The organism is Vibrio sp. 1641 (assembly GCF_033339995.1).
Taxonomy (GTDB): domain Bacteria; phylum Pseudomonadota; class Gammaproteobacteria; order Enterobacterales; family Vibrionaceae; genus Vibrio; species Vibrio alginolyticus.
The window spans coordinates 82,986-140,656 of the sequence record NZ_JAWOVP010000004.1; the positions used below are offsets into that span (position 1 = coordinate 82,986).

Sequence of the window (57,671 nt, forward strand, 5' to 3'; positions counted from 1 at the left end):
GTCCTTAGCTCAGCTGGATAGAGTACCTGGCTACGAACCAGGCGGTCGGAGGTTCGAATCCTCCAGGACGCGCCACTCATTGAAACAGCCTCGCAATTGCGAGGCTTTTTTGTATCTAGACATCTGAAATATGGCGTAGGATCACTAGAGCCTATGTTCCTCTTTTTTAAAAGCGAATATGTGCGTATCTAAGCAATTTGCTATCAAGCTTCTGTCGCATCGTGTGAAATCATCCTGATTATCCCTCCTATACACTGACTTCCATTTTTCATTTCAATCACTCTCATGTGGTCACTTTGTTTGTTATTTGTTTATTTATTGTTAATCTTGTTCATCTTTTTGTTTTTGTTGGTTTTTACTGCGTGAGTCCCGATTTGATTTTGAAATCTAAATCGCAGTTTTTATTTATGTCCTCCTTTACTCTGTTCGTAAGGTGATAGCGATTTGAAGTGATTATTTTGTCATGAACTGTGATCTGGGTAGTGAATAAATAATCATTTATCAGGATTACTACAAACCTTCCTTAAACAAAATTGACAAAATTTAACCAATCGAGATAATCCATGGGTCGGGATTTGACACTATTAAAGTCCTGCACGTTGTCAGGATGACAAAGAAAGGAAGCAACATGACTAATATAGGAAGCCTGCTAGTAGATGCGGCCACCCTGATGCTAACGGGGATGGCGGTCGTATTTATTTTCCTCACTATTCTTGTTTATCTCGTTCGGTTAATGTCGAAATTGGTACCAGAAGAAGTACCAGAGCCGATCGCAGCACCAAAAACAAACACTAATATTCAATCAACCTCTTCAGCTGTTAGTCCACAAGTAGTGGCGGCGATCTCGGCTGCGATTCATAAACATCGCGCCTCATTCGCGAAGTAGCCGAACTAGGATTAAAAAGGAGTTTAAGAGCATGTCTAAACCACTAGCTATTACTGATGTGGTCCTTCGTGATGCCCATCAATCACTATTTGCTACGCGTATGCGTATTGAGGATATGCTGCCTATCGCAGCTGAGTTGGATAAGGTTGGTTACTGGTCTCTAGAGACTTGGGGTGGTGCAACATTTGATTCTTGTATTCGATTCTTAGGGGAAGACCCTTGGGAGCGTTTACGTGAACTAAAAAAAGCGATGCCTAATACACCAATGCAAATGCTACTGCGTGGTCAAAACCTTTTAGGATACCGCCATTATGCCGACGACGTAGTAGAAAAGTTTGTTGAACGCGCGCATGCTAACGGCATGGATGTATTCCGTATTTTTGATGCAATGAATGACGTGCGAAACTTCCAGAAAGCCGTTAAAGCAACGGTTGATGTTGGTGCGCATGCTCAAGGTACGTTGTCTTACACAACGAGCCCAGTGCATAACGCAGACACTTGGGTTGACTTGGCAAAACGCCTAGAGGATTTAGGTTGTCACTCGCTGTGTATTAAAGATATGTCTGGCTTACTTAAGCCTTATGAAGCGGAAGAGCTTATCACGCGTATCAAAGCGTCTTGTGATGTGCCATTGGCACTTCATTGTCATGCCACAACGGGGCTGTCTACAGCAACAGCGGTAAAAGCAGTAGAAGCCGGTATTGATATTCTCGATACTGCGATTTCTTCAATGAGTTGTACTTACGGTCATACACCGACTGAAACGGTAGTCGCTATGCTAGAAGGCACCGAGCGAGATACCAATTTGAAACTCGAGCAACTGGAACCTATCGCCGCATATTTCCGTGAGGTACGTAAGAAGTATGCGAAGTGGGAAGGCCAGTTAAAAGGAGTCGATTCACGCATCCTGATTGCTCAAGTGCCTGGTGGTATGCTGACCAATATGGAAGGCCAGTTGAAAGAGCAGGGCGCTGCGGATCGCATTGATGAAGTATTAGAAGAGATCCCTCGTGTACGTGAAGATCTTGGTTTCATTCCATTGGTGACTCCAACTTCACAGATCGTCGGTACGCAAGCGGTGATTAACGTTCTTACTGGCGAGCGCTATAAGAGTATTACCAAGGAAACCGCTGGCCTATTGAAAGGTGAGTACGGTCAAGCGCCAGCCGAGTTAAATGCAGAACTGCAAGCGAAAGTACTTGATGGTAAAGAGCCAATTACCTGTCGTCCTGCCGATTTACTTGAGCCTGAAATGGAGACGCTTACGGTTGATCTGATGGAGAAAGCGAAATCAGAAGGCATTAAGCTAGCAAGTGAGCGTGTTGATGACGTACTCACTTATGCACTTTTCCCTCAAGTTGGGCTTAAGTTCCTTAAGAATCGTGAAAACCCAGAAGCATTTGAGCCTGCACCAACGCTAGAAGCTGCGAAGCCTGCTGTACCTGTAGCTCAACCGGCAACTGGTGGTGTAGAAACTTATAGTGTACGTGTTGACGGGCAGGTGTATGAGGTGGAAGTTGGCCCTCAAGGTGAACTGACATCTGTTGCTCCTTCTAATGCACCGGCAAAATCGGCTACACCTAGCGCACCTTCTAATGCTTCAGCAGAAGCGGTACCAGCTCCTCTTGCAGGTAACATCTTCAAAGTGAATGTTCAGCCTGGTGCTGAGGTAGCTGAAGGCGATGTATTGCTCATCCTTGAAGCGATGAAAATGGAAACTGAAGTACGAGCGGCGCGTGGTGGTGTGGTTCAAGAGCTGAACGTTAAAGAAGGCGATGCTGTCACAGTAGGTGCGCCTCTGTTGAGCCTGGCGTAAGGGAGTATCATGGACGGATTGTTAACCCTTTGGGCAGAAACAGGGATCGCTAACTTCGAGTTCGGCCAAATCTGTATGATGCTGGTTGGTTGTACTTTGCTGTTTTTGGCAATTAAAAAAGGATTTGAACCTTTACTGTTATTGCCGATTGGTTTCGGTGCTATTTTGGCGAATATTCCAAATGCTGGCTTTACTGAGCCTGGTGGCTTGCTCTACTACGTTTACTACATTGGGATTGAATCGGGTGTGTTCCCGCTATTGATCTTCATGGGTGTGGGCGCGATGACCGACTTTGGTGCTTTGATCGCAAACCCAAAAACGTTGTGGTTAGGTGCGGCTGCGCAGTTTGGTATTTTTGCAACACTGTTTGGCGCTATTTTGCTCAACTATGTACCTGGCATGGAGTTCTCCATGGCAGATGCTTCGTCTATCGCGATCATCGGTGGTGCTGATGGGCCGACAGCGATTTTCTTAGCGAGTAAGCTCTCTCCAGATCTGCTAGGTGCGATTGCAGTCGCGGCATACAGCTATATGGCATTGGTGCCGATCATCCAACCACCAATCATGAAAGCACTGACAACCAAGGAAGAACGTCAAATTAAGATGGCTCAGCTTCGTCATGTTGGTAAATGGGAGAAAGTCATCTTCCCGCTTGCTGTATTACTGATGACGATTCTGTTCTTACCTTCAGCTACGCCATTGGTTGGTATGTTCTGTTTGGGTAACTTGATGCGTGAAGCTGGTGTGGTCGATCGTTTATCGAAAACTGCTCAAAATGAATTGATCAACATAGTGACTATCTTTTTAGGTCTTGGTGTTGGTTCTAAGCTGCAAGCTGAGCAGTTCTTGAACCTAGAAACGTTAGGTATCTTGGGGTTAGGCGCAGTTGCATTTAGTATCGGTACTGGTGCGGGCGTCCTGATGGCGAAACTGCTTAACAAGTTCTCGAAAGAAGACATCAACCCACTTATTGGTGCGGCTGGCGTTTCTGCGGTACCAATGGCCGCGCGAGTCGTAAACAAAGTTGGTTTACAAGCTAACCCGCAAAACTTTTTGTTAATGCATGCGATGGGACCAAACGTTGCTGGTGTGCTGGGTTCAGCCGTTGCGGCTGGTATATTGTTAGCACTTGTTGGTTAGACATTATTGAAAATGGAATGATCAACCAATTTACAAAATCACGATTAACTTAGGTTAACAAAATGGTTTATAGTCAAAGGGATGCTTTCGCATCCCTTTTTGTTTTCTTGCAGGGAATGGTTTATGGAACACAAACAGATCGTTATCACTGAGTTTGGTGATGCCAACGTACTCGCGATTCAACATGCTTCTACACCATCACCACAGCCTGGTGAAGTCTTAGTAAAAGTCGCTTTTTCAGGCGTAAATCCTATTGATGTCAAAACTCGAGCTGGGCTCGGTTGGGCGGCAGCGCAGAATAAGGATAATTTACCTTGGGTGCCAGGTTACGACATCTCAGGAAAAGTGATGTCTTGTGGAGAGGGGGTATCACGTTTTAATGAAGGTGATGAGGTGGCTGGATTTATTGGTTTCCCAGTTCGAGGCGGTGGTTACAGTCAATACATATGTGTTCCAGAAACTGAGTTAAGTCATGTTCCTAGCTCTGTCACTTTAGAGGCAGCTGCTGCATTACCGTTGGCGGGACAAACTGCGGCACAAGCTCTCAGTAAGGCTAATGTGAATGAAAACGATCGCGTACTTATCCTCGCTGGAGCCGGTGGTGTTGGACACCTCGCGGTACAAATTGCGATCGCGACGAAAGCGGAAGTCTTTACAACCTGCAGTGAACGAAATTTAGATTACCTTGCGACGCTCGGTGCTCATGCAGTGAACTATCAATTTGCACCAGTGTCAGAACGTGTTGAAGATGTTGATGTTTTGATTGATTTAGTAGGCGGAGATGCTGCGTTAGATGCGCTTAAATGCCTGAAAGATAATGCGAGAGTCATCACCGTTCCAACCATAACTGCTGAGCTGATTTGTGAAAAAGCCAAACTCCTAGGCTTTGAGGCTAGTGGCATGTTGGTTGAACCAGACCCTGCGCAGTTAGATACCTTGTTGTACATGGTCGGCGTTGGCTTACTGAAGACTGAAATTCAACAGGTTTATCCTATGAGTGATGTCATTGGTGCTCACCAGCAGGTCGAATCAGGAAGAACCAGAGGCAAGGTGTTGCTTGATATGACATGCTAGAAGCATTTAACACGAGTTTTGAAAGTTTAGCGCTTTGGTTTTCAGATTCAGCATTATGGGTGCTTTTCATGACCGGTTTTCTCAGTGCCACGTTGTTGCCTGGTGGTTCTGAAGCGGGCTTAGTTGCCACTCTCTCATTAAATCAATACTCCGTTTCTTCAATTGTTATGGTCGCTACTATCGGTAATACGCTTGGTGGCTTAACAAATTATTGGCTTGGCTTGTGGATTCCCAACAAAGCACAAGAGGAAAAGCACGGTCATACCGCATTAAAGTGGCTCTCTAAGTATGGCTATTGGGGGTTATTTTTTAGCTGGTTACCTGTAATAGGAGACCCGCTGTGTTTAGCCGCAGGGTGGCTAAGAATGAAGTTTCTGCCTTGCGTGATTTTAATATTTTTAGGAAAGGCTGCTAGGTATAGCTTACTTGCGGCCATCTATCTCGGATTATTTTAAGGAAAGTACATGAAGATGTTTTGGGTTGGCGCGTGTTCACTGTTGGTGATCACGGGCTGCGCATCAAATACGCCAGTTTCATCACTGCCGAAAGGGGTAACTTTCGTTGAGTCATCGAAAGCTGAAGAAGGCAAAGTTAAGATTCCATACCAAAAGTATAAACTCGATAATGGTTTAACGGTGATCTTAGCTCCTGAAGATTCTGACCCATTGGTCCATGTGGATGTGACTTACCATGTTGGTTCAGCTCGTGAAGAAGTGGGTAAGTCTGGTTTTGCGCATTTCTTTGAGCACATGATGTTCCAAGGTTCAGAGAACGTTGGTGACCAAGAGCACTTCAAAATCATCACGGAGGCTGGCGGCACATTAAATGGTACTACAAACCGCGATCGTACTAACTACTTTGAAACTGTCCCTGCTAACCAGCTCGAGAAAATGCTGTGGTTAGAGTCTGACCGTATGGGCTTTTTGTTGGATGCGGTTTCTCAACGCAAATTTGAAATTCAGCGTTCGACTGTAAAAAATGAGCGAGCTCAGCGTTACGATAATCGTCCTTATGGCTTAATTTGGGAGCGCATGTCCGAAGCGCTATATCCTGAAGGTCATCCGTATTCGTGGCAAACCATTGGTTATGTTGAAGATCTTGATCGTGTTGATGTGAACGACCTCAAAGCGTTTTTCTTGCGTTGGTATGGCCCAAACAATGCGACTATCACGATCGGTGGTGACTTAGACGTTGAACAAACTCTAGAGTGGGTAAATAAGTACTTCGGTTCGATTCCTCGTGGTCCTGAGGTTGAAAATGCGCCGAAACAACCTGCAAAACTGCAAGAAGATAAATACATCACTCTAGAAGATCGTATTCAACAACCTATGGTGATGATCGCGTGGCCAACAACCTACAATGGCGAAGAAAGCCAAGCGTCTCTCGATACATTATCAGAAGTATTGGGTGGCGGTACCAACAGCGTGCTCTATCAAGACCTAGTGAAGACTCAAAAAGCGGTCGATGCTGGTTCATTCCATGACTGTGCTGAACTGGCGTGTAACTTTTACGTTTACGCAATGGGTGATTCTGGAGATAAAGGCGACCTATCAAAACTGTACGACGAGCTTTTACAATCACTGAATCAGTTTGCGGAAAAAGGCGTGACAGAAGATCGCCTTGAGCAGTTGAAGGGTAAAGCGGAAGCGGATGCTATTTTTGCGCTAGAAAGCGTTAAAGGTAAAGTGACTCAGTTGGCTTCCAACGAGACATTTTTCGGCGATCCTGATCGTCTTGAGCAACAGCTTGAACAAATCCGTGCAGTTACGCCGACTTCGGTAGAAAAAGCGTATACGGACTTTATCCAAGGTAAGAACAAAGTGACCCTAAGCGTGGTCCCAAAAGGAAAAACAGACCTTGTCGTAAAACCTGCGACCTTTGTGACACCAAAGCGTACGTTGCCAGAATATGAGAAGATTTCCGATGACCAATTGGCGTATCGTCGTGCGACCGATAACTTCGATCGCTCAGTGCAACCGCCAGTAGGAGAACCAGTGAAAGCGACGATGCCAGAGCTGTACGAGTTACATTTCAAGAATGGCTCAGAGCTGCTTGGTGCAGTTAGCGATGAAACGCCGACGGTGATGATGCAATTTAGTTTACCTGCAGGGACACGTTTTGTTGAAAAGGGTAAAGAAGGTCTTGCCCAATTGACCGCTGCGATGTTGCAAGAAGGTACAACGAAACGCAGTGTCGAAGAGATTCAAGCTGAGCTTGATAAACTAGGTAGTGTTATCTCTGTTAATGCCACAGGTTATACAACAAACATCAGTGTTTCTGCTCTAGAAAAGAACTTAGAGCCGACGTTAAAAATTGTCGAAGAGATGTTGCTGTCTCCTGCATTTAATCAAGATGATTTCGAGCGTGTAAAAATGCAAGCGCTAGAAGGCCTGGTATATGAGCACCAAAATCCAAGTTGGATGGCGTCACAAGCGAGTCGTCAGGTGCTCTATGGGGATTCGGTTTTTGCTCGACCAAAAGACGGCACGCAAGCAGGTGTCAGTGCATTAACGTTGGATGATGTCCGTGAATTCTACTCGAAGCATTACACGCCACAAAGTGCGCAAATCGTCGTTGTTGGTGACATCAATAAACAGGAAATTGAGCAGCAACTGACGTTCTGGAAAAACTGGCAAGATGAAGCTGCGCCATTGTATGCACCGCAAAGCATTGCTGCATTAGGTGAGCAAAAGATCCATCTTGTTGATAAACCAGGAGCGCCGCAAAGTGTGGTCATGATGGTTCGTCAAGGTATGCCTTACGACGCAACGGGCGATTTTTACCTAAGCCAACTGGCAAACTTCAACTTAGCTGGGAACTTCAATAGCCGCATTAACCAAAATCTACGTGAAGACAAGGGTTACACATACGGTGCTTACGGCTACTTCTCTGGTAATCCAGAAACAGGCTCGGTGGTTTTCACCGCGCAAGTACGAGCGGATGCAACGGTTGCTTCGATCATTGAGATGGAAAATGAGCTAAATGAATACTCGCAGTCAGGTATTACTGATGAAGAGATGAAATTTATGCGTCAAGCGGTCGGTCAAAAAGATGCACTGAAATATGAAACGCCAACACAAAAAGCGGAGCTCATCAGTGATATTCTTAAGTACAACCTCGATCATGATTACTTGCAGCAAAGAAACGCTATCGTAGAAAAAGTTGATAAGCAGACGTTGAATGCGCTGGCTCAGAAATGGTTTGATCCAAATGACTATCAAATTATCGTCGTTGGTGATGCTAAATCGTTGCGTCCTCAATTAGAAAAGTTGGGGAAAGACGTAGAAGAGCTTGAAATCATTCGATAGAGTACACATTTAATAGCGGAGAAACGTTTCTCCGCTATTCATCTAGATAAGCAACTTTTCGTGGGTTATTTATCTAGATGCATTAACTATCAATAACTTAGCTTACACTTGTGTTATGTAACAAGTGTCCTGCTCCCAATATAAGCGAACCTCATTTTGACTGATTTTGCTGCGCGACTAAAAAAAGTTGCATCAAACCCCGAAGTATTTAAGCAGTTTGGACGCGGTGTTGAGCGAGAAACTTTGCGCTATCGTCAGGATGGACATCTAGCTACAACTCCTCATCCTGAAGGGTTAGGCTCTGCGTTCACAAATCAATGGATCACAACGGATTTTTCGGAATCATTGTTAGAGTTCATTACGCCTGTGTCACATGAAATTCCAGAACTGATGGCACAGCTGAAAGATATCCATCATTTCACTCAAACCAAAATGGGTGAAGAGAAAATGTGGCCACTATCAATGCCGTGCTACGTAGACTCAGAGGATGATATTCAGTTAGCCCAGTATGGCTCTTCGAATGCAGCGAAAATGAAAACGTTGTACCGAGAAGGCCTAAAGCGTCGTTATGGCAGCCTGATGCAAATTATTTCAGGTGTCCACTTTAACTTCTCGTTTCCTGAAACATTTTGGGATGCGCTCTATGGCGAGCAAGATGAACAAGCCCGCCAAGATGCTAAGTCTGATGCGTACTTTGCGTTGATCCGTAATTACTACCGCTTTGGCTGGATGATTCCCTACTTCTTTGGTGCATCACCAGCGTTATGTGGCTCTTTTATTCAAGGTCGTGAAACCGATCTGCCATTCGAGAAGATTGGCGGGACATTATATTTGCCGAAGTCGACGTCTTTGCGTTTGAGCGATCTTGGCTATACCAATAGTGCTCAAAGTGTGCTGAAAATTGGTTTTAACAGCATTGACCAATACCTCGATGGTTTGAGTGATGCGATTCGCCACCCATCAGAAGAGTTTGCGAAAATTGGGGTAAAAGTGGATGGTGAATACCGCCAGCTTAATTCCAATATCTTACAAATTGAGAATGAACTGTACGCTCCGATTCGTCCAAAACGTGTATCGAAAAGTGGTGAGAAGCCTTCAGATGCGTTACGACGCGGTGGTGTCGAATACATTGAAGTTCGTTCTCTAGATGTTAACCCATTCAGCGCAGTGGGCTTAAATGAAGAGCAAGTACGATTCTTGGATCTCTTCCTTACCTGGGCGGCCTTGTCAGACTCAGATCCTATGGATAACTGTGAATTAGAGTGTTGGCGCGATAACTGGAATAAAGTCATTGTTTCTGGCCGTGAAAAAGGTCTAATGCTGCAAATTGGTTGTCAAGGTGAACGTCTATCTCTACAAGATTGGGCACACCGAGTTTTCGTCGAGTTACGTCAAATAGCACAGCAAATGGATATGACCGCTGGTGGCAGTGCATACCAAGATGTGTGTAATCAACTCGAGACATGGATTGATAACCCAGAACTAACGATCTCTGGTCAACTATTAGAGCTAACGAAAGAGCTGGGTGGGCTAGGTAAAGTTGGTTGTACTCTTGGTATGAAGTACCGTGATGAAAACCTAGCTCACGGTTATCAGTACTATTCACAAGATACGATGGAAACGGAAGTAGCGTCGTCCGTGGAAAAACAAAAGCAAGCAGAGCAGAGTGACACGCTTTCTTTTGATGATTTTTTGGAAGATTACTTTGCTTACCTGAAGCAGTAATGACTAACTAAGGATTGGTGGGGTTGAACATTAAGTCGTTAGTAGTAGCGGTACTTGGAAGCGTGTTACTTGCAGGTTGTGCTACGGCACCGCCAAAGCAGCAGAATAACTTATGCGAGATATTCCGAGAGAAATCCGGTTGGTACGATGATGCCAAAGATATGGAAGCTGAATGGGGGACCCCTATTCATGTCGCTATGGCCATCATTAAACAAGAAAGCAGCTTTCGGCACGATGCAAAACCACCTAAAGATTATTTGCTAGGGTTTATTCCTTGGGGACGAGTCAGCAGTGCGTATGGTTACGCTCAAGCTCAAGACCCTGCTTGGGAAGACTTCCAAGATGCGACAGGTCAGGGTGGCTCTCGTACCAACTTCGATGATTCTATGATGTTTGTCGGTTGGTACACTCATGAAACACGGCGTCAGCTAGGGATTTCATTATGGGATCCCTATAACCAGTATCTGGCTTATCATGAAGGGCGAGGTGGGTATAAGCGAGGTACTTATAATCGAAAGCCTAGTTTAATCAAAGTCGCTCGACGTGTTGAACAAACAGCGAAAACTTATGGCTGGCAGCTGAAGCAATGTCGTCAGGAATTAGAAGACAACAGCAGCTGGTTCTTTTAGCCCACAGTCTGTTCATGTGCTGTAGGGATGAATGACATTTATCCATTACCGAAAGGTACTGGAGTTACAATCAGGAGAGATGTAATGCCTTTACTCGATAGTTTTACCGTGGACCACACTCGTATGAATGCACCCGCTGTACGAGTGGCGAAAACCATGCAGACCCCAAAAGGGGATACGATTACTGTTTTCGACTTACGCTTTACTGCGCCAAACAAAGACATTCTTTCTGAAAAAGGTATTCACACCCTAGAGCACCTTTATGCAGGCTTTATGCGTAATCACCTAAACGGTGATTCTGTTGAGATCATCGATATTTCGCCTATGGGTTGCCGCACAGGTTTTTACATGAGCCTGATTGGCACACCATCAGAGCAGCAAGTCGCAGATGCGTGGATTGCAGCAATGGAAGATGTGCTGAAGGTAGAAAGTCAGAATAAGATCCCTGAACTTAACGAATACCAATGCGGCACGGCAGCAATGCACTCTTTAAAAGAAGCACAACAGATCGCAAAGAACATTTTGGATGCTGGTGTTTCGGTGAACAAAAATGATGAACTTGCTTTGCCTGAGTCGATGTTAAAAGAGTTGCGCATCGACTAGGTGCTCATTAAGAAGCATATTGCCCCAATAAGTAAAAAGCCTGACATGAGTCAGGCTTTTCTTTTGGTTATTTGGATGTCGATTTTTTCTTCTTCGGATAAACACGAACGAGCTTGATTCGGTTCTCTTCAATCTCAACAAGTTCCATTGGGTGACCCGCTACTCTCACACTTAGATGGCTCTCAGGAATATCTTCCAAGTGTTCTAAAATGAGCCCGTTTAGCGTTCTCGGGCCATCCGTTGGTAAATCCCATTTCAGGCCTTTGTTGATATCTCGGATATTGGTGCTGCCTTCAATAAGAAAGCTTCCGTCACCTTGAGGACTGATTTCATCAGAGAGGCTTGGAGAAATGGACGTCGTGAACTCACCAATGATCTCTTCCAGAATATCTTCAAGAGTGATTAGACCGATGATATCACCGTACTCATCCACGATCAGACCGATACGTTGCTTGTTACGTTGGAATTTTAACATTTGCACGTTCAGTGGTGTGCCTTCTGGGATGTAATAGACCTCATCAGCAGCACGTAATAGCGTTTCTTTGTTGAATTCGTTCTTTTCCAACATCAGACGATAAGCTTCACGCAAGCGCAGCATGCCAACCACTTCATCAATTTGGTCACGATAGAAAACTATGCGTCCATGTGGTGAGTGGGTTAGCTGGCGAACAATGGATTTCCAGTCGTCGTTAATATCAATACCGGTAATTTCATTGCGTGGGACCATAATGTCGTTCACGGTGACGTGCTCAAGATCTAAAATAGACACTAGCATGTCTTGGTGTCGGCGAGGGATCAAACCGCCAGCTTCATTTACCACCGTACGCAGCTCATCGGAGCTAAGATGATCTTCTGCTGAGTGATCCGCTCTTACACCAAGTAAGCGGATAAAGCCATTCGTAATAAAGTTAACAAGCATCACTAAAGGCGACAGTAACTTCATCAGTATGGTCAATAATATACTGCTCGCGTAGGACACACGTTCAGGGTAAAGCGCTGCAATTGTTTTAGGGGTAACCTCGGCAAAAACCAATACAACCATAGTTAGTGCACCGGTTGCGATAGCGACACCTAAATCACCATACAAACGCATACCAATAATGGTCGCGATCGCGGACGCGAGAATATTAACGAGGTTGTTGCCGATAAGAATAAGACCAATCAAACGATCTGGACGGTCTAATAGTCTTTCGACTCGCTTAGCACCCTTATGCCCGTTTTTGGCTAAGTGTTTTAAGCGATAACGATTCAGAGACATCATCCCTGTTTCTGAACCGGAAAAGTAACCTGATATGACGATAAGACACGCGAGTAGCGCAAACAAGATACCCGTAGAGATGTCGTCCAAAACGTTGCTGTTCCTTGTAAGTATTGGGTTATATAACGGTTGAGTAAGTCCGTTAAGTCAAAGAGTTAAGGCGTACTGTATTTTATCTAGCTTAAAATATAAAGGATAGGAGCCCTAGAGCTCCTTAATTCAAGATGATTTCTTTTACAAAGCGACTGCCAAAATATGCCAGAGTTAACAGTGTTGCTCCTGCAACAGCGAACCATGTGACTTTTCTACCACGCCAGCCTTTTTGATAGTGACCCCAAAGCAGTATTGAGTACACCACCCAAGCGATGAAAGAAAGAATGCCCTTATGTGCCTTACCTTGGGCAAACATATCCTGCACAAAGACAAAGCCAGTAATGAGCGTGGCAGTTAACAATAAGTTACCGATCAAAATAATTTTGAAGAGTTGACGCTCCACCATTAATAGAGGCGGCAGGTTTGGGTTAATCGCCAAAGATTTTTTTGCTTTCAGTTTGTGATCCAGCCAAGCCAACTGAAGCGCATAGAGTGCCCCGATAGTTAAAGTCGCGTATGAGAAGAGCGCAAATGAAATATGAATGAGTAGCTTAGGGTCATTCTCTAGGTGCTTTATAAACGTGCTTGGCAAAAATGTGGCAGCAGATAAATTGATGGCAGCAAAGCTATAAACGACAGGCAATAAAAACCACAGTCGGTTTTTCAACATAGCAAGGCTCATGACCAGAGAAATAATAAAACTGATCAAAGAAGCCACGTTGAGAATACTCAGGTTTTGACCTGAACCATCAAAGATCAGATCACTCAAAATCCACGCATGAAAAACAAGCGCACAGGCAGCACTAGCAAACACTGTTTTTGCTTTGATTCCTGACTGTTGTGAGAGTCCGGGTATGATGGTCGCAATCGCCAAGACATAAAGTATGGCGGCCGCGATGGCTATTAAGCTATCCATGAATCCTAAATATTATTGTGCACGATGGAGAAATTATACCTTGCATTACACTTTGGGGCTACGTTATATCCGACATCAATCGTGAGAGATGAGATATTGAAATTAATAAGTTACCGCACCATATATAAATAGAGACAAGAATAGGACAGCGGTACGGGTATGACTCAGACCTTGGCTAATGTATACTCACACTAATTAATCGCCATTTTAGCGAAGAGACAAAGATGTTTGAGAATTTAACGGATCGATTATCCAAAACGCTGAAAAATATCAGTGGCAAAGGTCGTCTGACCGAAGACAACATTAAAGAAACCCTACGTGAAGTCCGAATGGCTCTACTTGAAGCTGACGTTGCGCTTCCGGTCGTTCGTGAATTTGTGAACCGCGTTAAAGAAAAAGCGGTGGGCGTAGAAGTTTCTAAATCTCTGACTCCAGGTCAGGAATTTATCAAGATCGTTCAAACAGAACTTGAAGCCGTAATGGGGGAGTCGAATGAGGCGCTAAACCTTGCCGCTCAACCACCTGCTGTGCTTCTTATGGCAGGTCTACAAGGTGCGGGTAAAACCACATCGGTAGGTAAGTTATCTAAGCTTCTAAAAGAACGTGACAAGAAGAAAGTTTTGGTTGTGTCTGCCGACGTTTACCGTCCTGCGGCAATCAAGCAGCTTGAAACACTGGCATCAGACATCGGTGTTGACTTCTTCCCATCATCACCAGACCAAAAGCCTATTGATATCGCCAATGCAGCGATTGACCATGCGAAGAAAAAATTCTACGACGTACTTATTGTCGATACCGCAGGTCGTTTGGCAATTGATGAAGAGATGATGGGGGAGATCAAAGATCTTCACGCAGCTATCAACCCAGTAGAAACGCTATTTGTTGTTGACGCCATGACGGGTCAAGACGCAGCAAATACAGCAAAAGCCTTTGGCGATGCGCTACCTCTTACCGGTGTAGTTCTAACTAAGGTTGATGGTGATGCTCGTGGTGGTGCGGCACTTTCAGTACGCCATGTCACGGGCAAACCAATCAAATTCTTGGGTGTCGGTGAAAAAACTGACGCGCTAGAACCGTTCCACCCAGATCGTGTTGCTTCACGTATTCTTGGCATGGGTGACGTTCTGTCTTTGATTGAAGACCTACAACGCAACGTTGACCAAGAAAAGGCAGAAAAGTTAGCGAAGAAGTTCAAAGAGAAGAAAGGTTTCGACCTTGAAGATTTCCGTGAACAGCTAGGCCAGATGCAAAACATGGGCGGCATGATGGGGATGATGGATAAGCTTCCAGGAATGTCCCAGCTACCAGACAATGTGAAAGATAAAGTCGATGACAAGATGTTCAAACAGATGGAAGCGATCATCAGCTCCATGACAATGAAAGAACGTCAACGCCCAGAAATTATCAAGGGCTCGCGCAAGAAGCGTATCGCGGCTGGTTCTGGTGTGCAGGTTCAAGATGTAAACCGCTTACTAAAACAGTTCACCCAAATGCAGAAAATGATGAAAAAGATGCAAAAAGGTGGCATGAAAGGCATGATGCGCAACATGCAAGGCATGATGGGCGGCATGGGTGGTGGCGGTGGCTTCAACCCATTTGGTCGTTAATTAATCGATCACGCATAGATTCAGGGTGTTAGGTACGTCACAAACTTTAAATTCAATTTATGTTGGTGAAAAAGTAACTAAACTCCTTGCATTGCTCCGGGAGAAGAGTAAAATTCCGGAGCTTTATTTTGGCACGAGACCCCAAACTGTTTAATTTCTTGAATGGTTTTTGGGGTTAATTTTATTTTTGAGAAAGCAAAGAGGACGACATGGTAACCATTCGTTTGGCACGTCACGGCGCTAAAAAGCGTCCATTTTATCAAATCGTAGTAGCGGACAGCCGCAACGCTGCAACTGGCCGTTTCATCGAGAAAGTTGGTTTCTTCAACCCAACTGCTAAAGGTCAAGAAGAAGGTCTACGTCTAGACCTAGACCGCGTTAACCACTGGGTTGGTCAAGGCGCGTCAGTATCTGACCGTGTTGCTAAGCTAGTTAAAGACGCTCAAAAAGCGGCTTAATTTTTTACTTGAAAAGTAGAAACTAGTTTATGTCGATGAAAGGTAAAGAAACAATGAGCAACGAAAAGATTGTTGTAGGCAAGTTTGGTGCTACTTACGGCATTCGTGGTTGGCTTAAGGTTTTTTCCTACACAGACAATGCTGAAAGCATTTTCGATTACAGCCCTTGGTACATTAACCAAAAGGGCAAGTGGGTTGAGTACAAAGTAGAAAGCTGGAAGCGCCATAACAAAGGTATGGTGGCTAAGCTGGAAGGCATGGATGTTCGTGAAGACGCGCATCTAATGACGAACTTTGAAATTGCTATTGACCCTGCGGTACTTCCTGAATTGTCAGAAGATGAGTTCTACTGGCGCGAATTGTTTGGGATGCAAGTTGTAACTACTAAAGGTTACGATCTAGGTGTCGTTACTGACATGCTAGAAACTGGCTCAAACGATGTTCTGGTTGTTAAAGCAAATCTTAAAGATGCTTTCGGGCAGAAGGAACGATTAATCCCGTTCCTTGAAGAGCAAGTGATCATTAATGTTGATCGCGAAGCTCAACGGATCGAAGTTGACTGGGATCCTGGATTCTAATCTCCAAAATTACAGAGCGAGATAAACATGTGGGTTGGCGTTATTAGCCTTTTTCCAGAAATGTTCCGTTCTGTTACTGATTTTGGAGTAACAGGTCAAGCGGTTAAAAAAGGTCTTTTGTCGATTGAGACTTGGAATCCTAGAGATTTCACTCACGACAAACATCGCACAGTCGATGACCGACCTTACGGTGGTGGCCCTGGTATGTTAATGATGGTTCAGCCTTTGCGCGATGCCATTCATACCGCGAAAGCAGCCTCACCGGGCAAGACGAAAGTCATCTACCTTTCTCCTCAAGGTCGCAAGCTCGACCAGAAAGGAGTGGAAGAACTGGCAACGAATGAGAACTTGCTTCTGATTTGTGGTCGTTATGAAGGGGTAGATGAGCGCATCATTCAATCTGAAGTCGACGAAGAATGGTCGATTGGTGATTTTGTGATGACGGGTGGTGAGATACCAGCCATGACGTTAATCGACGCTGTCTCTCGGTTTGTTCCGGGTGTACTAGGGGATTTCGCGTCAGCAGAAGAAGACTCTTTTGCAAATGGCTTGTTAGATTGCCCTCACTATACGCGTCCAGAAGTATTGGATGACAAAGAGGTACCAGCGGTACTGATGTCAGGCAATCACAAGGACATTCGTCAATGGCGACTCAAGCAGTCGTTGGGCCGTACTTGGCTTAGAAGACCAGAGCTCCTGGAAAACCTAGCTCTGACTGACGAACAGGAACAATTACTTGCTGAGTTTGTTAATGAGCATAAAGCCATTAAAGAACATAACGCAAAGTAACCTAATTTATTTAGTATCAGTTTATTCTAGGAATTTAAAAAATGAGTAACATCATCAAAGCTCTTGAAGAAGAGCAAATGAAATCAGACCTACCTAAATTTGCACCAGGTGACACTGTTGTAGTTCAAGTTAAGGTAAAAGAAGGTGACCGTGAGCGTCTACAGGCTTTCGAAGGCGTTGTAATCGCAATCCGTAACCGTGGTCTACACTCTGCTTTCACTGTACGTAAGATCTCTAACGGTGAAGGTGTTGAGCGTACGTTCCAAACACACTCTCCAATCGTTGATAGCATCGAAGTTAAACGCCGTGGTGCAGTACGTCGTGCCAAGTTGTACTACCTACGTGAGCGTTCTGGTAAGTCTGCTCGTATCAAAGAGAAACTTGCTAAGAAGTAATGCTATAACTAGCGTTCTCATCTTAAACGGAGTCCTTTTAGGGCTCCGTTTTTTTATTTGTGTAATTAGCTTGCTCGTTTCTTTTCACCCGACCTGCACTGTCGATGCTCATGCACTGACGTACACTCCACGCCTCTGTCTTGTTGTGAATAGATTCCTGATGTCGCTATGGCTCCTCGGAATGACGGGAAATGATGATCAAATATTACTGGGTACTGTGGTTAAAATTCGTCATTCTGGATAGCGACGAAGGACCGTGATTCAGAATCTACTAGTTGAGAATGTAAGTGTTTAAGTTGTAGCTTCATCCTTGCTGTTAGTTGATTCTTAATGTCGCTATGGCTCCTCGGAATGACAGGAAATGATGGTCAAAGATTACAGAGTACCGTGGTTAAAATCCGTCATTCTGGACAGCGACGAAGGAGCGTGATTCAGAATCTACTAGTTGAGAGTGTAAGTGTTTAAGTTGTTAGCTTCATCCTTGCTATGAGTAGATTCCTGATGCCGCTATGGCTCCTCGGAATGACAGGAAATGATGGTCAAAGATTATAGAGTACCGTGGTTAAAATTCGTCATTCTGGACAGCGACGAAGGAGCGTGATTCAGATTCCCCAAGAAGGAACCTAGGGTATTCCTTTACCCTAGGTCTCAATTTAATACTGGTCTTCAGACCAGCCATCACTGTCGGACATATCGGGTGCGCCTGGGATGGTGTTTTCTTCATCTGCCCATTCACCAAAATCAATCATTTGGCATTGTTTACTGCAGAAAGGGCGATGAGGACTTTGTTCTCCCCATTCTACGTCGGCGCCACATTGTGGGCATTGAACGATGGTAACTTTAGACATAGTTGAGCGTCCCATTACTAATTGGTGTTAAAGGGTAGTATACCTAAACGAATTAAAGATGGCTTATTCAACGCGCTATTGCTGCTACGAAATTTTATCAAATATAAGCGCAATAAAGCGTTGAATTTTAGATTATGGAGGCGAGGCGTAGTGTCGTCTTAGCTGCACACAGCAAGTTCAAATTCAATATCTTGTGTGCACGCTTGACCGTTTTCAAACGACATGAACTTGATCGCAAAGCGGTTTTTATGGCCTGAAATCATAGGATACACGCCATATTCCATTGGGATGTGAAGTCTTAGAATGTTGGCTTCATCAGCGTCACTTTGGAAGAAACCTGCACGACCGATTTGAGCTTTGAAATGTCCGGTCTCTCTAGTGAGCTTTAACCATAACGAAAGCGCATCAGATAAGGGCTTTAAGCTTGCTTGCCACTGTTGTGCATCACGCTTTTTACGTTCAATAGGTAGATGAAGCCAGTAGTGTAATGCTGGCAGATCAAAACAGCATGAACCACCCGGTAGATTAAAGCGTTGGCGGATAGAGCTTAAGAAGCGATCTTCTTTTAGTGCTTGACCAAAACGCTCTGCACCCATCAGTTGGCTATGAACGACATCTATCTCTTGTAGTAGGGTATTTAATGCGTCTTGATCGACGCCATCAACATTGAGCCAATGGCGGTACGACAGCCGTTGCTTCTCTAAATCTTTGGCCAGTTCACTTTTCAGCTGGATCTGTTCGAAGATCTCAACCATATCGAATAACGCACGGAAAAACAGTTGGTACTGGTGATTTTCGCTAAACCCAGAGGCCAAGTGAGCCTGACGCAGCAGAGACTCCACTCTTAGATAAATACGAGTTTTCTCATTTAACGGATGTTCAAATTTGTGCGTGGTCATCGACATAAGCCTTTGTGAGTTTCGTTCCTATTTTCGCAGATTTTTCTTACACATGGCTAGGTACTTTTCGTGCAAATCTGTGATTTGAAGCAAAAGATCAGGGTCACTTGGATTATTCTTAACCACATCGTCTGCAAGCGCGAGCCTTTGCTCTCTTGATGCTTGAGAGGCAAGGATGGCGCGAACTTGATCTTCACTCACATTGTCTCGTTTCATCGTGCGAGATATCTGTGTATTCGGTTCAACATCGACGACAAGAACGCGATCACACAAACTATCTAGCTTGTTTTCTACGAGCAACGGCACCACAAGTAACGCATACTCTGAAGTGACTTGCTGCAAATCTTCGATCATCTTTTCACGAATTATCGGGTGCAACAGTGCGTTGAGCCATGCTTTTTCATCTGAATTCGAAAAGATTTTTTCTCTCAGCTTTGCGCGATCTAAAGTTTGGTCTTCACGAACGATATCGTGACCAAAGTGTTCAATAATCGCGTTTAGGCCGGGAGTACCTGGCTCGACAACTTCTCTTGCTACAATGTCGGCATCGACGATATCGATTTTAAATTGTTGTTTGAACAGATTCGCGACGGTTGTTTTTCCACTAGCGATACCACCTGTTAAACCAATAACCAAAGCCATTTACACTCCTAGAACTGAAGTAAAGTACCAGTTTAAAATCTGCTCGCCCCAAATTAAGCTTATCCAACCAGCAATTGCTAAGTAAGGACCGAAAGGGAAAGCTTTTTCAATTCCCTGCTTTTGCAAGCGTAGTTGAATGATGCCAAATACGATGCCAACCACAGAAGAAAGTAGAATGATCATCGGCAGTGACTGCCAACCTAGCCAAGCCCCTAGTGCTGCTAGTAGTTTAAAATCACCATATCCCATTCCTTCTTTACCAGTAAGTAGCTTAAAGCCCCAGTAAACGGACCAGAGACATAGGTAACCAGCAATAGCACCAATGACAGAATCTTGTAGAGTAACAGGACTTATTTCGACTAATGCTAAGGCAATGCCAGCCCAAGTTAATGGTAATGTTAATTGGTCAGGTAACAACATAGTATCGAGATCGATAAATGTTGCGGCGATTAAGATAAAAGTAAAAAAGAGTAGGGCAACGGTAAAGTAACTAAAACCAAAGTAATAAGCTATAAAGCCTGAACAGAACGCGGTGAGCAGTTCAATCAGTGGATAGCGTGCACTAATGGTTGCCTGACAGTTGTGACATTTGCCTTTTAAAAGCAGCCAGCTAATCACAGGAATGTTGTCGCGAATACGTATCGGTGTTGCGCATTTCTGGCAGGAGGAACGTGGGACGCTCAAGGTCAGCACTTCTTTAGGAGGTTCTATTTTGTATTCAGGAAATGACTCGGCACATTCGCGTCGCCATTCTAGTTCCATGATTTTAGGTAGTCGATAAATAACCACATTGAGGAAGCTACCCACGATCAGACCGAAGATGGTGGCAAACACAACGAATAGCCAAGGGTAGTACTGGAATACTTCCATATTTGTCTCTTGAGCGATGAGTGAAATCAGCAAGATGCTGTTTTAAAGGAGTTAACAGCTCATTCTAGCCCAATACACTCATTAAGTTAAAGATTGGCAAGTACATTGCTGTCACTAATCCGCCAACAACGATACCTAAAAAAACGATAATTAGTGGCTCTAGAATTTTACTAAGGTTGTCGACGGTGTTGTCGACTTCAAACTCGTAGATTGTTGCAACTTTATTGAGCATATCGTCAAGTCGACCAGACTCTTCACCGATCATAACCATTTGTAACACCAATTCAGGGAACACATTACAGTTGCGCATGGCTACATACATTGGCATACCTGCGGCGGTATCACGGTAAACTTCTTCTATGGCGAGTTGATAGTGCAAGTTTCCTGATGTTTTTGATGTAGTTTTTAAACTGGTTAGAATTGGAATGCCCGCTGTAAAGCTTGTGGCGAGTGTTCGACTAAATTTGGCGATCGCTGCTTTTGATAATACAGGCCCAAGGACAGGAAATTTAAGCACAGATCGATTGAGCGTTAAGCGAAAAGAATCTGAACGCTTAGAGAGGATTCTCGCCGAGATGAATAAACTAATGGAGCCTAGTGCGATAAACGGACTCCAGTTTTGTGTCCAGGCGGAAAGATCTAATACTTGCCTGGTAAACCAAGGTAAGTCCGCACCAAAACCAACAAACATTTTTTCGAACTCGGGAATGACTTTGGTGAGCATGATAAACGACACGCCTAACGCGACTAGCACTACCATCGCTGGGTAAATCAGTGCTTTGATCACTTTCGCACGGAGTTGTTCATTTTTTTCTCGGTAGGTGGCTAAGCGCTCGAACACTTCTGCTAAGTTACCGGATTGCTCACCTGTGGCGATAAGATCGGTATAGAGTGGGTCAAAGTGTTCACTTGCAGTGCGCATGGCTTTTGACATGGGCGTCCCCGCTTCAACGGCGCGTGTCACGCTCATCAAAATGGATTTCATCTCTGCTTTTTTGTGATTTTCTGAGACCAATTTTAAAGCCTGAACTAAGGGTACACCGGTTATCAACATCGTCGAAATCTGACGGGTAAACACCGTGATGTCTCTGGCTTTCACGCGATGGCTGAGTTTAGTGAGAAACGAAATACTGCTTTTCTTTAACTTCTTGATCTTGATGTGCTGTGCGTCTAGACGCTCGCGTACTTCAATTTCTGTCATCGCGAGAGTTTGTCCAGACGTCTTTTTGCCTGAACTGTTGATGCCTTTCCAGCGGAAGTTTTTAAGTTGTGGTGTAGTGGTTTTCATAGAGGTGACTGCTGATTAAAGGATTAAAAATAAAGTACGCGCTGTAGTTCACTAAAACTTGTGATCCCTTGTTTGAGTTTTTCTATGCCCGACATTTGTAACGTGCTCATACCATTTGCGATGGCGAGTTTTTCTAGTTCATGTACCGACGCGCCTTTAATAAGCGCTTCGGAAAGAAATTCATCAAAGCGCATCACTTCATAAATCCCCGTTCGGCCGGAATAACCATGGGTACACTCATTGCATCCATCGGGATTGGCTTTAAAAATGTTGTCGCTTGCTTGAATTCCGAGATGTTGTAGCTGAGCGGTAAGCTCTTGTGATTGTTTGCAGTGCGAGCACAGTTTACGGGCTAAGCGCTGGGCAATAATCAAACTAAGAGATGAGGCCAAGTTAAAGCTTTCTACGCCCATGTTTGATAAACGAATAACCGTTTCAGCCGCAGAATTGGTATGCAAGGTTGAAAGTACTAAGTGACCGGTTTGCGATGCTTTTATGGCGATTTCCGCAGTGTCTAAGTCACGAATCTCACCGACCATGACCACATCGGGGTCTTGACGAAGAAAAGAGCGCAGGGCTTCGGCAAAACCAAAACCAATCTTAGGCTGAACTTGAACTTGGTTAATGCCCGATAAGTTAATTTCTACTGGGTCTTCTGCCGTGGAAATGTTGATTTCTGGTTTATTGAGAATACTCAGCCCAGTGTACAGAGAAACGGTTTTCCCGCTCCCAGTTGGGCCTGTCATCAGAATCATGCCTTGTGGGCGACGCAGCGCATCCAAGTACAATTGTTTTTGTTGTTCGCTATAACCAAGCTTGTCGATATCCAGTGACGCAGAGCTGCTGTCGAGCAGTCGTAATACAATTTTCTCTCCGAATAGAGTAGGTAGCGTGGATACACGCATATCAATCGCGGTGTCTTGATTCAACTTGAGCTTAATACGCCCATCTTGTGGTAAACGTCGCTCTGCAATATCAAGCTTAGAGAGGATTTTGATACGAGCGGATAAGCGGCGACTTAAGTGGCTTGGCGGCTGCTGTGTTTCGATTAAGATGCCATCGCAACGTAGGCGCACGCGGTACATCTTTTCATAAGGTTCAAAGTGGATATCGGATGCGCCTTTGCGCACAGCGTCCAACAGAATTTGGTTTATGTAACGGCTAACAGGAGACTCATCTTGGCTCAAGTCTTCAATGTTGTCGATTTCATCTGCGCCCACGTCAACCAGATTGGCTAACTCTTCTTGGTTGATCTCTTTTAACCCGGACTTCTCATGACTCAATGAACGACCATATAAGCGCCGAATCGCAGCGGTCAGCTCGCGAAAATCAACGAGAACAAGTTCTACTTGCAACCCTGTCGCAAAACGAAAGTCGTCTTCTGCTTGAAGGTTGGTTGGATCTGCAACAGCAAGAATTAAAGTTGAAGAGGTGCGGTTAAGAGGTAAAGCGTTGTGGCGAGTGATGAGATCGCGTAAGCCGAGCGTTTGACATAGCGAAGCGTATTCGTATTGGTTAAGAGAAGTGCAAGAAAGCCCGAATACAGAGCTTAGGTGTTCTGTTAATTCATTAGATTGGAAAAAGCCAGAACTGAGCAAAGCTTCTGGCATCGAAATGCCAGAAGCTTTTGCTTGCTCAAGTAACGATTCTTCTTGGGAAAAGGTCAGTATTCCTGCTTGGCGAAGAACCGTTGAGAGGTTGGTTAGCATTAACAGCCTTTTAGAGTTACGCCAGTACTATGAGAGCAGGTCCAAAGTCCGGTAGTTGCATCCTTCGCAAGGACAACGGTATCAGTAGAAGCTAGTGCGCTAGCTGTACCATCAAAAGTAAACGTTGCTGTAGCTCCCGATGCACCACTATCTGCAAAAGAAATTGTTCCAAGTTTGTTCATATCAACAGCAGCACCTAACGTGGGTGCGTCGCCATCAGCAGGAAAGGTGCCAGTATCAGCAATGAAAGTATCAATATTTGTAGTTAGTGAACGAAGAGTTGCAAGCCCAGCTGCAGCCTCTGATTTTTTTACATAATTCTGATACTGTGGAATAGCAATCGCTGCTAAAACACCAATAACCGCTACCACGATCATCAATTCAATTAGGGTAAAACCTTGCTGCTTCTTCTGTTTATTCGTTTTCATCTTGTTTCCTTATGATAAATTTAGTTAATGCTTATGCATGGCACAGAAGAGTAAAAAGAGTAGAAACAAGTGGAAACTGGAAACGAAGGGGCTCTCGAGTGAGATAAAGATCTTTGCACTCTGGTTGCATATTATGTGCAAGGTTTTGCGAGTGGTGTTATTTTTTAAACAGATAAAAATAAAGAGCCTTACGGCTCTTTATTGGATTTTTGAGAAGTGTAACTCTATGAGATTAAGAGAGTTACTTGTGTTTTTTCACACTGGTTTACTTGAAGCGCATCGAAAGATCCATCGCTTTTAGATGCTTAGTCAACGCGCCTACCGAAATGTAATCGACACCGGTTTCTGCGTATTCTGCGATGGTCTCTAGCGTAATGTTGCCGGAGTTCTCTAAAGCGGCACGACCTGCGTTAATCGCTACGGCTTCACGCATCATTTCTTTCGTGAAGTTATCTAGCATGATGATGTCGGCACCAGCCTCTATCGCTTGTTTCAACTCTTCTAAGCTTTCCGTTTCGACTTCTACCGGTTTGCCTGGGTTAAGCTCTTTCGCTTTTTGGATGGCTTGAGTGATGCCACCACAAGCAATAATGTGGTTTTCTTTAATGAGGTAAGCGTCGAACACGCCGATGCGATGGTTAAAGCCACCACCACACGTCACGGCGTATTTTAGTGCGCTACGCAGACCAGGAATGGTTTTGCGTGTGTCGAGTAGACGACACTCAGTATGCGCGATTTTTTCAGCGTACTCTGCGGTAACTGTTGCGCAACCAGACAGCGTTTGGATGAAGTTCATTGCGTTACGCTCACCAGTCAACAAGTCACGAGCAGGACCTGTCAGCGTGCAAAGGGTTTGGTTAGGTTTGACCTTATCGCCGTCCTTTACGTGCCATTTAATGCTGACCTTGCCACCGAGCTGTTTAAAAACTTCATCAGCCCATGCTTGACCACAGAACACACCATGTTCACGAGTAATAATCGTTGCGGTATTAACCGCATCGGCAGGGATCAAAGATGCAGTAATGTCATTATCTGCGTCGACACTGCCACCTAGATCTTCTTTTAAGGTATCAGCGACAGAGCTAGTGATCTCTAAAGGGAGTTGTTGTTTAAGGTATTCTAGGCGTTCTTGAATGTTGTGTGTGTTCTTCATCGCAAATCTTGTCTTGAAAGGGAGATGGAAACGAATGATACTCTCCGGTGTCAATAATTTCAGCAGTTAATTTGCAAAGTAGAGAGGTTGATATGCGCCCAATTATCGAGAATGGCTGGCTGACACAAGCAAAGCATGTTCCGTCACCATTTTTTGATGCCCGCTCTGATGTAAACGACATCTCTCTGCTGGTGGTACACAATATCAGTTTGCCTCCTGGGCAGTTTGGTGGACCATATATAGAGGACTTCTTCACTGGCAAGCTAGACCCAAATGAACATCCATTTTTTGAAGTTATTCACAAAATGGGCGTTTCTGCACATTGCTTGATTAAGAGAAACGGCGAGGTTGTTCAATTTGTTTCTTTTCTCGATAGAGCATGGCATGCCGGTCAATCCAGTTTCGCGGGCAGGGAGCGTTGTAATGACTATTCCATTGGTATCGAGCTTGAAGGGACAGAATTTACTGCCTACACAGAAGCGCAATATCAATCACTTGCAGAGATCACTGAGGTGATTATGCAGTCTTATCCTCAAATCACCCCGCCACGAATTACCGGTCATCAATATATTGCGCCCTTGAGAAAAAGCGATCCTGGTCTAAGCTTTGATTGGGTGAAATATAGACTGCTTATACAGCGTTGATTTGTAGCGAAAGTGTAAATTCAAAAAAGCGAAATAAATAAGGCATACGATCAGGTATGCCTTTTTTTGATACCAGAAATATTAATGATTGTTAAAAGTTAACTACATTTTTACGCTCGCACATGCCGTTTTGGTGAATAAATAGACTGATAATTTTGTCATTTTCTGTATTTCTTTTCCAAAACTGCTAGCACGTCGACTTCCCATTTGTATGCTTTATGTAATTGGTCATACCAATTCTATTGCTGTTTTAACAGCCGATTGTTATCAGAGTGTTGGAAGTAAGCTCGTTCTATGATTTAGGTCAATTTTCGGCTGGACAGTGGCGTTTTAATTATGTTAATTTCTGCACCAACTTAAAATTGGTATTACCAATTACCTGCAAGAGTAGAAGAACAATAAATTATGGCTTATCAAAGGATTCGTCAGCCAAAACTCTCTGATGTTATAGAACAAGAGTTAGAAAGGTTGATAGTGGAAGGAACATTGTCTCCGGGGCAACAACTGCCTCCAGAGCGTGAACTGGCAAAACAGTTCGATGTGTCTCGTCCTTCAGTCCGAGAAGCCATTCAACGCTTGGAAGCGAAGCGTTTGTTGACTCGTCGCCAAGGTGGCGGAACATTCGTAAGTGAGAATATCTGGAAGAGCTTTTCAGATCCCTTGTTGAATTTGTTGTCTAGTCATTCTGAAACCCAGCTTGATGTGCTTGAGTCTCGTCATGCAATGGAAGGAATTTCAGCTTACTTTGCAGCTTTACGTGGTACCGAAGAAGATTTTGCGCGTATTCAAGGTTGCCTTGAACGCATTAGCCAAGAGCAAGCAAACAACGATATCGAAGCTGAATCTGCGGAAGTGATGCAATTTTTGATCGCTTTGACAGAAGCCGCGCACAACGTGGTTTTGTTGCACATTGTTCGAAGCTTAGCACCTTTGCTTGAGCAAAATATTCTACAAAATTTTAAATTACTACGTCGCCGCCCAGAAGCGGTCGAGAAAGTCAGTAAACACCGAGCCAATATCGTGGATGCGATTGTTTCTGGTCAGCCTGAAAAGGCGCGAGAAATGTCCCACTCGCACTTGGCTTACATCGAAGAAACATTGTTGGATTTGACTCGAGAAGAGTCTCGACGAGAGCGTTCTCTACGTCGAATTCAGCAGGGTAATGACTCGTAAGAGCGTTACTTAAATAAGTAGATCCAACCAACAGAAGGATAGATCGCCATGTCTGATATGAAGCATGACGTAGATGCACTGGAAACTCAAGAATGGCTACAAGCGCTTGAGTCAGTTGTACGTGAAGAAGGTCTAGAGCGTGCTCAATTCCTATTAGAGCAAGTTCTAGATAAAGCACGTCTAGACGGTGTTGATATGCCAACAGGTATCACAACTAACTACATCAACACGATTCCTGCAGACCAAGAACCAGCATACCCAGGTGACACAACACTTGAGCGTCGTATTCGCTCAATTATTCGTTGGAACGCTATCATGATCGTTCTACGTGCATCTAAGAAAGACCTAGAGCTAGGCGGCCACATGGCGTCTTTCCAGTCTTCTGCTGCGTTCTACGAGACATGTTTCAACCACTTCTTCCGTGCACCAAACGAGAAGGATGGTGGCGACCTAGTTTACTACCAAGGTCACATTTCACCAGGTATCTACTCACGTGCATTCGTTGAAGGTCGTCTAACTGAAGAGCAGCTAGACAACTTCCGTCAAGAAGTAGACGGAAAAGGTATTCCTTCATACCCGCACCCTAAACTGATGCCTGAATTCTGGCAGTTCCCGACAGTATCGATGGGCCTAGGTCCAATCGCTTCTATCTACCAAGCTCGTTTCCTTAAGTACCTAGAAGGCCGTGGTCTTAAAGATACTTCAGAGCAGCGCGTTTACGCGTTCCTAGGTGACGGTGAGATGGATGAGCCAGAATCACGTGGTGCTATCTCTTTCGCTGCACGTGAGAAACTAGACAACCTATGTTTCCTAATCAACTGTAACCTACAGCGTCTAGATGGTCCTGTAATGGGTAACGGTAAGATCATTCAAGAACTTGAAGGTCTGTTCAAAGGTGCTGGTTGGAACGTAGTGAAGGTAATCTGGGGTAACAACTGGGATTCACTACTAGCTAAAGATACGACTGGTAAGCTTCTACAGCTTATGAATGAAACGATCGACGGCGACTACCAAACATTCAAATCAAAAGATGGCGCGTACGTACGTGAGCACTTCTTTGGTAAGTACCCAGAGACAGCTGCACTTGTTGCTGACATGACTGATGACGAAATCTTCGCACTTAAGCGTGGTGGTCACGAGTCTTCTAAGCTATACGCGGCATACAAAAACGCGGCAGAAACTAAAGGTCGTCCAACAGTAATCCTAGCTAAGACTGTTAAAGGTTACGGCATGGGTGAAGCGGCTGAAGGTAAGAACATCGCGCACCAAGTTAAGAAGATGGACATGACTCACGTACTACACCTACGTGACCGTCTAGGTCTTCAAGACATCCTAACTGACGAAGCAGTGAAAGAACTTCCGTACCTGAAACTTGAAGAAGGTTCAAAAGAGTACGAATACCTACACGCTCGTCGTAAAGCGCTACACGGCTACACGCCACAGCGTCTACCAAAATTCACTCAAGAATTCATCGTTCCTGAGCTAGAAGAATTCAAGCCACTACTAGAAGAACAGAAGCGTGATATCTCTTCTACTATGGCATTCGTACGTGCACTAAACGTTCTACTTAAGAACAAGAACATTGGTAAGAACATCGTTCCTATCATTGCTGACGAAGCACGTACATTCGGTATGGAAGGTTTGTTCCGTCAAATCGGTATCTACAACCCGCACGGCCAAACTTACACACCAGAAGACCGTGGCGTTGTTTCTTACTACAAAGAAGCGACTTCAGGTCAGGTTCTACAAGAAGGTATCAACGAGCTAGGTGCTATGTCTTCATGGGTTGCTGCTGCGACTTCATACTCGACAAACGACCTACCAATGATCCCGTTCTACATCTACTACTCAATGTTCGGCTTCCAACGTGTTGGCGACATGGCGTGGATGGCTGGTGACCAACAAGCACGTGGTTTCCTACTAGGTGCAACTGCGGGTCGTACAACGTTGAACGGTGAAGGTCTACAGCACGAAGACGGCCACTCGCACATTTTGGCGGGTACGGTTCCTAACTGTATTTCTTACGACCCAACATTCGCGTACGAAGTAGCAGTAATCATGCAAGACGGTATCCGTCGCATGTACGGTCCAGAACAAGAAAACGTGTTCTACTACCTAACGCTAATGAACGAAAACTACGCAATGCCAGCAATGCCAGAAGGCGCTGAAGAAGGCATCCGTAAAGGTATCTACAAGCTAGAAACTTACACGGGCGACAAAGCGAAAGTTCAGCTAATGAGCTCTGGTACTATCATGAATGAAGTACGTAAAGCAGCTCAAATCCTAAGCGAAGATTACGGTGTTGCTTCTGATGTTTACTCTGTAACGTCATTCAACGAACTAACTCGCGATGGCCAAGATGCAGAGCGTTTCAACATGCTTCACCCAGAAGCGGAAGCGAAAGTACCTTACATCCAAACAGTAATGGGTACTGAACCTGCTATCGCAGCAACTGACTACATGAAGAACTACGCAGAGCAGGTTCGTGCATACATTCCTGCTGAGTCTTTCAAAGTTCTTGGTACTGATGGCTTCGGTCGTTCAGACAGCCGTGAAAACCTACGTCGTCACTTCGAAGTGAACGCAGGTTACGTAGTAGTAGCAGCGCTAACTGAACTAGCGAAACGTGGCGAAGTTGAGAAATCTGTAGTTGCAGAAGCAATTAAGAAATTCGACATCGACACAGAGAAAACAAACCCGCTATACGCTTAATTAAGAAGGTAGATAAGAAATGGCAATCGAAATTAATGTACCAGACATCGGTGCGGATGAGGTTGAAGTTACTGAGATTCTTGTAAGCGTTGGCGACAAGGTTGAAGAAGAGCAGTCTCTGATCACAGTTGAAGGCGATAAAGCTTCTATGGAAGTTCCTGCTTCTCAAGCGGGTATCGTTAAAGAAATCAAAGTTGCAGAAGGCGACAAGGTTTCTACTGGTTCTCTAATCATGATTTTCGAAGCCGAGGGTGCAGCTGACGCTGCACCTGCTCCTGCGGCAGAAGCAGCTCCAGCAGCAGCTCCAGCTCCAGCAGCAGCGGCAGAACTAAAAGAAGTTCACGTACCAGACATCGGTGGTGATGAAGTAGAAGTTACTGAAATCATGGTTGCCGTTGGCGACAGCATCGAAGAAGAGCAATCTCTTCTAACTGTTGAAGGCGACAAAGCTTCTATGGAAGTTCCAGCGCCATTCGCAGGTACTCTAAAAGAGATCAAAGTTGCAGCAGGCGATAAAGTATCGACTGGCTCACTTATCATGGTATTCGAAACCGCAGGTTCAGGCGCTCCAGCAGCACCAGCGGCAGCTGAAGCTCCTGCGGCAGCAGCTCCAGCAGCGTCTGCGGCAAAAGAAGTGAACGTACCAGATATCGGCGGCGACGAAGTTGAAGTTACTGAGATCATGGTTGCGGTTGGCGACACAGTGGAAGAAGAGCAATCTCTAATCACTGTTGAAGGTGACAAAGCTTCTATGGAAGTTCCTGCACCATTCGCTGGCACAGTTAAAGAAATCAAGATTGCAACTGGCGACAAAGTGTCTACTGGCTCACTAATCATGGTATTCGAAGTGGCGGGCGCAGCACCTGCTCCTGCAGCAGCTCCAGCTCCAGCTCAAGCGGCAGCACCTGCAGCTCCAGCTCCTAAAGCAGAAGCTCCAGCGGCAGCAGCTCCAGCAGCGACTGGCGATTTCAAAGAAAACGATGAGTACGCTCACGCGTCTCCAGTTGTTCGTCGTCTAGCGCGTGAATTTGGCGTTAATCTTTCTAAGGTTAAAGGTTCTGGTCGTAAGAGCCGTATCCTAAAAGAAGACGTTCAAGCTTACGTGAAAGATGCACTTAAGCGTCTTGAGTCTGGCGCAGGTGCAGCAGCATCTGGCAAAGGCGACGGCGCGGCTCTTGGTCTACTACCATGGCCAAAAGTGGACTTCAGCAAGTTTGGTGAGACAGAAGTTCAACCGCTATCTCGCATCAAGAAGATCTCTGGCGCAAACCTACACCGTAACTGGGTAATGATCCCGCACGTTACACAGTGGGATAACGCAGACATCACGGCTCTTGAAGCATTCCGTAAAGAGCAAAACGCGATTGAAGCGAAGAAAGACACTGGCATGAAGATCACACCACTTGTGTTCATCATGAAAGCGGTAGCTAAAGCGCTTGAAGCGTTCCCAGCGTTCAACTCTTCTCTATCAGAAGACGGTGAGAGCCTAATTCTGAAGAAATACGTGAATGTTGGTATCGCGGTAGATACACCAAACGGTCTAGTTGTTCCTGTATTTAAAGACGTGAACAAGAAAGGCATCTACGAGCTATCTGAAGAGCTAATGGCGGTTTCTAAGAAAGCACGTGCTGGTAAGCTAACTGCTGCTGACATGCAAGGTGGCTGTTTCACTATCTCTAGCCTAGGCGGTATCGGCGGTACAGCGTTTACTCCAATCGTAAACGCACCAGAAGTTGGTATCCTAGGTGTGTCTAAGTCAGAAATGAAACCGGTATGGAACGGTAAAGAGTTCGAACCGCGTCTACAACTTCCACTGTCTCTATCATACGACCACCGTGTGATCGATGGTGCTGAAGGTGCGCGCTTCATCACTTACCTAAACTCATGTCTATCTGACATTCGTCGTCTAGTTCTGTAATAGAAATTAGATGAATGAGAGGCGGCAACTTAGCCGCCTCTGCTAATCATAATTACCGACAATTTGGTTATCAGCCTTGCTTCGTTCAGGGTTTTCACAATCGAATTGTTGTCTAGCTCACAGGCTAAATTGATTTACTTTTCACACCATTAACATCTCTGTAAACTGTTAGCGGTCTGAAAATAACTGTTTAAAACAAATCTCTCTTAAACATAAAAAATCGATACCCACTCAGCCTGTTAGGGATAATGACTACAAGAGGTCAAAATGAGCAAAGAAATTAAAGCCCAAGTTGTTGTACTTGGTTCTGGTCCTGCTGGTTACTCCGCTGCATTCCGTTGTGCGGACTTAGGTCTTGAAACTGTACTAGTTGAACGTTACAGCACGCTTGGCGGTGTATGTCTGAACGTGGGTTGTATCCCATCTAAAGCACTGCTTCACGTTTCTAAAGTAATTGAAGAAGCGAAAGCGATGGCTGACCACGGCGTTGTGTTCGGTGAGCCTCAAACAGACATCAGCAAAATCCGCATCTGGAAAGAAAAAGTTGTTAACCAACTAACTGGCGGCCTAAGCGGTATGGCTAAGATGCGTAACGTAACAGTAGTTAACGGTTACGGTAAGTTCACTGGCCCTAACTCTATCCTTGTAGAAGGCGAAGGTGAGCCAACAGTTGTTAACTTTGACAACGCAATCGTTGCGGCTGGTTCTCGTCCAATCAAACTGCCATTTATCCCGCATGAAGACCCACGTATTTGGGACTCTACTGACGCTCTAGAACTAAAAGAAGTGCCAGAAAAACTGCTTATCATGGGCGGTGGTATCATCGGTCTAGAAATGGGTACGGTTTACCACTCTCTAGGTTCTAAAGTTGAAGTTGTTGAAATGTTTGACCAGGTAATTCCTGCAGCAGACAAAGATATCGTGAAAGTATTTACTAAGCGTATCAAAGACAAGTTCAAGCTAATGCTAGAAACGAAAGTAACAGCAGTTGAAGCAAAAGAAGACGGTATCTACGTTTCAATGGAAGGCAAGAAAGCGCCAGCTGAAGCTGAGCGTTACGATGCGGTTCTAGTTGCTATCGGTCGTGTACCAAATGGTAAGCTAATCGACGGTGAAAAAGCGGGTCTAGAAATTGACGAGCGCGGCTTCATCAACGTTGATAAGCAAATGCGTACTAACGTTCCTCACATCTTCGCGATCGGTGATATCGTTGGTCAACCAATGCTTGCTCACAAAGGTGTGCATGAAGGTCACGTAGCTGCTGAAGTTATCTCTGGTAAGAAGCACTACTTTGACCCTAAAGTTATCCCTTCAATTGCGTACACTGAGCCAGAAGTGGCTTGGGTTGGTAAGACTGAAAAAGAAGCGAAAGAAGAAGGCATCAAGTACGAAGTAGCAACATTCCCATGGGCAGCATCAGGTCGTGCAATCGCATCTGACTGTGCAGACGGTATGACTAAGCTAATCTTCGACAAAGAAACTCACCGCGTAATCGGTGGTGCTATCGTTGGTACTAACGGTGGTGAACTACTTGGTGAAATCGGCCTTGCAATTGAGATGGGCTGTGATGCAGAAGATATCGCTCTGACTATCCACGCTCACCCAACTCTACACGAGTCTGTAGGTCTAGCTGCTGAAGTATTTGAAGGTTCAATCACTGACCTGCCAAACAAAAAAGCAGTTAAGAAGAAGTAAGCTTTTTCTGACTGAATGATAGAAGCCGCTGCATTGCAGCGGTTTTTTTATGCTTGTTATATAGAAATATAAATGTGTGCTTAGCTGACAGCAGACAATAAAAAGCCCACCAAACGGTGGGCTGACATATATTACGAGCTAAGCTTTAGTGTTCACGGTTGTAAATGCAAAGCATATCTAAGTATGAATTCACTAGGTGTTTCAGCTCCGCTTCACCTTTAGCGCGGTTCGCTTGGACAAACAGTGAGTAACAAATACCGTGGAACAGGTTTGCCAAGTGTTCTGAATCGTGCTGGTCACACACCTCACCGCGTTCAATTGCTTTAATGAACATGTTTTGTACTAGCAGCTGGTTAGTGCGGTTAGTTGAAACAAACAATGGCCATACTTCATCACGTGTTGAAGCACTCCACTCGAACCATACTTTTAGCCAGTGACAGTCTTGGCTGACAAGCTCGATCATCGCATTAGTAATATTGGCGATGTTTTCACGTGCATGTAAGTCTAGGTCTATGTTATCCGATAGGAAGTTTGAGAACTGACGTACGACGTGATTGAGAACTTCATCTACCAAGTCTTCGCGTGTAGGGAAGTAGTTAAAAACAGTCGCCACAGAAACTTGAGCAATTTCTGCGATATCTGCGTGACCACCACGACCGATGCCGCGGCGCGCAAATACTTCCAATGCGATTTCCATTAGCTGTTGCTTACGCTTAATTGGAGAAAGCCTAGTTCTAGGTCTCTTTGCAATTGAGTCCATATCCATTTTCCTTGCCATTTGAGTTGATATTGGGGGTAACCCCCTAATTGATTATTTTAATAGTTGCTTAAAGCAGTGATGAGTGTAATGGTGCATATGCACAAGGTCAACATCTGTAGAACAATTTATATACAGTAATGTCATTATTATTGATAAATTTAGCTATGAACTTTATAAAACTAAGACCTTCTTCCAAGATTTTTTGGCAACAGGATGCGACTTTCAACCCAATGAACGTGGTGATACACTACACGCCGTAAGATTAGGTGATCGTTTGCGTGCGACTTACCTCAACCCACAAATTTAGATTGAGCACAGTATGAAACATACAATAGAAGTCATGATTTCTGAGCAAGAAGTTCAGGAGCGAGTTCGTGAATTAGGCAAACAAATTACAGAGCGTTATCAAGGTAGTGAAGATCTTGTGTTGGTAGGCTTATTGCGTGGCTCATTTGTATTTATGGCAGACTTGGCACGTGCTATCGAACTGACTCACCAAGTTGATTTTATGACTGCGTCAAGCTACGGCAATACGATGGAAAGCTCACGTGACGTTCGTATCTTGAAAGATTTGGATGATGACATCAAAGGTAAAGACATTCTGCTTGTTGAAGACATCATTGACACTGGTAACACACTAAATAAAATCCGTGAGATTCTTTCGCTACGTGAGCCGAAGTCTATAGCGATTTGTACGCTCCTAGATAAACCATCTCGTCGTGAAGTGAATGTTCCTGTGGATTGGATTGGTTTCGAAATCCCAGATGAGTTTGTCGTTGGTGTGGGTATTGATTACGCGCAGAAATACCGCCACTTACCATACATCGGTAAAGTTGTACCTCAAGAATAATCATTGAGAGCAGCATTAAAAATATAAAAAAACGCCCATCTAAGATGGGCGTTTTTTGTTCAACTTTTAGATATGACTTAGCGACAAAGCAGCTTGTTATCTGTATTTAGAATCGTCGAAAGAGCTTTCTGGTAAGACGCTTCTACGGTTTCCTTAGAGTTAGAACGAATGCCTAAGTACTCTAAGCGACCATCTTCAATTCCGTATACCACACCATGAATTTCAACATCTTGTCCACGCTCCCAAGCGTTTTGCAGGATGGTTGAGTTACCCAAGTTGTACACTTGCTCTGCAACATTAAGCTCGCCTAGTTTATCCGCTCGATCTTGTTGCGGCATTTGATCTAGGTAAGTGCGGTGTTTGAAATAGATATCTCTGATATGTAACAGCCAATTATTAATAAGACCTAGCTTAGGGTTATCAATGGCTGCGTTTACGCCACCACATCCATAGTGTCCACAGACAATGATGTGTTTAACCTTAAGAACGTCTACGGCGTACTGGACGACCGATAGACAGTTGAGATCAGTATGGATAACTTGGTTTGCAACATTCCGATGAACAAAGAGTTCACCTGAGTATAGTCCGGTTAGTCGCTCGGCAGGAACGCGACTATCAGAGCAGCCAATCCAAAGAAAATCAGGCTTTTGACCCTCTGCGAGTTTTGCGAAGTATTCAGGTCGATCAGATTTGATCTCTTGAGACCATTTCGAATTGTTTTCAAATAACTGTTTTATTTCCGGCATTTTGCAAACTACTTCCCTTAAAAGACAAAATCGCTGCCGCTGTTTGTGTGCACATGCAAGCGATCAGTGTTGTAACTATACACAATGTTACAATTTCGATCTCGTTAAATATTCGTCAGATAGGACTCATCTGACTAGTTTTCATTAAGAAAAAAGTAAAATCTGGTGAAACTATTTGTGGTGTGAATTTAGCCTTAATCTATTTATGGTTTAAATTTTCGCCTAGCTCGTTAAAGTAGTGATATTTTACTTTTTAAAATTGAATGCAGGGAAAATCAGCAGTGTTCGGTAGTCGTTTTGAAGATATCAATTTCAAAGGGGATGTATTTGGCGGGGTAACCACGGCGATTATCTCTCTCCCTCTGGCGTTAGCGTTTGGTGTTGCATCCGGAGCCGGTGCTGAGGCCGGCCTTTGGGGAGCAATAATGGTCGGTTTGTTTGCCTCGTTATTTGGTGGTTCTAATACGTTAATATCAGAACCGACAGGGCCAATGACGGTAATCATGACCGCAGTATTAACCAGTATGATGGCGAAATACCCAGAAACGGGCATGGCTATGACTTTCACGGTTGTCATGATGGCTGGCGCGTTCCAAATCCTATTGGGGACGTTGAAACTGGGTAAATACGTTACCTTGATGCCTTACAGCGTTATTTCCGGGTTTATGTCTGGCATTGGTGTGATTCTTATCATTCTGCAGTTATCGCCTTTGATGGGGCATGCCGCGCCTTCAGGGGGAGTACTCGGAACGTTATCTGCTTTGCCGGAGACCATTTCTAACCTTAAGTTCAGTGAGTTGTTTTTGGGACTACTGACTTTGGGGATTCTTTTTTTCTTCCCTAAGCAATATCGTAAATACGTTCCTGCACAGCTCGTGGCATTGGTCGCGGTAACTTTATTGTCTGTGATTCTCTTTGATACAGAAGATATTCGTCGTATCGGTGAAATTCCTGCTGGGTTACCTTCTCTCGTCGCCCCTTATATTGACACAGATATGTTTGTCGAGATGGTCATTGATGCATTAGTGCTCGGCACATTAGGTTGTATTGATACTTTGTTAACGGCGGTTATCGGTGACTCATTAACTCGTAAAGAACACGACTCAGATAAAGAGCTGCGAGGTCAAGGGTTAGCTAACATGATCTCTGGCTTGTTTGGTGCGCTGCCGGGGGCGGGAGCTACTATGGGGACGGTAACGAATATCCAAGTTGGGGCTCGCTCGCCATTATCTGGTGTGATTCGCGCACTAATGTTGGCGTTGGTTGTACTGGTTGCTGGTGGGCTAACAGAGCCAATCCCGATGGCTGTGTTAGCAGGCATTGCGGTGTATGTTGGCTTTAACATCCTAGACTGGAGCTTTATTCAGAGGGCACATAAGGTAAGCTTTTCCGGAATGGCGGTGATGTATGGCGTTATGCTGCTTACAGTATTCGTTGATCTTATCGTTGCGGTGGGTTTAGGCGTCTTTATCTCGAACATTATCATCATCGAGCGTTTGAGCCGAGAGCAGGCGCGACAAGTAAAAGCGATCAGCGACGCGGATGAAGATGATGTGCCGCTGACTGACAGCGAGCGTGGTTTGTTGGATCGTGCTAATGGTAAAGTGCTGTTCTTTTATCTTTCCGGTCCGATGATCTTTAGTGTTTCTAAAGCCATTTCACGTCAGCACTCTAGTATTTCGGACTATGACGTGATGATTCTCGATCTTACGGATGTACCAATGATTGATGTGACCGTCGGTTTGGCGTTAGAGAATGCGATTAAGGATGCTCTCGATGCCAATTGTGCCGTGTATTTATTATGCCCGAATGAGCGAACACGAGAACAGCTAGAGAAATTCCATGTGATTGACCTTGTGCCTGATGAAAATATGTACCAATTCCGTTACGAAGCATTGAATGCGGCGGTGGCACATGTTGAGGCAGACCAGTATCAGCGCATAACGGCGTAATCATTCTGACAGTTAAAAACGCAACAGTGTCCTGTTGCGTTTTTTTATGCTCTATTTTGTCTTACTCAGAGATAACCTTTACGAGGTAAGGGTTATATTTCCAATATTATCGAAAGGTTTATTTGTAATCATCGTTATTCAACGATAAACTGATGGACCTCCAATACGATACCCAAGGCGATTTTGTAGTAAACCGCTGCTAAATATGAGTCGGTATTAGTAATCACAAACAAACGGCAATCAAGACCTTATGTACGCATTAGAAATTGAACAACTGCGCAAGACGTATGCAGGTGGCTTTGAGGCGTTAAAAGGTATAAGTCTCCAAGTGAAAAAGGGTGACTTCTACGCGCTTCTGGGTCCCAATGGTGCAGGAAAATCGACCACGATTGGCATCATCTCCTCCTTAGTGAATAAAACCTCCGGAACGACGAAAGTTTTCGGTTATGACATTGATACCGACCTCGAATTGGCCAAGCAGAATTTAGGCTTGGTGCCACAAGAGTTCAACTTCAACCAGTTTGAAACCGTTGAGCAAATTGTGATGCAGCAAGCTGGCTATTACGGTGTGTCTAAAGTGTTAGCCAAAGAAAGAGCAGAAAAATACCTGAAAAAATTGGATTTATGGGAAAAACGCCAAGAGCGTGCTCGTAACCTATCCGGTGGGATGAAGCGTCGTTTAATGATCGCAAGAGCTTTGATGCACGAGCCGCAATTACTCATTTTAGATGAACCAACGGCTGGAGTGGATATTGAACTACGCCGCTCAATGTGGGGGTTTCTGAAAGAGATCAACCAAGAGCAAGGAATTACGATTATTTTAACGACACACTACCTAGAAGAAGCGGAGATGCTGTGTCGAAATATCGGCATTATTAATCGTGGTGAGCTGATTGAAAATACCACCATGAAGGCGTTACTAGGTAAGCTAAGCGTCGAGACATTTATCTTGGATATTGAGTCAGAAGTCGAGGTGCCTGAGCTTGAAGGTGTTAATCGACAAAGTATTGTTGATGGCTCTTTAGAGATAGAACTAGATAAAAGCCAAGGATTGAATTCGGTATTCAGTCAGTTAACAGAGCATGGCATTAAAGTTCTCTCAATGCGTAACAAAGCCAACCGACTTGAAGAGTTGTTTGTCAGCATTGTAAGAGAGGGGAGTAATTAAATGTACGGTTTATATTGGACGGCATTTCGCAGCTTGCTGAGCAAAGAAGTCACTCGCTTTACACGTATTTGGGTGCAAACCTTAGTGCCGCCAGCCATTACGATGACGTTGTACTTCATCATTTTCGGTAATCTTATTGGCTCTCGAATTGGTGAGATGAGCGGCTTTAGTTACATGGAGTACATTGTTCCAGGTTTGATCATGATGTCGGTGATCACCAACTCATACTCGAATGTTGCGTCTTCATTCTTTAGTGCAAAGCTACAGAAGAATATTGAAGAACTGCTGGTGGCCCCGGTACCAAACTATGTGATTATTGCTGGCTACGTGATGGGCGGTGTTACTCGAGGTTTGTTGGTCGGTGCAATTGTTACTTGTGTGTCACTTTTGTTCGTTGATTTGCAAGTGGAGCACTGGGGCATTATTGTCGCGACTGTCTTCATGACGTCGGTGGTATTTGCTCTCGGTGGCTTGATCAATGCGGTTTACGCAAAAACATTTGATGATATTTCGATCATCCCTACGTTTGTATTGACTCCTCTAACTTACTTGGGAGGAGTCTTTTATTCGATTAGTCTTCTGCCTGAATTTTGGCAAGGCGTTTCTAAGATCAACCCAATCGTCTACATGGTGAATGCGTTTCGCTACGGCTTTTTAGGTGTCTCGGATGTGGGCATTGTCACTTCATTTAGTGTACTTGCAGTGTTTGTTGTTGCACTGTATGCCATTGCGCATTATCTAGTAACCAAAGGGATTGGGCTAAGAAGCTAAGCCATTCTCATAAAGCAAAGAGCGGCGATTCACGCTGCTCTTTCGCGTGCATAACAATACATACCCATACAATTTTTCGGTTTTTATCATGGTAGGTTTCAATCATTTGTAATAAATGAGTGATCCTATGAATATTGTCCCGCTGCCGCCTTTCTCCTATCAGTTACTTAAGCCCAAATATTGGTCTGTATGGCTGGCATTTGGATCTTTAGCGATTCTTGTTAATGTACTGCCATACGTAGTATTGCGAATCTTAGGTAGAAGCATCGGCTGTATTGCGATGCATGTAATGAAGCGCCGACACAAGATCGCTCTGCGTAATCTCCAGCTGTGTTTCCCTGATTTTACGGATTGGCAATGTAAGGACGTAGTACGAAAAAATTTTCAATATACTGGAATGGCGATCATCGAAACCGGTATCGCTTGGTTTTGGCCAGATTGGCGGATACGTCGGATAGCCTCTATTGTTGGAAAAGATCGTTTACTCGCTGAGGAAAATAATGGACGTGGTGTGTTGGTGGTGTGCAGTCACCATTTAAACTTGGAGATAACCGCTCGTATTTTTAGCCAGTTTGCCCAAGGTTATGGCGTTTATCGCCCAAATTCGAATCCTGCTTATGAGTTTATTCAACATCGAGGTCGAACTCGTTTTGGACATCAAATGATTGATCGAAAAGACGTGAAATCAATGCTCAAAGTTCTGAAAAATGGTCATCGACTTTGGTATTTGCCCGACCATGATTATGGCGTTAGCCATTCTGTTTTTGCGCCGTTTTTTGCTGTTGAACAAGCGGCGAGTACCGTCGGGTCTAGTGTTCTCATTGATGCAACAAAGTGCGCGGTTATATCTGGCGTTACAGTGAGTAAAAATCACCATTACACGCTGTACATTGGAAAAGACATTAGCGAGCGTTTCGAGAGACGTAATGCGGTTAAAGCGGCAAGCATCTTGAACCAAGAGCTTGAGAAAATGATAAAACGTGATATTCCAGCGTGGATGTGGCTGCACAAGCGGTTTAAAACTCGCCCTGAAGGGTTAGATTGCGTCTATACGTAGAGTATAAAAAAGGTCGACTAAGAGTCGACCTTTTTACTTTTATGGCTCAGAGCTTACTCTGCGTTCTCTGAGTTTGTATTGTTAGATTCAGCTTCTTCCTTCGCTTCGACAACCATATCTACCGTTTGGTTATCGATAAGACGAGCTTTGCCTAGGAACGCAGACATCAGAATGACAGCTTGTGTCGTTTCTGGTGTGATCACTTGTAATGTACGAGCATCACGAATGAAGATCTCATCAGGGTGCAGACCTGCAGCTCGAAGTTGGTCGCTTGCATCTTCGATGATCGATGCGTAGTCATCGCGGCCACCGCGAATGGCACTACTGATCCAACGCATTGTACGAGCAAGTACAGGCGCACGTTGACGCTCGTCCAGCGTAAGCAAGCCATTGCGTGAACTCATTGCTAAACCGTCCATTTCACGTACGGTTGGTACACCGATGATTTCAATGTCCATTGCTAGGTCATCAACCATCTTGCGGATAACAGCAAGTTGTTGGAAGTCCTTCTCGCCGAAGCACGCGACATCCGGTTGTACGATGTTAAACAGCTTATTCACAATCGTCGTCACGCCACGGAAATGACCTGGTCGAGACGCGCCTTCGAGAATTGTTGATAGGCCAGGGACATCGACGAAGGTTTGCTTATCCAGACCTTCAGGGTAGATAACTTCTGGTGTTGGCGTAAATACCACATCGACCCCTTCAGAGGTTAACTTGCTTAAGTCTTCCTCTAGCGTGCGTGGGTAATTATTTAAATCGTCTGCACGATCAAACTGCATCGGATTAACAAAGATGCTTACGACAACGATATCAGCGTATTCGCGTGCTTTACGCACTAAAGTTAAGTGGCCTTCGTGAAGGTTGCCCATGGTAGGGACAAACGCCAATTTACGACCTTCACGTTTAAAGGTTTTAAGGTGTTCACGAACTGCTGAGATTTCCGCAAAAGTTTGCATGCATTTATCCTCTAGGCAATGGTATGAGCGTCGTCTGGGAATACACCGTTGGCTACATCTTCAATGTATTTAGTAACGGCTTTGCGCATATCACCTGTTTCAGCAAGAAAGTTTTTGGAGAATTTCGGCATGTAGTTGGCAGAAATACCAAACATATCATGCATTACGAGAATTTGACCATCTGTTACGTTACCTGCACCAATACCGATAACAGGAACGTCAAGCACTTGCGTAATACGTTCAGCAAGCTCAGCTGGTACGCATTCTAGTAAGACGATTTGAGCGCCTGCTTCTTGCAGCGCTAATGCGTCTTTTACCATGCGGTCTGCTTTTTCTTGATCGCGACCTTGGATTTTGTAACCACCAAAAATATTAACAGCTTGAGGAGTTAAACCAAGATGAGCACAAACTGGAACTGATCGTTCAGTGAGCATTTTCACCGTGTCGACAAGCCAGTCACCACCTTCAATTTTTACCATATTGGCACCAGCACGCATCAGTTTAGCCGCATTTTCGCAAGCTTGCTCTGGGGTGGTGTAGCTCATGAATGGCATGTCTGCCATCAACAAACAATTTGGGCTACCAGCGCGTACGCAACGAGTATGGTAAGCGATATCATCGACCGTTACTGGCAGAGTATCGCTGTGACCTTGCAAAACCATACCTAGAGAATCACCAACAAGAAGTACTGGCATTTCTTGGCTTTCAAACAGTTGGGCAAAGCTCGCATCATAAGCGGTTGAAGTAGCAAATTTACGACCTTCTTGCTTCCACTTGATTAGGTCGTTGATGGTCATTTTTTTCATGGTTTTATCCTTACTAGGAGTTGGCTATGACTGCCAGATACTGAGGCCGTTTCTATCTACTTGTTCCAGTAGTTCAGAGACCTCGGTCCCATCAGGGAGTTGTAAACTTGGTGCAATTTCCGCAAGAGGGTAGAGTACGAATTCACGCTCTTTCATTCCATAATGAGGAACGATCAGCCTCTCGGAATTAATCACCTCATTGCCATAAAGCACAATGTCGAGGTCCAAGGTTCTTGGTCCCCAGCGTTCGTCTTTACGGACACGCCCTTGTTCTTGCTCTATAGCTTGTGTGCAATTGAGCAATTCAATAGGCGTCAAACTGGTGTTAATAGACACAACCGCATTGATGTAATCCGGTTGGTTTTGTGGCCCCATTGGCGTGCTGCTGTATAGCGAAGAAGCTTGAACAAACTCTGATTTAGGCAGCGTTTTTAATGCTTCAATCGCTTGCTTCGCTTGGCTGACAGGATCAGCCAAGTTACTGCCTACCGCAATGTACGCTGTAATCATGATTTGGGCTTACTCTTTTTCTTGCGATAAGTTTTACGGCGGCGCTGGCCTGTTTTCGGTGATTGACCGTCTAAGTCAGCAGCCATTGCTTGACGCATTTCTCGGCCTGCATTTTGAAAAGTTTCCCACCACTTGGCAAGCTTCTGAGTGTCACCACCTTCAATTTCACCGCGCATTTCAAGAAAATCAAAGCCAGCTCTAAATTTATTGAGCTCCATAAGACGGAATGCACGTTTACCGTTACGTCGTGGAAGACGAAGCTGTAACTGCCAAATCTCGCGAATGGTTGCGGTGTGGCGTCTTGGAATGGCAATTGTGCGAACTTGCTCGTCAAGAATGATGTTGCTCGCTTCCATAATGGCGTCGTAATGGCCTAAGTTGCGCTCTTCCATCAGTTCATCGGCTTTCGCACACAGTGGGTACCACAGCATTGCAGCAAACATAAATGCTGGATTGATGCGTTTCCCATCTTCGATGCGCATGTCGGTAGAATCTAGGACAAGATCCAACATCTGCTCAGTGTGAGAGGAGTAATCTTCTGTAAAGTGCGCTGCAATCGTCGGGAATAGTTGCTGGAATAGGTTGTACTCACGCAGTAGGTGGTAGGTTTCTAAGCCATGACCGGATTGCAATAATTTGAGTGACTCTTCAAAAAGACGCGCTGACGGAATGTCACCGAGCAACGGTGCCATGTGTTCGATTGGCGCTGCGGTGTCTTCTTCAATATCAAAGTCTAGTTTTACCGCGAAACGAACCGCACGCAGCATGCGCACAGGGTCTTCACGGTAGCGTGTTTCTGGATCACCAATCAGTCGAATTAGGCGATCTTCTAAATCTTCAATACCACGTGCGTAGTCGTGAATCGAGTAATCTGCGATGTTGTAGTACATCGAGTTAATCGTGAAATCACGGCGCTCAGCATCTTCATCGATGGTGCCGTAGACGTTGTCACGCAGCAGCATACCCTCTTTTGATTGCTGAGAAATGCTCTTATTCTTTTGCTCTTGGTGGTGACCACGGAATGTCGCAACCTCAATGATGTCTCGGCCAAACATAATATGAGCCAAGCGGAAGCGGCGACCAATCAAACGGCAGTTACGAAATAGCTGTTTGATCTGTTCCGGCGTTGCGTTGGTCGCAATGTCAAAATCTTTTGGTTTTTGTCCAAGCAGTAAGTCTCGAACCCCGCCACCCACAAGAAAAGCATCGAAACCAGCACCATTTAGGCGGTACAGTACCTTCAGCGCATTATCACTGATCTGCTTACGCGAAATGTTGTGCTCTTCACGAGTTATTACATTGAGAGCGAGCTCTGGAATTGTGGCAGGTTCGCTTGGTGTATAGTCGTTTGTATTCATGTGCATCTGGCAATAACTGGGTTTAATCCAATCTTGCTTTGGTTAGTTTTATACGCCTCTAGGGCCTAATTTGCGGCTAATGATAGCCTACACAATGCCATTTGAGAATCACGGTGTGATCTCGATCTCTGCTGGAAGCTGTTCCAACCGCCAGTTTTCGCAGCCCCAACGAAGAATATCTTCTATGTTGGCCGCCCTTACGGTTTCAGGTATCTCGAAACCTAAAAATGTCATGGCGCGCAATAGAGTAGGTTTTGGTGTATCTATATCAATAGCCGTCGCGTGATTTTGTTTCGACAATTTATTGCCGTTGTTGTCCATCGCCAATGGTAAATGCAAGTAGCTAACTTCAGGCTGACCAAGTATTTGGTACAGGCTAATTTGACGCCCTGTCGGCTCGATTAAGTCTGCACCTCGCACGACTTCTGTGACGCCTTGGTCGATGTCGTCCAATACTACCGCAAGATTATAAGCAAATAATCCATCTCGACGTTTAATAATGAAATCTTCATTAACGAGTTGCTCTGGAATAGTAATGGTTCCCCGCTTTTGGTCGAGGAAATGAGCGACAGGCTTGGTCATTTTTAGGCGAATCGCGCCGTCTTTCAAGTTTTTATCGCGGCAAGTGCCAGGATAAAAACCGCCATGCTCTTTAATTTGCTTACGAGTACATTGGCAATAATAGGCTTCCCCATTTTCGAGCCATTTGTTTATTTGAGCTTGGTAAAGGTCGTGACGTTCGCTCTGGTATACCACTTCTCCATCCCAATGCAGCTGATAGGCCTTGAGTGCCTCTAGGATAAGTTGCGCTGCACCTGGCATTTCTCTTGGTGGGTCTAAGTCCTCAATACGTACTAACCAAGCTCCGTTTTGTGCTTTCGCTTGAAAATAACTGCCAAGAGCGGCAATCAGTGAACCAAAATGCAGTGGACCAGAAGGAGATGGGGCGAATCGACCTACATAGCGTGTCATGCGTGTATCTCGAATTTAGTAAACAAATAGGGTGCGAAGATAGCCAAAACAAAAAGGGAGCCTGAGCTCCCTTCAACAATCATAATGCTGGGTGATTAACCTTGCATTTGCTTCTCTTTGATTTCTGCAAGTGTTTTACAGTCAATACAAAGGTCAGCGGTTGGACGTGCTTCAAGACGGCGAACGCCAATCTCTACGCCACAAGACTCACAGAAGCCAAAATCGTCTTCTTTGATTTTATCCAAAGTCTTTTCAATCTTCTTGATCAAACGGCGTTCGCGGTCACGGTTACGCAGTTCTAGGCTGAACTCTTCCTCTTGAGAGGCGCGGTCAACTGGATCTGGGAAGTTTGCTGCTTCGTCCTGCATGTGGTGAACAGTACGATCCACTTCAGCTCTTAGCTGGTCGCGCCAAGCTGTTAAGATTTTCGTAAAGTGTTCAACCTGCTCTGGTGACATGTACTCTTCACCAGGTTTTTCCTGATATGGCTCCACGCCGGCAATGGCTAGGATGCCTATCGTTTTCTTCTTTGATTCTGGCATACAGCATCTCCTACTTACACCTAGTCAACTGCTACGCAGTCAATTTAAGGCGGGTATCTATAGCAAAAAGAGGCGGTGCAAGCAAATACTGAATCGCAAAGTTATCGTCAATGTGAAGACGACATCATTTTTTCTCTTAATTGATAAAATCAATAGCGGAAATCAGCTTCATTCCAGTATCGCTCAGTTCAGCTTTGTAGCAGAGAACTTCCACTCCAGCGTCTTGTGCTTGTTTGAGTAATAGTGAATATTTCGCGTCTATATGGTGCGCCGCGGATACTTTTTCAATACCTGAATGTAAAACAGTGAATAAAAGTATGGCTCTACTTCCATTTTGTGCCATTTCTGTGAGCTCTCTCAGGTGTTTTTGTCCCCGAGTCGTGACCGCATCTGGGAAGTATCCTTGTCCAGTAGAGTCGGTCTCATCAAGAAGAGTGACGCTTTTCACTTCTATATAGCACTTTGGCTTGTCGTCTGCGCTGAGCAAGATATCAATTCGGCTATTTTCATTGCCGTATTTCACCTCAGTTTGAAGTGTGTCATAACCACAAAGCTCTGAAATGACATTATTTTCAATAGCCTCTACGGCTAATTGATTGGCACGCGCGGTGTTGATACAAATACGGTGGCCTTGTTCGGTCTCACTCAACTCCCAACTATTGGGGTATTTTCGTTTCGGGTTGTCGGAAGTAGAAAACCAAACCTTGTTTCCGGGCGTTGCACAACCCGTCATTGCACCTGTATTTGCGCAGTGGATTGTACGGATTTCACCAGTGTCGAGCTCGATATCGGCAAGAAAGCGTTTATAACGTTTGAGTAGAGTGGCGGACTCTAAAGCGGGTGTGAAATGCATTTGCTTATTTAGACAAAAAATTTTTTATGTACAATGTTGCCACCATTACACCATAAGGTATTTCCTTTGTCACAATTGCCGATTGAAGCCGTGATGCCTGAGTTGCTGACGGCGGTCAAAAATCAACATCAAGTGATCTTAAAAGCGGCGCCTGGTGCCGGTAAGTCGACTTACTTCCCTTTGCAGTTACTCTTAAATCATTCGGTTGCTGGAAAAATCATCATGCTTGAGCCAAGACGACTCGCGGCGCGTAACATTGCCCGTTATCTTGCTGAGCAATTGGGAGAACAAGTTGGTCAACGCGTGGGTTATCGAGTTCGTGGCGAGGCAAAGGTAAGTTCTGCAACGCAGCTGGAGATCGTGACCGAAGGGATCATGACCAGGATGATCCAAACTGACCCTGAACTGGATGGGGTTGATCTACTGATCTTTGATGAGTTTCATGAACGCAGCATTCATGCCGATACCGCTTTGGCATTCAGTTTAGAAGTTCAAGAGGCATTGCGAGACGATCTCAAGCTGGTGGTAATGTCGGCAACGCTTGACCAACAAGCATTACAATCGTTGTTGCCGGAAGCCAGTTACATTGAATCTGAAGGGCGCAGCTTTGATGTGGCAATGCGCTACCAGCCGTTAGGTGTGAACGAGCATTTACCTACGAGTATGGCAAAAACAATAGAAAGTCTTATGAACAAAGAGTCTGGATCTTTGTTAGCTTTCCTACCGGGTGTTGGTGCCATAAAACAAGTTGAAGAGCGGTTGTCTCATTTAGCGGATGATATCGACGTATGCCCACTTTATGGTCAACTGAGCTTTGCAGATCAACAAAAAGCGATTACGCCAGCAGAACAAGGTAAGCGTAAAGTCGTTCTAGCGACCAACATTGCAGAAACTTCACTAACGATTGAAGGCATTCGCCTCGTCGTTGATTCTGGGTTAGAGCGTATTGCCCGCTTTGATTTGAAAAACGGTTTAACACGCTTAGAGCAAACACGCATTGCACAGTCTTCAGCGATTCAGCGTACAGGACGAGCGGGACGAATAGAAGAGGGCATTTGTGTTCGTCTTTATTCTGAAAACCAGTTCAAGCAGCAACCGCTGGTTCCCCAACCCGAAATTTTGCATTCCGATTTAGCTAGTTTAGTTATGGAGCTTGCCTTTTGGGGAGCGAGTGATATCCACGATCTAAAGTGGCTTGATGTTCCCGCTAATGCGTCATTGGAACAAGCGAAGCAGCTATTGGTGTCATTGGGACTACTGACGGAAAAAGGGCAATTAACGTCCGAAGGAAAACAGGCGCATGAACTAGGCGTTGAGCCTCGTGCGGCTGCGATGCTAATTAAAGCGCAATCTTACAGTGATAAGATGTTAAATGCTGCTTTGGCGGCGGTCGCACTGATTGAAGAGCCAGAGAGAAATGTTACCAATATCGCTTATAGCTTGCATCGTTGGCTTGTTGGTACTCATCCAAAAAAGTCGATGTTGTTCAAGCGTGCTCAATCTCTGGCGTACAAATTGGATACGGTATTTGACCTGAAAGGCGTGGATGAAGATGCATTACCGCTGGTGTTAAGTTTGGCATTTCCAGATCGCATTGCACAGCAGCGCACAAATCAATTTGGGCGATTTACTTTGGCTAATGGTCATGGTGCAGAATGTCGTCAGGAAGACATGCTAGGTGGCTGTGAGTATTTGGTTGCCGTTGACTTAATGCGTTCTCATTCTAATTCAAGTCAAATTCATTCGGCATGTGAATTGGATGTCAATATATTGCGAACGACCTTTGATACGCTATTTTCGTCTGAAGAAGTAGTGGACTGGGATGAAAAAAGAGGCCGTCTAATAGCTGAGCGACAAACAAAACTCGGTCTGCTGGTCGTTGAACGCGAGCCGTTGCCAAGCCCGGGCAAAGAAAAAATGACACAAGCTTTACTCACGTATGTCCGCCGCCAGGGCTTACAGAGTCTAAACTGGACACCGGCAGCGGAGAGCTTGTTGGCTCGGATTCGTTGTGCGGTGGAATGGTTACCTGAGCAGTCATGGCCAGTGTTTGATGAAGCCAGTTTGCTGGATTCATTAGAGGAGTGGTTAGAACCATACATGACGTCTGTCAGCTCGGTTAAAGACCTGAGCAAGATCAACTTGGTCGAAGCGCTTAATGCTCGATTAGGTTGGCCACTCAATCAACAACTGGATGAATGGTTACCTGAGCATTACCAACTGCCCACAGGTTCAAAGAAGCGTATCCGTTACCAATATGACCATGAGCCGATATTATCGGTGCGTATGCAAGAAGTATTTGGGGAGAGTGGTTCCCCAACGGTGGCTCTTGGCCGCAAGCGTTTGGTGCTTGAACTGCTTTCACCGGCACAACGTCCATTGCAAGTAACGTCGGACTTGGCGGCTTTCTGGAACGGAAGCTACAAAGACGTTCAAAAAGAGATGAAAGGGCGCTACCCAAAACACGTTTGGCCAGATGATCCTGCCAATCATGTAGCAACAACGAAAACAAAAAGACAATTGAATAATGACTGACAGCAAGAAGCCTAGCGCGAAAAAAGCGCCAGCGAAGAAAAGTACAACCAATAAAGGAACCGCAAAACAGACTCGACGTACGCCGAGTAAAAAACCGACTAACGAGAAACGTTCGTGGTTGAAAGTTCTGTGGTCGTTTAGCTGGAAAGCTGGCGTTGCACTTGCCGCTGTTTTGCTGTTTGTTGGGATTTACTTAGATAGTGTGGTGAAAGAACGCTTTGAAGGTCAGCTGTTTGAGCTGCCTACGGTGGTTTATGCCCGTATCTTGAATCTAAGCCCTGGTGAGAATATCACCATCCAAGAACTGCGCAACGAGTTAGATGTGTTGAATTACCGTAAAGTGAGTCAACCTCGTTACCCAGGCGAATATTCCTCTTCTTCCACTCGGATTGAATTGATTCGTCGTCCATTCGAGTTTGCCGATGGTCCCGAGCCAGATCGTCACATTATGCTGCATTTCTCTGATTCCGGCTTGCAACGTATTCAGTCTTTAGAATCTCGAGGAGACCTTGGTTACTTGCGCCTAGAACCGAAGATGTTGGGCATGCTGGAAAAAGACCGTGATGAACAGCGCCTTTTCTTACGTCGTGATCAGTTCCCTGAAATTTTGGTGGATGCACTGCTTGCGACCGAAGACCGGGATTTTTATCAACATGACGGGGTGTCACCGCTCGCGATTGCACGTGCATTGGTTGCGAACATTAAGGCGGGTCGTACTGTTCAAGGTGGTAGTACGCTGACTCAGCAATTGGCAAAAAACCTGTTTTTGACTCGTGATAAAACACTGTGGCGTAAAGTTCGAGAAGCGTATATCGCGCTAATTTTGGATTACCGTTACAGCAAAGACCGTATCTTAGAAGCCTACCTAAACGAAGTGTACCTAGGTCAAAGTGGAGGTGAAGCGATCCACGGGTTTGGCTTGGCGTCGCGTTACTATTTTGGGCAGCCAATCCAAGAGTTGCGAATCGATCAACTGGCGATGTTAGTTGGGATGGTAAAAGGACCGTCTTACTACAACCCAATTCGTTACCCTGAGAGAACGAAAGAGCGTCGTGATCTCGTTCTGCGCCTGTTAATGCAGCAAAACATGTTGACTTCAGAGCAGTATGAACAAGCTGTAAGTCGTCCACTCGATACGCAAAGCAAGCCACGTATTGCGAGCCGTCAGCCAGCTTATTTCCAACAATTGAGCATTGAATTAAAAGAAAAAGTTGGGGAGCGATTTAAAGCAGAGACCGGACTGCGCGTATTTACGTCTCTGGACCCAGTATCGCAAAGCAAAATGGAACAAGCTATCGCGAAAAAGATCCCCGAACTAGCTAAACGGGGTGGTAAAGAGTTAGAAGCCGCTGCTGTGGCCGTTGATCGCCATAGTGGTGAAATCCGTGCGATGGTTGGTGGTAAACGTGTCGGTTATGAAGGCTTTAACCGCGCGCTCAATGCCAGTCGTCCAATTGGTTCTTTAGTGAAACCAGCGATTTACTTAACGGCTCTAGAACAACCGGATAAATACAACCTAGGCACGACGCTACACGACACGCCGTTAAGTCTGAAGAGCAGTAAAGGTAACGTGTGGACGCCGCGCAACTACGATAGAAAATATCGTGGTGATGTGCCACTTTACATTGCTTTAGCGAAATCACTTAACGTACCAACCGTGCGCTTAGGTATGGCACTTGGCATTCCTGAAGTCTCCAATACTTTAGAGCGTTTGGGCGTGAACAAAGACGAAATTCGCCCAGTGCCTTCGATGTTTTTGGGTTCGTTTTCTTTGACGCCATTCGAAGTCGCACAGATGTATCAGACTCTGACGAATTCAGGTAAGCGTGCAAAACTGACCGCTCTGCGCTCAGTCATGGATATGGAAGGTAATGTGCTGTATCAATCCTTGCCTCGTTCATCAAGAGCCGTGGATGAACAAGCAGCATGGCTAACGACCTACGCGATGAAACAAGGGGTTGCTCAAGGCACTGGCCGCTTCTTACAAAGCCAGTTTGGTTGGGCTGCATTGGCAGGAAAAACGGGTACCAGTAATGATAACCGCGATAGTTGGTTTGTCGGTGTTGATGGTCGTGAGGTGACGACAATTTGGCTAGGCCGCGACGATAATAAACCCGTGAATCTAACGGGGTCGAGTGGTGCATTACGAGTATACGCAGAGTACTTGAAGCAGCGTATTCCTGAGCGTTTAGAGCTCCCATGGCCAAGAGAAATCACCACATTAGGGTTCAAGCCTACATCTGATGGAGGTTTAGAAATGAACTGCCGTAGTGATTACAAACTGCCGGTTTGGGATAAAACCGGTCAGATAAAGCAACAGTGTGAGAAGAAATCAAACTGGTTAAATAGCATATTTGATTGGTAGCATCGCCAAATCAACAACATTAGCTTGTTTATCTGATTAATTCTTAGTACATATTAGGGCGTGTTAGTACAGTACTGCTAGCACGCCCTACTTGATCAGATATTCAATAAAGGAAGAAGTGAATGTTCAAAAAGCTGTTATCAAGCCCATCGGTTCGCAACTTTGCGCTTTGGGTTAGTACCTTTTTGATGATCACTCCTTCTGTTTCCCTCGCAAACTCTCTAACAAAAACGGATGACTTGGAACCTCGACCAAAGGTGGCGGTTGTGCTCGCTGGTGGCGGAGCGAAAGGGGCGGCACACATTGGAGTTTTAAAAGCATTGGAAGAAATGCAGATTCCTGTGGATATTGTGACCGGTACCAGTATGGGCGCCTATGTGGGTGGGCTTTATGCCACGGGGATGAGTGCTGATGAAATCGAGAGTTTTATCTACACCGTCGATTGGGGCAGCGGTTATCGAGATCGTGTTGACCGTAGCCAACGTAGAGTTCGTGACAAAGAGTATGAAGACCGCTATCAAATTAATACCGACCTCGGCTTAAGATTCGGTGAGGTACGAGCACCAACGGGTGTGGTGCAAGGCCAGAACATGTTGCGAGTATTGCGTGAGACTACAGGGAACTTAGGGCGATTCGATTCTTTTGATGATCTTGCCATTCCCTATCGTTCTGTTGCGACAGATATTCTTGCCCTAGAAGAAGTCGTACTGGGCAATGGTTACCTTGTTGATGCAATGATGGCTAGCATGTCTGTACCAGGAGCGCTTCCTCCTTATAAGCTCAATGGCCATATGCTTGTTGATGGCGGCGTCGTCAATAACATGCCTGTCGATGTGGCTCGCGCCATGGGGGCTGATGTCGTTATTGCCGTCGATATTAGCACCGATTACAAAACCGAAGATGAATTTACGGGGCTGTTTACTGTCGCGGACCAACTCTCTAACTATCTCGTTCGTCGTAGTACACAACAGCAAGTGGACGAGCTTGAACCTCAAGATATCTATATTCGTCCCAATGTGGGCACCATGGAAACCGTCGAGTTCGACAAAATGCCTTGGGCTTTTCAAGCTGGGTACGATATTACCAAGCAATTAAAAGACAAGCTGAAAGAGTTACGCTTGTCCAACGCGGACTATCAAAAATACATCGATCGCAAACAAGAAGTTCGTAAAACTTTGATTTATGGCGATCAGCGTGTGGTTGATGACATAGTGATTGTTAATAACACGCACTACAGCGATGTGTTGTTGACGAATCGTATTGAATTAGAAACCGGACGTCGTATTTCAACGGCCGAAATTGAGAAAGCCGTTGAAAACCTCTACGCGTTAGATCGGTTCGAGCTCATCACTTATCACTTTGAAGAGGTGGATGGTGAGACATTGTTGGTTTTTGATGTTAACGAGAAGTCGTGGGGGCCTAATTATCTCAACTTCCGATTTTTTCTTGAAGATGACTTCGATACAGATAGCCAGTACGGCATAGGAATATCGACCAACTTTACCAACTTGAACTCTCATGGCGCGGAGTTGGCGTTCAACGTAGAAATGGGCACGGATAAGCTGATTGAAGCTGAGTTGTATTCCCCTGTTTTATCTAGCCAAGAACTTTTTGTATCGGGGCGAATTTCCTATGGCAGTGAGAGCCGAAACTTACCTTTAACAGAGCCTCAAGCACCAGATTTAGAGTCAGTAAATGACTTTTTTCCGGTCACTTACGATGATTTTACAACAGAGTTAGCGATAGGTATCCAACCCACATTGTGGCAAGAACTTCGATTTGGCGCTCGCTACTCTACCGGAGATATTGAGCTTTCTACTTTGGCTTCTGCTGGTAAATTGGATTTTGAACGTCGTGGTCTGTTTGCCAATTATCGCCTAGACACACTTGATGATTTCGCATTTCCGACTCGTGGGCTTTTAGTCGATCTCGAATATTTAGTGTCTCATGATCAAAGTCCTCAGGGCGTTAGCCTTTTAGAAACTGACAAAATTATTGAAGATACCGTTTATGAAATCTCTGCACGATTTAAAGGTGCAGTGAGTCATCAGCGTCATACTTTAGTCGGACATGCTGAATATAGTTTTGTAGAGAGTAAAAACTCATCTTTACCGCTTGATCCCAGAGAGTTGGGCGGCTTCTTAAGCCTATCGGGAATCCCAAGAAATAGCCTGATCGGACAGAACTTATTTTTCAGCAGTTTGGTGTACCGATATAAGTGGTTTGATAATGATTTCGGATTGTTTGAAGCTCCAGTCTACCTGGGCGCATCGGTCGAATATGGCGGTGTTTGGTCTGATAATGATCTGAAACTAAACGAAGCGCCGCTTTACAATGCTGGTTCCATCTTCTTTGGTGTTGACTCACCAATAGGACCAATAATGTTGGCATACGGTCGTACCGAGCAAGATTTGGATGCTGTGTATTTGATCGTAGGAACATCGTTTAATTAACCGGGTATGAGAAAGCAAAAACTTGGCATATTTGGTCAAAATTAGCAGAACTTTAGTCGTAAGTTGCTATGTTGGTCAAAATGATAAGATTTTAATTTAAGGTTAAATTTGCTATTATTTTGCCCACAGTTTGGCCTCTACGGCGCTGTTTCTCAATCATAATTGAATGAAAACAAGGGCAATGGAGAGCCAAGTTTCCAAGGATGTTCACTCCTTTACTTTAACAATAGTAATAATAGAGGAGGAACCGCAATGAGAGGAAAAAGTCGTGCTTGAAGCCTACCGTAAACACGTCGAAGAGCGTGCTGCTGAAGGAGTTGTTCCTAAACCGCTAGACGCAGAACAAGTTGCTGGACTTGTAGAACTTCTGAAAAATCCCCCGCAAGGTGAAGAAGAAGTCATTCTTGACCTACTTGAAAACCGTATCCCTCCAGGTGTTGATGAAGCTGCTTATGTAAAAGCGGGTTTCCTAACAGCAGTAGCAAAAGGTGAAGTTAAATCACCATTAGTGAGTCGTGAAAAAGCGGCTGAACTGCTAGGCACTATGCAAGGTGGTTACAACATCGAACCGCTAGTTGAGCTATTGGATGATGAAGCACTGGCAGAGATCGCAGTAAAAGCGCTGTCTCATACGCTGCTGATGTTTGATGCTTTCTATGACGTAGAAGAGAAAGCGAAAGCTGGCAATGCGCATGCACAGAAAGTACTTCAATCATGGGCTGATGCTGAGTGGTTCCTTTCTAAGCCTAAGCTTGAAGAAAAAGTCACTCTAACCGTATTTAAAGTAACAGGTGAAACGAACACGGATGACCTTTCACCTGCACCTGACGCTTGGTCTCGCCCTGATATTCCAGTACACGCACTGGCGATGCTTAAAAACGAGCGTGAAGGAATAAACCCTGATCAACCGGGTACTATTGGCCCGATCAAGCAAATTGAAGAGTTAAAAGACAAAGGTCATCAATTGGTTTACGTTGGTGATGTTGTTGGTACTGGCTCTTCACGTAAATCGGCAACAAACTCAGTGCTTTGGTTTATGGGTGATGATATCCCTTACGTTCCAAACAAACGAGCTGGTGGGTATGTGCTTGGTGGCAAAATTGCCCCTATCTTCTTTAACACAATGGAAGATGCTGGCGCACTACCAATCGAAGTTGACGTAACTAAGCTCAACATGGGCGATGTTATCGATGTTTACCCATATGAAGGTAAAGTTTGCAACCACGAAACTGGTGAGGTTCTAGCTGAGTTCTCGCTAAAAACAGAAGTACTGATTGATGAAGTTCGTGCTGGTGGTCGTATCCCATTGATCATCGGTCGTGGTTTGACAGACAAAGCGCGTCAATCGCTAGGTCTTGAGCCTTCGGATGTATTCCGTAAACCTGGTGAAATCGCAGATTCTGGCAAGGGTTACACGCTTGCACAGAAAATGGTTGGTAAAGCATGTGGCGTAGAAGGCATCCGTCCTGGAACCTACTGTGAGCCGAAGATGACGACAGTAGGCTCGCAAGATACTACTGGCCCTATGACTCGTGATGAACTTAAAGACTTGGCGTGTCTCGGCTTCTCTGCTGATCTTGTCATGCAGTCTTTCTGTCACACATCGGCTTATCCAAAACCAGTAGACGTTAACACTCACCATACACTTCCGGACTTTATTATGAACCGCGGTGGTGTATCTCTTCGTCCTGGTGACGGTATTATCCACTCATGGCTGAACCGTATGCTACTACCGGATACTGTCGGTACGGGTGGTGACTCACATACTCGTTTCCCTCTGGGTATTTCATTCCCAGCTGGCTCGGGCTTGGTTGCCTTTGCAGCTGCGACAGGCGTTATGCCGCTAGACATGCCAGAGTCAATCTTGGTTCGTTTTAAAGGTGAGATGCAACCGGGTATTACACTGCGTGATCTTGTTCATGCCATCCCTTACTACGCGATTCAGCAAGGTCTACTAACGGTAGAAAAAGCGGGCAAGATCAACGAATTTTCTGGCCGTATCCTTGAGATTGAAGGCTTAGAAACGCTAACGGTTGAGCAAGCATTTGAGCTTTCTGATGCATCTGCAGAGCGTTCGGCGGCAGGTTGTACTGTGAAATTGTCTCAAGAGTCGATCGAAGAGTACTTAAACTCTAACATCGTGATGCTGAAGTGGATGATCTCTGAAGGCTACGGTGATCGCCGTACTATCGAGCGCCGTATTACTGCAATGCAAGAGTGGCTAGCAAACCCTGAGCTGATGCAAGCAGATAAAGACGCTGAATACGCACATGTGATTGAAATCGATATGGCTGAAATCAATGAGCCAGTACTATGTGCACCGAATGACCCAGATGACGCTCGTTTGTTGTCTGAAGTACAAGGCACAGCGATTGATGAAGTGTTCATCGGTTCTTGTATGACGAACATCGGTCACTTCCGCGCAGCAGGTAAATTGCTTGATAAGTTCAATGGCCAGTTAGCGACGCGCCTTTGGGTAGCGCCACCAACAAAGATGGATAAAGACCAACTGATTGAAGAAGGCTACTACGGTATCTTCGGACGTGCAGGGGTTCGTATTGAAACGCCAGGGTGTTCACTTTGTATGGGTAACCAAGCGCGTGTTGCAGATAAATCAACAGTAATGTCGACTTCAACGCGTAACTTCCCGAACCGTCTGGGTACTGGTGCGAATGTTTACCTATCGTCAGCTGAGCTAGCTGCAGTAGGTGCAATCCTAGGTAAGATTCCAACCAAAGAAGAATACCTAGAATACGCGAAGCAAATCGACGCTACGGCAACGGATACGTACCGCTACTTGAACTTCCATAAAATGGATCAATACACCAAGAAAGCGGACGAAGTGATCTTCCAAGAACCGGCATAATCAGAAATGCACAATTCAAAAGCACCTCACATGAGGTGCTTTTTTTATGGGAGCAATTCGCTATACTCGCACCAAATTGATACGAAATAGGCAATCTCGGTGGAATTTGAATTCATTCGTAACACGTTGATGGGCGAGTACTACGTAAAATGTAGCATGGGACATGAGATTGTAGGGCGCTGGTTGCAAGAAGAAATTGGTAAAGATCCGATGAAGATTGCACAGGTTGAAAAGCTAATTGAGCGGTCATTTTCAGCGCCTTCTCAGGAGCATAACCTTACAGGCACGGAAATTAGCTTGATGATTCAGGGCGACGAAGTTCTTGTACAAGAAAACGCATTAGCCCATGAATATGATGTCGAGATGGAAAGTGAGTTCGACTTCTACAATGCAGAAAGTACAGCAAGTTGTGGGATAGAGGATTTCATGGCACTTATCGAACAGTGGAAAGACTTTTTGAACATTTAATGCACAGTTTTGGGTAACTTCTCTGCCGTTGCTTTAAATTTGTGAAAAGGGCGCACCGATATGGTGCGCCCTTTTTGTTTATAGATATGTAAATTGAGGTTAGTTTTTATTATTCAATAACTTAAAAACTTGGCACGTAGATTGGATTATAAGAAGTGTTTCAGGATGAAAGCTTCGGAGATAACTCAATGAAAATAATCAATGCCATTATTAAGCCGTTTAAATTAGACGATGTACGAGAAGCATTGGCTGATGTCGGTATCGAAGGGATGACAGTATCAGAAGTTAAAGGGTTCGGTCGTCAAAAAGGTCATACGGAATTGTACCGCGGTGCAGAGTATCAAGTTGATTTCCTACCAAAGGTGAAAATTGAAATCGCGACTCACGCAGACAATGTAGATCGTGTTGTTGAAGCAATTACAAAAG

Annotated in this window: 49 protein-coding genes (1 of these 49 only partly in view); 30 read left to right on the forward strand and 19 right to left on the reverse strand. The window is 44.9% G+C overall.

What is annotated here, in order from left to right:
• Positions 1-628: 628 nt before the first annotated feature.
• The 9 genes from R7Z47_RS10930 (at position 629) to luxS (ending at position 11,181) form a co-directional block, all read left to right on the forward strand.
• Positions 629-886, forward strand: a complete 258-nt coding sequence (locus R7Z47_RS10930) for an oxaloacetate decarboxylase subunit gamma (RefSeq protein WP_005379932.1) — start codon at positions 629-631, stop codon at positions 884-886.
• Positions 887-917: 31 nt separating this feature from the next.
• Positions 918-2,702: a sodium-extruding oxaloacetate decarboxylase subunit alpha gene (gene oadA, locus R7Z47_RS10935; RefSeq protein WP_053349862.1), complete on the forward strand. Its 1,785-nt coding sequence runs from the start codon at positions 918-920 to the stop codon at positions 2,700-2,702.
• A gap of 9 nt (positions 2,703-2,711) precedes the next feature.
• Positions 2,712-3,842: a sodium ion-translocating decarboxylase subunit beta gene (locus tag R7Z47_RS10940; protein ID WP_005379935.1), complete on the forward strand. Its 1,131-nt coding sequence runs from the start codon at positions 2,712-2,714 to the stop codon at positions 3,840-3,842.
• A gap of 123 nt (positions 3,843-3,965) precedes the next feature.
• A complete protein-coding gene (locus R7Z47_RS10945) occupies positions 3,966-4,916 on the forward strand; it encodes an NADP-dependent oxidoreductase (RefSeq protein WP_137282360.1) in 951 nt (316 codons plus the stop codon).
• Positions 4,910-5,371 carry a YqaA family protein gene (locus R7Z47_RS10950; protein ID WP_005379938.1) on the forward strand — a complete coding sequence of 154 codons (462 nt, stop codon included), beginning with the start codon at positions 4,910-4,912 and terminating at the stop codon, positions 5,369-5,371. The genes R7Z47_RS10945 and R7Z47_RS10950 overlap by 7 nt, the downstream gene beginning before the upstream one ends.
• Before the next feature lie 9 nt (positions 5,372-5,380).
• Positions 5,381-8,224 (forward strand): M16 family metallopeptidase, encoded by a 2,844-nt coding sequence (locus tag R7Z47_RS10955; protein ID WP_213968959.1) that lies wholly within the window; start codon positions 5,381-5,383, stop codon positions 8,222-8,224.
• A gap of 156 nt (positions 8,225-8,380) precedes the next feature.
• Positions 8,381-9,949: a glutamate--cysteine ligase gene (gene gshA, locus R7Z47_RS10960; RefSeq protein ID WP_206970625.1), complete on the forward strand. Its 1,569-nt coding sequence runs from the start codon at positions 8,381-8,383 to the stop codon at positions 9,947-9,949.
• 23 nt (positions 9,950-9,972) lie between these two features.
• A complete protein-coding gene (locus R7Z47_RS10965; RefSeq protein ID WP_169644374.1) occupies positions 9,973-10,578 on the forward strand; it encodes a hypothetical protein in 606 nt (201 codons plus the stop codon).
• An 84-nt stretch (positions 10,579-10,662) separates the two neighbouring features.
• Complete coding sequence (gene luxS / locus R7Z47_RS10970) at positions 10,663-11,181, forward strand: S-ribosylhomocysteine lyase (RefSeq protein WP_017820391.1); 519 nt, start codon at positions 10,663-10,665, stop codon at positions 11,179-11,181.
• Between the two features lie 67 nt (positions 11,182-11,248).
• Here the strand turns inward: luxS and R7Z47_RS10975 are convergent, their stop codons facing one another.
• Positions 11,249-12,529: an HlyC/CorC family transporter gene (locus R7Z47_RS10975; RefSeq protein ID WP_005379948.1), complete on the reverse strand. Its 1,281-nt coding sequence runs from the start codon at positions 12,527-12,529 to the stop codon at positions 11,249-11,251.
• 124 nt (positions 12,530-12,653) lie between these two features.
• The gene (locus tag R7Z47_RS10980) at positions 12,654-13,448 is read right to left on the reverse strand and encodes an inner membrane protein YpjD (protein ID WP_005379950.1); all 795 of its coding nucleotides are present in this window, start codon (positions 13,446-13,448) and stop codon (positions 12,654-12,656) included.
• Positions 13,449-13,672: 224 nt separating this feature from the next.
• Between R7Z47_RS10980 and ffh the strand changes: the two genes are divergently transcribed.
• The 5 genes from ffh (at position 13,673) to rplS (ending at position 17,275) form a co-directional block, all read left to right on the forward strand.
• Entirely contained in the window at positions 13,673-15,055 is a 1,383-nt protein-coding gene (gene ffh, locus R7Z47_RS10985; RefSeq protein WP_005385423.1) for a signal recognition particle protein, read from the forward strand.
• 209 nt (positions 15,056-15,264) lie between these two features.
• Positions 15,265-15,513 (forward strand): 30S ribosomal protein S16, encoded by a 249-nt coding sequence (gene rpsP / locus R7Z47_RS10990; protein ID WP_005379962.1) that lies wholly within the window; start codon positions 15,265-15,267, stop codon positions 15,511-15,513.
• A 29-nt stretch (positions 15,514-15,542) separates the two neighbouring features.
• A complete protein-coding gene (rimM, locus tag R7Z47_RS10995; RefSeq protein WP_005379964.1) occupies positions 15,543-16,091 on the forward strand; it encodes a ribosome maturation factor RimM in 549 nt (182 codons plus the stop codon).
• A 27-nt stretch (positions 16,092-16,118) separates the two neighbouring features.
• On the forward strand, positions 16,119-16,880 hold the full coding sequence (gene trmD, locus R7Z47_RS11000) for a tRNA (guanosine(37)-N1)-methyltransferase TrmD (RefSeq protein WP_017635923.1): 762 nt from the start codon (positions 16,119-16,121) through the stop codon (positions 16,878-16,880).
• A 41-nt stretch (positions 16,881-16,921) separates the two neighbouring features.
• The gene (rplS, locus tag R7Z47_RS11005; protein WP_005379971.1) at positions 16,922-17,275 is read left to right on the forward strand and encodes a 50S ribosomal protein L19; all 354 of its coding nucleotides are present in this window, start codon (positions 16,922-16,924) and stop codon (positions 17,273-17,275) included.
• Between the two features lie 653 nt (positions 17,276-17,928).
• Here rplS and yacG read toward each other — a convergent pair.
• From yacG to nadC, 8 genes are all read right to left on the reverse strand, one after another.
• Entirely contained in the window at positions 17,929-18,123 is a 195-nt protein-coding gene (gene yacG / locus R7Z47_RS11010; protein ID WP_017635922.1) for a DNA gyrase inhibitor YacG, read from the reverse strand.
• Between the two features lie 158 nt (positions 18,124-18,281).
• Positions 18,282-19,022 (reverse strand): cell division protein ZapD, encoded by a 741-nt coding sequence (gene zapD, locus R7Z47_RS11015; protein WP_005373086.1) that lies wholly within the window; start codon positions 19,020-19,022, stop codon positions 18,282-18,284.
• 27 nt (positions 19,023-19,049) lie between these two features.
• Positions 19,050-19,664 (reverse strand): dephospho-CoA kinase, encoded by a 615-nt coding sequence (gene coaE / locus R7Z47_RS11020; protein WP_017635920.1) that lies wholly within the window; start codon positions 19,662-19,664, stop codon positions 19,050-19,052.
• A complete protein-coding gene (locus R7Z47_RS11025; protein ID WP_158174153.1) occupies positions 19,665-20,534 on the reverse strand; it encodes a prepilin peptidase in 870 nt (289 codons plus the stop codon).
• 64 nt (positions 20,535-20,598) lie between these two features.
• Positions 20,599-21,822: a type II secretion system F family protein gene (locus R7Z47_RS11030; protein WP_005379974.1), complete on the reverse strand. Its 1,224-nt coding sequence runs from the start codon at positions 21,820-21,822 to the stop codon at positions 20,599-20,601.
• A gap of 23 nt (positions 21,823-21,845) precedes the next feature.
• Positions 21,846-23,531 carry a type IV-A pilus assembly ATPase PilB gene (gene pilB, locus R7Z47_RS11035; RefSeq protein WP_258654470.1) on the reverse strand — a complete coding sequence of 562 codons (1,686 nt, stop codon included), beginning with the start codon at positions 23,529-23,531 and terminating at the stop codon, positions 21,846-21,848.
• Entirely contained in the window at positions 23,531-23,959 is a 429-nt protein-coding gene (locus R7Z47_RS11040; RefSeq protein WP_050912911.1) for a type IV pilin protein, read from the reverse strand. The genes pilB and R7Z47_RS11040 overlap by 1 nt, the downstream gene beginning before the upstream one ends.
• Before the next feature lie 265 nt (positions 23,960-24,224).
• Positions 24,225-25,112 (reverse strand): carboxylating nicotinate-nucleotide diphosphorylase, encoded by an 888-nt coding sequence (nadC, locus tag R7Z47_RS11045; protein WP_262606817.1) that lies wholly within the window; start codon positions 25,110-25,112, stop codon positions 24,225-24,227.
• A gap of 92 nt (positions 25,113-25,204) precedes the next feature.
• On the opposite strand from nadC, the gene ampD reads away from it, so the two are divergent.
• The 5 genes from ampD to lpdA all read left to right on the forward strand — a co-directional run bounded on the left by ampD (position 25,205) and on the right by lpdA (position 33,254).
• Positions 25,205-25,756 carry a 1,6-anhydro-N-acetylmuramyl-L-alanine amidase AmpD gene (ampD, locus tag R7Z47_RS11050; protein ID WP_005386614.1) on the forward strand — a complete coding sequence of 184 codons (552 nt, stop codon included), beginning with the start codon at positions 25,205-25,207 and terminating at the stop codon, positions 25,754-25,756.
• 405 nt (positions 25,757-26,161) lie between these two features.
• The gene (gene pdhR / locus R7Z47_RS11055; protein WP_005379989.1) at positions 26,162-26,929 is read left to right on the forward strand and encodes a pyruvate dehydrogenase complex transcriptional repressor PdhR; all 768 of its coding nucleotides are present in this window, start codon (positions 26,162-26,164) and stop codon (positions 26,927-26,929) included.
• A 48-nt stretch (positions 26,930-26,977) separates the two neighbouring features.
• Positions 26,978-29,641 (forward strand): pyruvate dehydrogenase (acetyl-transferring), homodimeric type, encoded by a 2,664-nt coding sequence (aceE, locus tag R7Z47_RS11060; protein ID WP_005386612.1) that lies wholly within the window; start codon positions 26,978-26,980, stop codon positions 29,639-29,641.
• Positions 29,642-29,660: 19 nt separating this feature from the next.
• Positions 29,661-31,559, forward strand: coding sequence for a pyruvate dehydrogenase complex dihydrolipoyllysine-residue acetyltransferase (gene aceF / locus R7Z47_RS11065; RefSeq protein WP_239945641.1), 1,899 nt, complete (start codon positions 29,661-29,663; stop codon positions 31,557-31,559).
• A gap of 267 nt (positions 31,560-31,826) precedes the next feature.
• Positions 31,827-33,254 carry a dihydrolipoyl dehydrogenase gene (lpdA, locus tag R7Z47_RS11070; RefSeq protein WP_005379993.1) on the forward strand — a complete coding sequence of 476 codons (1,428 nt, stop codon included), beginning with the start codon at positions 31,827-31,829 and terminating at the stop codon, positions 33,252-33,254.
• Positions 33,255-33,399: 145 nt separating this feature from the next.
• On the opposite strand, the gene opaR is transcribed toward lpdA, so the two are convergent.
• Positions 33,400-34,014, reverse strand: a complete 615-nt coding sequence (gene opaR / locus R7Z47_RS11075) for a transcriptional regulator OpaR (RefSeq protein ID WP_005379994.1) — start codon at positions 34,012-34,014, stop codon at positions 33,400-33,402.
• Positions 34,015-34,333: 319 nt separating this feature from the next.
• Here opaR and hpt point away from each other — a divergent pair, with 319 nt between their 5' ends.
• Positions 34,334-34,864 carry a hypoxanthine phosphoribosyltransferase gene (gene hpt / locus R7Z47_RS11080; RefSeq protein ID WP_005379995.1) on the forward strand — a complete coding sequence of 177 codons (531 nt, stop codon included), beginning with the start codon at positions 34,334-34,336 and terminating at the stop codon, positions 34,862-34,864.
• 77 nt (positions 34,865-34,941) lie between these two features.
• On the opposite strand, the gene can is transcribed toward hpt, so the two are convergent.
• Positions 34,942-35,610, reverse strand: a complete 669-nt coding sequence (can, locus tag R7Z47_RS11085; RefSeq protein ID WP_005379996.1) for a carbonate dehydratase — start codon at positions 35,608-35,610, stop codon at positions 34,942-34,944.
• Positions 35,611-35,891: 281 nt separating this feature from the next.
• On the opposite strand from can, the gene R7Z47_RS11090 reads away from it, so the two are divergent.
• The 4 genes from R7Z47_RS11090 to R7Z47_RS11105 all read left to right on the forward strand — a co-directional run bounded on the left by R7Z47_RS11090 (position 35,892) and on the right by R7Z47_RS11105 (position 40,558).
• On the forward strand, positions 35,892-37,562 hold the full coding sequence (locus R7Z47_RS11090; RefSeq protein WP_005379997.1) for a SulP family inorganic anion transporter: 1,671 nt from the start codon (positions 35,892-35,894) through the stop codon (positions 37,560-37,562).
• 250 nt (positions 37,563-37,812) lie between these two features.
• Positions 37,813-38,730, forward strand: a complete 918-nt coding sequence (locus R7Z47_RS11095) for an ABC transporter ATP-binding protein (RefSeq protein ID WP_005380000.1) — start codon at positions 37,813-37,815, stop codon at positions 38,728-38,730.
• Entirely contained in the window at positions 38,731-39,501 is a 771-nt protein-coding gene (locus tag R7Z47_RS11100) for an ABC transporter permease (protein ID WP_005386598.1), read from the forward strand.
• Positions 39,502-39,628: 127 nt separating this feature from the next.
• Positions 39,629-40,558 (forward strand): Kdo(2)-lipid IV(A) acyltransferase, encoded by a 930-nt coding sequence (locus tag R7Z47_RS11105; protein ID WP_161440655.1) that lies wholly within the window; start codon positions 39,629-39,631, stop codon positions 40,556-40,558.
• A gap of 53 nt (positions 40,559-40,611) precedes the next feature.
• Here the strand turns inward: R7Z47_RS11105 and panC are convergent, their stop codons facing one another.
• The 7 genes from panC to sfsA all read right to left on the reverse strand — a co-directional run bounded on the left by panC (position 40,612) and on the right by sfsA (position 46,558).
• Complete coding sequence (gene panC, locus R7Z47_RS11110) at positions 40,612-41,517, reverse strand: pantoate--beta-alanine ligase (RefSeq protein ID WP_262606818.1); 906 nt, start codon at positions 41,515-41,517, stop codon at positions 40,612-40,614.
• A gap of 11 nt (positions 41,518-41,528) precedes the next feature.
• A complete protein-coding gene (panB, locus tag R7Z47_RS11115; RefSeq protein ID WP_172563501.1) occupies positions 41,529-42,323 on the reverse strand; it encodes a 3-methyl-2-oxobutanoate hydroxymethyltransferase in 795 nt (264 codons plus the stop codon).
• Between the two features lie 24 nt (positions 42,324-42,347).
• A complete protein-coding gene (gene folK / locus R7Z47_RS11120; RefSeq protein ID WP_017635910.1) occupies positions 42,348-42,833 on the reverse strand; it encodes a 2-amino-4-hydroxy-6-hydroxymethyldihydropteridine diphosphokinase in 486 nt (161 codons plus the stop codon).
• Positions 42,830-44,197 carry a polynucleotide adenylyltransferase PcnB gene (pcnB, locus tag R7Z47_RS11125; protein WP_005386589.1) on the reverse strand — a complete coding sequence of 456 codons (1,368 nt, stop codon included), beginning with the start codon at positions 44,195-44,197 and terminating at the stop codon, positions 42,830-42,832. The genes folK and pcnB overlap by 4 nt, the downstream gene beginning before the upstream one ends.
• A gap of 102 nt (positions 44,198-44,299) precedes the next feature.
• Entirely contained in the window at positions 44,300-45,163 is an 864-nt protein-coding gene (gene gluQRS, locus R7Z47_RS11130) for a tRNA glutamyl-Q(34) synthetase GluQRS (RefSeq protein WP_005386586.1), read from the reverse strand.
• 95 nt (positions 45,164-45,258) lie between these two features.
• Positions 45,259-45,705, reverse strand: coding sequence for an RNA polymerase-binding protein DksA (dksA, locus tag R7Z47_RS11135; protein WP_005386584.1), 447 nt, complete (start codon positions 45,703-45,705; stop codon positions 45,259-45,261).
• Positions 45,706-45,841: 136 nt separating this feature from the next.
• Positions 45,842-46,558 carry a DNA/RNA nuclease SfsA gene (sfsA, locus tag R7Z47_RS11140; RefSeq protein ID WP_017635909.1) on the reverse strand — a complete coding sequence of 239 codons (717 nt, stop codon included), beginning with the start codon at positions 46,556-46,558 and terminating at the stop codon, positions 45,842-45,844.
• Positions 46,559-46,624: 66 nt separating this feature from the next.
• On the opposite strand from sfsA, the gene hrpB reads away from it, so the two are divergent.
• From hrpB to R7Z47_RS11170, 6 genes are all read left to right on the forward strand, one after another.
• Positions 46,625-49,093: an ATP-dependent helicase HrpB gene (hrpB, locus tag R7Z47_RS11145; protein ID WP_262606819.1), complete on the forward strand. Its 2,469-nt coding sequence runs from the start codon at positions 46,625-46,627 to the stop codon at positions 49,091-49,093.
• Entirely contained in the window at positions 49,086-51,458 is a 2,373-nt protein-coding gene (gene mrcB / locus R7Z47_RS11150; protein WP_005380020.1) for a penicillin-binding protein 1B, read from the forward strand. Before hrpB ends, mrcB begins: the two co-directional genes overlap by 8 nt.
• 122 nt (positions 51,459-51,580) lie before the next feature.
• Positions 51,581-53,911: a patatin-like phospholipase family protein gene (locus R7Z47_RS11155; protein WP_047102650.1), complete on the forward strand. Its 2,331-nt coding sequence runs from the start codon at positions 51,581-51,583 to the stop codon at positions 53,909-53,911.
• A gap of 268 nt (positions 53,912-54,179) precedes the next feature.
• Positions 54,180-56,777 (forward strand): bifunctional aconitate hydratase 2/2-methylisocitrate dehydratase, encoded by a 2,598-nt coding sequence (gene acnB, locus R7Z47_RS11160; RefSeq protein ID WP_005380009.1) that lies wholly within the window; start codon positions 54,180-54,182, stop codon positions 56,775-56,777.
• A gap of 99 nt (positions 56,778-56,876) precedes the next feature.
• Positions 56,877-57,245, forward strand: a complete 369-nt coding sequence (locus tag R7Z47_RS11165; RefSeq protein ID WP_017635908.1) for a YacL family protein — start codon at positions 56,877-56,879, stop codon at positions 57,243-57,245.
• A gap of 188 nt (positions 57,246-57,433) precedes the next feature.
• Positions 57,434-57,671, forward strand: the 5' portion of a protein-coding gene (locus tag R7Z47_RS11170; RefSeq protein WP_005386570.1) for a P-II family nitrogen regulator. 101 nt of this gene lie beyond the right edge of the window; only the first 238 of its 339 coding nucleotides appear in the window; the start codon lies at positions 57,434-57,436; its stop codon lies beyond the right edge, outside the window.

What these genes read in the sequence shown, in the direction of transcription:
- R7Z47_RS11030 (WP_005379974.1), bottom strand. Translation starts at nt 21,822, where the DNA reads ATGAAAACCACTACACCACAACTTAAAAACTTCCGCTGGAAAGGCATC.
- R7Z47_RS10930 (WP_005379932.1), top strand. Translation starts at nt 629, where the DNA reads ATGACTAATATAGGAAGCCTGCTAGTAGATGCGGCCACCCTGATGCTA.
- hpt (WP_005379995.1), top strand. Translation starts at nt 34,334, where the DNA reads ATGAAACATACAATAGAAGTCATGATTTCTGAGCAAGAAGTTCAGGAG.
- coaE (WP_017635920.1), bottom strand. Translation starts at nt 19,664, where the DNA reads ATGGCTTTGGTTATTGGTTTAACAGGTGGTATCGCTAGTGGAAAAACA.
- aceF (WP_239945641.1), top strand. Translation starts at nt 29,661, where the DNA reads ATGGCAATCGAAATTAATGTACCAGACATCGGTGCGGATGAGGTTGAA.
- pilB (WP_258654470.1), bottom strand. Translation starts at nt 23,531, where the DNA reads ATGCTAACCAACCTCTCAACGGTTCTTCGCCAAGCAGGAATACTGACC.
- luxS (WP_017820391.1), top strand. Translation starts at nt 10,663, where the DNA reads ATGCCTTTACTCGATAGTTTTACCGTGGACCACACTCGTATGAATGCA.
- lpdA (WP_005379993.1), top strand. Translation starts at nt 31,827, where the DNA reads ATGAGCAAAGAAATTAAAGCCCAAGTTGTTGTACTTGGTTCTGGTCCT.
- pcnB (WP_005386589.1), bottom strand. Translation starts at nt 44,197, where the DNA reads ATGCACATGAATACAAACGACTATACACCAAGCGAACCTGCCACAATT.
- pdhR (WP_005379989.1), top strand. Translation starts at nt 26,162, where the DNA reads ATGGCTTATCAAAGGATTCGTCAGCCAAAACTCTCTGATGTTATAGAA.
- dksA (WP_005386584.1), bottom strand. Translation starts at nt 45,705, where the DNA reads ATGCCAGAATCAAAGAAGAAAACGATAGGCATCCTAGCCATTGCCGGC.
- R7Z47_RS11105 (WP_161440655.1), top strand. Translation starts at nt 39,629, where the DNA reads ATGAATATTGTCCCGCTGCCGCCTTTCTCCTATCAGTTACTTAAGCCC.
- nadC (WP_262606817.1), bottom strand. Translation starts at nt 25,112, where the DNA reads ATGAAGAACACACACAACATTCAAGAACGCCTAGAATACCTTAAACAA.
- R7Z47_RS11095 (WP_005380000.1), top strand. Translation starts at nt 37,813, where the DNA reads ATGTACGCATTAGAAATTGAACAACTGCGCAAGACGTATGCAGGTGGC.
- yacG (WP_017635922.1), bottom strand. Translation starts at nt 18,123, where the DNA reads ATGTCTAAAGTTACCATCGTTCAATGCCCACAATGTGGCGCCGACGTA.
- rpsP (WP_005379962.1), top strand. Translation starts at nt 15,265, where the DNA reads ATGGTAACCATTCGTTTGGCACGTCACGGCGCTAAAAAGCGTCCATTT.
- R7Z47_RS10945 (WP_137282360.1), top strand. Translation starts at nt 3,966, where the DNA reads ATGGAACACAAACAGATCGTTATCACTGAGTTTGGTGATGCCAACGTA.
- rimM (WP_005379964.1), top strand. Translation starts at nt 15,543, where the DNA reads ATGTCGATGAAAGGTAAAGAAACAATGAGCAACGAAAAGATTGTTGTA.
- folK (WP_017635910.1), bottom strand. Translation starts at nt 42,833, where the DNA reads ATGATTACAGCGTACATTGCGGTAGGCAGTAACTTGGCTGATCCTGTC.
- can (WP_005379996.1), bottom strand. Translation starts at nt 35,610, where the DNA reads ATGCCGGAAATAAAACAGTTATTTGAAAACAATTCGAAATGGTCTCAA.
- zapD (WP_005373086.1), bottom strand. Translation starts at nt 19,022, where the DNA reads ATGACCACGCACAAATTTGAACATCCGTTAAATGAGAAAACTCGTATT.
- opaR (WP_005379994.1), bottom strand. Translation starts at nt 34,014, where the DNA reads ATGGACTCAATTGCAAAGAGACCTAGAACTAGGCTTTCTCCAATTAAG.
- R7Z47_RS11040 (WP_050912911.1), bottom strand. Translation starts at nt 23,959, where the DNA reads ATGAAAACGAATAAACAGAAGAAGCAGCAAGGTTTTACCCTAATTGAA.
- R7Z47_RS11025 (WP_158174153.1), bottom strand. Translation starts at nt 20,534, where the DNA reads ATGGAAGTATTCCAGTACTACCCTTGGCTATTCGTTGTGTTTGCCACC.
- rplS (WP_005379971.1), top strand. Translation starts at nt 16,922, where the DNA reads ATGAGTAACATCATCAAAGCTCTTGAAGAAGAGCAAATGAAATCAGAC.
- R7Z47_RS11155 (WP_047102650.1), top strand. Translation starts at nt 51,581, where the DNA reads ATGTTCAAAAAGCTGTTATCAAGCCCATCGGTTCGCAACTTTGCGCTT.
- aceE (WP_005386612.1), top strand. Translation starts at nt 26,978, where the DNA reads ATGTCTGATATGAAGCATGACGTAGATGCACTGGAAACTCAAGAATGG.
- ampD (WP_005386614.1), top strand. Translation starts at nt 25,205, where the DNA reads ATGCGCCCAATTATCGAGAATGGCTGGCTGACACAAGCAAAGCATGTT.
- trmD (WP_017635923.1), top strand. Translation starts at nt 16,119, where the DNA reads ATGTGGGTTGGCGTTATTAGCCTTTTTCCAGAAATGTTCCGTTCTGTT.
- R7Z47_RS10950 (WP_005379938.1), top strand. Translation starts at nt 4,910, where the DNA reads ATGCTAGAAGCATTTAACACGAGTTTTGAAAGTTTAGCGCTTTGGTTT.
- mrcB (WP_005380020.1), top strand. Translation starts at nt 49,086, where the DNA reads ATGACTGACAGCAAGAAGCCTAGCGCGAAAAAAGCGCCAGCGAAGAAA.
- gluQRS (WP_005386586.1), bottom strand. Translation starts at nt 45,163, where the DNA reads ATGACACGCTATGTAGGTCGATTCGCCCCATCTCCTTCTGGTCCACTG.
- R7Z47_RS10940 (WP_005379935.1), top strand. Translation starts at nt 2,712, where the DNA reads ATGGACGGATTGTTAACCCTTTGGGCAGAAACAGGGATCGCTAACTTC.
- panC (WP_262606818.1), bottom strand. Translation starts at nt 41,517, where the DNA reads ATGCAAACTTTTGCGGAAATCTCAGCAGTTCGTGAACACCTTAAAACC.
- sfsA (WP_017635909.1), bottom strand. Translation starts at nt 46,558, where the DNA reads ATGCATTTCACACCCGCTTTAGAGTCCGCCACTCTACTCAAACGTTAT.
- panB (WP_172563501.1), bottom strand. Translation starts at nt 42,323, where the DNA reads ATGAAAAAAATGACCATCAACGACCTAATCAAGTGGAAGCAAGAAGGT.
- ffh (WP_005385423.1), top strand. Translation starts at nt 13,673, where the DNA reads ATGTTTGAGAATTTAACGGATCGATTATCCAAAACGCTGAAAAATATC.
- R7Z47_RS11100 (WP_005386598.1), top strand. Translation starts at nt 38,731, where the DNA reads ATGTACGGTTTATATTGGACGGCATTTCGCAGCTTGCTGAGCAAAGAA.
- R7Z47_RS10980 (WP_005379950.1), bottom strand. Translation starts at nt 13,448, where the DNA reads ATGGATAGCTTAATAGCCATCGCGGCCGCCATACTTTATGTCTTGGCG.
- R7Z47_RS10955 (WP_213968959.1), top strand. Translation starts at nt 5,381, where the DNA reads ATGAAGATGTTTTGGGTTGGCGCGTGTTCACTGTTGGTGATCACGGGC.
- oadA (WP_053349862.1), top strand. Translation starts at nt 918, where the DNA reads ATGTCTAAACCACTAGCTATTACTGATGTGGTCCTTCGTGATGCCCAT.